This is a genomic window from Nocardioides sp. P5_E3, from assembly GCF_054049275.1.
The window spans coordinates 1-57671 of the sequence record NZ_JBFUMR010000019.1 but is presented as its reverse complement, the minus strand read 5'-3'; the positions used below and the strand labels follow the sequence as shown (position 1 = coordinate 57671).

48 protein-coding genes and 1 pseudogene (1 of these 49 running past the window's edge) are annotated in these 57671 nt (G+C 72.3%); 14 read left to right on the top strand and 35 right to left on the bottom strand.

Annotated elements, in window-relative coordinates; genetic code table 11:
- From ACXJKB_RS13475 to ACXJKB_RS13455, 5 genes are all read left to right on the top strand, one after another.
- A protein-coding gene (locus ACXJKB_RS13475; RefSeq protein WP_457189132.1) for a metallophosphoesterase family protein crosses the window boundary here: on the top strand, positions 1-347 show its 3' portion. Its footprint begins 160 nt before the window's first position; the window shows 347 of its 507 coding nt (coding positions 161-507); its start codon lies off the left edge, out of view; its stop codon occupies positions 345-347.
- A gap of 156 nt (positions 348-503) precedes the next feature.
- Positions 504-2360 (top strand): AMP-dependent synthetase/ligase, encoded by a 1857-nt coding sequence (locus ACXJKB_RS13470; RefSeq protein ID WP_457189130.1) that lies wholly within the window; start codon positions 504-506, stop codon positions 2358-2360.
- Positions 2357-3238, top strand: a complete 882-nt coding sequence (locus tag ACXJKB_RS13465; protein ID WP_457189128.1) for a glycerophosphodiester phosphodiesterase family protein — start codon at positions 2357-2359, stop codon at positions 3236-3238. The genes ACXJKB_RS13470 and ACXJKB_RS13465 overlap by 4 nt, the downstream gene beginning before the upstream one ends.
- Positions 3235-4329 carry a hypothetical protein gene (locus ACXJKB_RS13460; RefSeq protein WP_457189126.1) on the top strand — a complete coding sequence of 365 codons (1095 nt, stop codon included), beginning with the start codon at positions 3235-3237 and terminating at the stop codon, positions 4327-4329. Before ACXJKB_RS13465 ends, ACXJKB_RS13460 begins: the two co-directional genes overlap by 4 nt.
- An 84-nt stretch (positions 4330-4413) precedes the next feature.
- Complete coding sequence (locus ACXJKB_RS13455) at positions 4414-6564, top strand: MMPL family transporter (protein ID WP_457189124.1); 2151 nt, start codon at positions 4414-4416, stop codon at positions 6562-6564.
- A 5-nt stretch (positions 6565-6569) separates the two neighbouring features.
- On the opposite strand, the gene map is transcribed toward ACXJKB_RS13455, so the two are convergent.
- From map to ACXJKB_RS13425, 6 genes are all read right to left on the bottom strand, one after another.
- Positions 6570-7346, bottom strand: coding sequence for a type I methionyl aminopeptidase (gene map, locus ACXJKB_RS13450; RefSeq protein WP_457189122.1), 777 nt, complete (start codon positions 7344-7346; stop codon positions 6570-6572).
- A gap of 10 nt (positions 7347-7356) precedes the next feature.
- The gene (locus ACXJKB_RS13445; RefSeq protein WP_457189120.1) at positions 7357-8046 is read right to left on the bottom strand and encodes a hypothetical protein; all 690 of its coding nucleotides are present in this window, start codon (positions 8044-8046) and stop codon (positions 7357-7359) included.
- A gap of 51 nt (positions 8047-8097) precedes the next feature.
- Positions 8098-9330, bottom strand: a complete 1233-nt coding sequence (locus ACXJKB_RS13440; RefSeq protein WP_457189119.1) for an ROK family protein — start codon at positions 9328-9330, stop codon at positions 8098-8100.
- Positions 9331-9338: 8 nt separating this feature from the next.
- Entirely contained in the window at positions 9339-10625 is a 1287-nt protein-coding gene (locus tag ACXJKB_RS13435; RefSeq protein WP_457189117.1) for a sugar ABC transporter permease, read from the bottom strand.
- Positions 10626-10643: 18 nt separating this feature from the next.
- On the bottom strand, positions 10644-11420 hold the full coding sequence (locus ACXJKB_RS13430) for an ATP-binding cassette domain-containing protein (protein WP_457189115.1): 777 nt from the start codon (positions 11418-11420) through the stop codon (positions 10644-10646).
- A 117-nt stretch (positions 11421-11537) separates the two neighbouring features.
- Complete coding sequence (locus ACXJKB_RS13425; RefSeq protein ID WP_457189113.1) at positions 11538-12641, bottom strand: sugar ABC transporter substrate-binding protein; 1104 nt, start codon at positions 12639-12641, stop codon at positions 11538-11540.
- A gap of 204 nt (positions 12642-12845) precedes the next feature.
- Between ACXJKB_RS13425 and aceB the strand changes: the two genes are divergently transcribed.
- Positions 12846-14426 (top strand): malate synthase A, encoded by a 1581-nt coding sequence (gene aceB, locus ACXJKB_RS13420; RefSeq protein ID WP_457189111.1) that lies wholly within the window; start codon positions 12846-12848, stop codon positions 14424-14426.
- On the opposite strand, the gene ACXJKB_RS13415 is transcribed toward aceB, so the two are convergent.
- The 16 genes from ACXJKB_RS13415 to ACXJKB_RS13340 all read right to left on the bottom strand — a co-directional run bounded on the left by ACXJKB_RS13415 (position 14383) and on the right by ACXJKB_RS13340 (position 33355).
- A complete protein-coding gene (locus tag ACXJKB_RS13415; RefSeq protein ID WP_457189109.1) occupies positions 14383-15750 on the bottom strand; it encodes a guanine deaminase in 1368 nt (455 codons plus the stop codon). The genes aceB and ACXJKB_RS13415 overlap by 44 nt on opposite strands.
- On the bottom strand, positions 15747-16562 hold the full coding sequence (gene xdhC / locus ACXJKB_RS13410; RefSeq protein WP_457189107.1) for a xanthine dehydrogenase accessory protein XdhC: 816 nt from the start codon (positions 16560-16562) through the stop codon (positions 15747-15749). The genes ACXJKB_RS13415 and xdhC overlap by 4 nt, the downstream gene beginning before the upstream one ends.
- Position 16563: 1 nt before the next feature.
- Positions 16564-18939, bottom strand: a complete 2376-nt coding sequence (gene xdhB / locus ACXJKB_RS13405) for a xanthine dehydrogenase molybdopterin binding subunit (RefSeq protein ID WP_457189105.1) — start codon at positions 18937-18939, stop codon at positions 16564-16566.
- On the bottom strand, positions 18936-20330 hold the full coding sequence (locus ACXJKB_RS13400) for a xanthine dehydrogenase small subunit (protein WP_457189103.1): 1395 nt from the start codon (positions 20328-20330) through the stop codon (positions 18936-18938). Before ACXJKB_RS13400 ends, xdhB begins: the two co-directional genes overlap by 4 nt.
- Before the next feature lie 107 nt (positions 20331-20437).
- Positions 20438-21283, bottom strand: a complete 846-nt coding sequence (locus tag ACXJKB_RS13395; RefSeq protein WP_457189101.1) for a bifunctional allantoicase/(S)-ureidoglycine aminohydrolase — start codon at positions 21281-21283, stop codon at positions 20438-20440.
- Positions 21280-22638 carry an allantoinase AllB gene (gene allB / locus ACXJKB_RS13390; RefSeq protein WP_457189099.1) on the bottom strand — a complete coding sequence of 453 codons (1359 nt, stop codon included), beginning with the start codon at positions 22636-22638 and terminating at the stop codon, positions 21280-21282. Before allB ends, ACXJKB_RS13395 begins: the two co-directional genes overlap by 4 nt.
- A 2-nt stretch (positions 22639-22640) precedes the next feature.
- Positions 22641-22961, bottom strand: coding sequence for a hydroxyisourate hydrolase (gene uraH / locus ACXJKB_RS13385; protein ID WP_457189097.1), 321 nt, complete (start codon positions 22959-22961; stop codon positions 22641-22643).
- On the bottom strand, positions 22961-23455 hold the full coding sequence (gene uraD, locus ACXJKB_RS13380; protein ID WP_457189095.1) for a 2-oxo-4-hydroxy-4-carboxy-5-ureidoimidazoline decarboxylase: 495 nt from the start codon (positions 23453-23455) through the stop codon (positions 22961-22963). Before uraD ends, uraH begins: the two co-directional genes overlap by 1 nt.
- Positions 23452-24327 (bottom strand): factor-independent urate hydroxylase, encoded by an 876-nt coding sequence (gene pucL / locus ACXJKB_RS13375; RefSeq protein ID WP_457189093.1) that lies wholly within the window; start codon positions 24325-24327, stop codon positions 23452-23454. The genes uraD and pucL overlap by 4 nt, the downstream gene beginning before the upstream one ends.
- Positions 24327-25586 (bottom strand): DUF6986 family protein, encoded by a 1260-nt coding sequence (locus ACXJKB_RS13370; RefSeq protein WP_457189091.1) that lies wholly within the window; start codon positions 25584-25586, stop codon positions 24327-24329. The genes pucL and ACXJKB_RS13370 overlap by 1 nt, the downstream gene beginning before the upstream one ends.
- 20 nt (positions 25587-25606) lie before the next feature.
- Positions 25607-25927: a hypothetical protein gene (locus ACXJKB_RS13365; RefSeq protein ID WP_457189090.1), complete on the bottom strand. Its 321-nt coding sequence runs from the start codon at positions 25925-25927 to the stop codon at positions 25607-25609.
- A gap of 13 nt (positions 25928-25940) precedes the next feature.
- Entirely contained in the window at positions 25941-27653 is a 1713-nt protein-coding gene (locus ACXJKB_RS13360; RefSeq protein WP_457189088.1) for a sodium:solute symporter family protein, read from the bottom strand.
- A gap of 115 nt (positions 27654-27768) precedes the next feature.
- A complete protein-coding gene (locus tag ACXJKB_RS13355; protein ID WP_457189086.1) occupies positions 27769-28152 on the bottom strand; it encodes a VOC family protein in 384 nt (127 codons plus the stop codon).
- Between the two features lie 32 nt (positions 28153-28184).
- Positions 28185-29762, bottom strand: coding sequence for a glutamine-hydrolyzing GMP synthase (gene guaA / locus ACXJKB_RS13350; protein ID WP_457189084.1), 1578 nt, complete (start codon positions 29760-29762; stop codon positions 28185-28187).
- Positions 29763-30017: 255 nt separating this feature from the next.
- A complete protein-coding gene (locus ACXJKB_RS13345; protein ID WP_457189191.1) occupies positions 30018-31727 on the bottom strand; it encodes a GMC oxidoreductase in 1710 nt (569 codons plus the stop codon).
- A gap of 11 nt (positions 31728-31738) precedes the next feature.
- Positions 31739-33355, bottom strand: a complete 1617-nt coding sequence (locus ACXJKB_RS13340; protein WP_457189082.1) for a succinic semialdehyde dehydrogenase — start codon at positions 33353-33355, stop codon at positions 31739-31741.
- Between the two features lie 122 nt (positions 33356-33477).
- Between ACXJKB_RS13340 and ACXJKB_RS13335 the strand changes: the two genes are divergently transcribed.
- On the top strand, positions 33478-34005 hold the full coding sequence (locus tag ACXJKB_RS13335; RefSeq protein ID WP_457189080.1) for a hypothetical protein: 528 nt from the start codon (positions 33478-33480) through the stop codon (positions 34003-34005).
- Here ACXJKB_RS13335 and ACXJKB_RS13330 read toward each other — a convergent pair.
- The 4 genes from ACXJKB_RS13330 to ACXJKB_RS13315 all read right to left on the bottom strand — a co-directional run bounded on the left by ACXJKB_RS13330 (position 34002) and on the right by ACXJKB_RS13315 (position 38659).
- A complete protein-coding gene (locus tag ACXJKB_RS13330; RefSeq protein ID WP_457189078.1) occupies positions 34002-35714 on the bottom strand; it encodes a glycerol-3-phosphate dehydrogenase/oxidase in 1713 nt (570 codons plus the stop codon). The two genes, ACXJKB_RS13335 and ACXJKB_RS13330, sit on opposite strands and share 4 nt — an antisense overlap.
- Positions 35715-35826: 112 nt before the next feature.
- Complete coding sequence (locus tag ACXJKB_RS13325) at positions 35827-36936, bottom strand: GuaB3 family IMP dehydrogenase-related protein (protein WP_457189076.1); 1110 nt, start codon at positions 36934-36936, stop codon at positions 35827-35829.
- A gap of 94 nt (positions 36937-37030) precedes the next feature.
- Positions 37031-37714: a TetR/AcrR family transcriptional regulator gene (locus ACXJKB_RS13320; protein WP_457189074.1), complete on the bottom strand. Its 684-nt coding sequence runs from the start codon at positions 37712-37714 to the stop codon at positions 37031-37033.
- A 21-nt stretch (positions 37715-37735) separates the two neighbouring features.
- The gene (locus tag ACXJKB_RS13315) at positions 37736-38659 is read right to left on the bottom strand and encodes an L-lactate dehydrogenase (RefSeq protein WP_457189072.1); all 924 of its coding nucleotides are present in this window, start codon (positions 38657-38659) and stop codon (positions 37736-37738) included.
- Positions 38660-38882: 223 nt separating this feature from the next.
- Between ACXJKB_RS13315 and ACXJKB_RS13310 the strand changes: the two genes are divergently transcribed.
- Positions 38883-40526 carry a CHAP domain-containing protein gene (locus ACXJKB_RS13310; protein WP_457189070.1) on the top strand — a complete coding sequence of 548 codons (1644 nt, stop codon included), beginning with the start codon at positions 38883-38885 and terminating at the stop codon, positions 40524-40526.
- Between the two features lie 72 nt (positions 40527-40598).
- Here ACXJKB_RS13310 and ACXJKB_RS13305 read toward each other — a convergent pair whose 3' ends face one another.
- Both ACXJKB_RS13305 and guaB read right to left on the bottom strand, forming a co-directional pair.
- Positions 40599-42593, bottom strand: a complete 1995-nt coding sequence (locus tag ACXJKB_RS13305; RefSeq protein ID WP_457189068.1) for a DVUA0089 family protein — start codon at positions 42591-42593, stop codon at positions 40599-40601.
- Positions 42594-42725: 132 nt separating this feature from the next.
- A complete protein-coding gene (gene guaB, locus ACXJKB_RS13300; RefSeq protein WP_457189066.1) occupies positions 42726-44228 on the bottom strand; it encodes an IMP dehydrogenase in 1503 nt (500 codons plus the stop codon).
- Positions 44229-44274: 46 nt separating this feature from the next.
- On the opposite strand from guaB, the gene ACXJKB_RS13295 reads away from it, so the two are divergent.
- Entirely contained in the window at positions 44275-45831 is a 1557-nt protein-coding gene (locus tag ACXJKB_RS13295) for a hypothetical protein (RefSeq protein WP_457189064.1), read from the top strand.
- A gap of 74 nt (positions 45832-45905) precedes the next feature.
- On the opposite strand, the gene groL is transcribed toward ACXJKB_RS13295, so the two are convergent.
- Both groL and groES read right to left on the bottom strand, forming a co-directional pair.
- Positions 45906-47525, bottom strand: coding sequence for a chaperonin GroEL (groL, locus tag ACXJKB_RS13290; protein ID WP_457189062.1), 1620 nt, complete (start codon positions 47523-47525; stop codon positions 45906-45908).
- Between the two features lie 106 nt (positions 47526-47631).
- Positions 47632-47925: a co-chaperone GroES gene (gene groES, locus ACXJKB_RS13285; protein ID WP_129455534.1), complete on the bottom strand. Its 294-nt coding sequence runs from the start codon at positions 47923-47925 to the stop codon at positions 47632-47634.
- A 189-nt stretch (positions 47926-48114) separates the two neighbouring features.
- Between groES and ACXJKB_RS13280 the strand changes: the two genes are divergently transcribed.
- Entirely contained in the window at positions 48115-49305 is a 1191-nt protein-coding gene (locus ACXJKB_RS13280) for a class I SAM-dependent methyltransferase (RefSeq protein ID WP_457189059.1), read from the top strand.
- 20 nt (positions 49306-49325) lie between these two features.
- Here the strand turns inward: ACXJKB_RS13280 and ACXJKB_RS13275 are convergent, their stop codons facing one another.
- From ACXJKB_RS13275 to ACXJKB_RS13260, 4 genes are all read right to left on the bottom strand, one after another.
- The gene (locus ACXJKB_RS13275) at positions 49326-51128 is read right to left on the bottom strand and encodes a glycoside hydrolase family 3 N-terminal domain-containing protein (protein ID WP_457189057.1); all 1803 of its coding nucleotides are present in this window, start codon (positions 51126-51128) and stop codon (positions 49326-49328) included.
- Positions 51129-51159: 31 nt separating this feature from the next.
- On the bottom strand, positions 51160-51615 hold the full coding sequence (locus tag ACXJKB_RS13270) for a GNAT family N-acetyltransferase (RefSeq protein WP_457189055.1): 456 nt from the start codon (positions 51613-51615) through the stop codon (positions 51160-51162).
- A gap of 66 nt (positions 51616-51681) precedes the next feature.
- On the bottom strand, positions 51682-52317 hold the full coding sequence (locus ACXJKB_RS13265; protein WP_457189053.1) for an MBL fold metallo-hydrolase: 636 nt from the start codon (positions 52315-52317) through the stop codon (positions 51682-51684).
- Positions 52317-53435 carry an S-(hydroxymethyl)mycothiol dehydrogenase gene (locus ACXJKB_RS13260; RefSeq protein WP_457189052.1) on the bottom strand — a complete coding sequence of 373 codons (1119 nt, stop codon included), beginning with the start codon at positions 53433-53435 and terminating at the stop codon, positions 52317-52319. Before ACXJKB_RS13260 ends, ACXJKB_RS13265 begins: the two co-directional genes overlap by 1 nt.
- 135 nt (positions 53436-53570) lie before the next feature.
- Between ACXJKB_RS13260 and ACXJKB_RS13255 the strand changes: the two genes are divergently transcribed.
- Positions 53571-54128, top strand: a complete 558-nt coding sequence (locus ACXJKB_RS13255) for a SigE family RNA polymerase sigma factor (protein WP_457189050.1) — start codon at positions 53571-53573, stop codon at positions 54126-54128.
- The gene (locus ACXJKB_RS13250; protein ID WP_457189048.1) at positions 54125-55363 is read left to right on the top strand and encodes a hypothetical protein; all 1239 of its coding nucleotides are present in this window, start codon (positions 54125-54127) and stop codon (positions 55361-55363) included. Before ACXJKB_RS13255 ends, ACXJKB_RS13250 begins: the two co-directional genes overlap by 4 nt.
- Positions 55364-55369: 6 nt before the next feature.
- On the opposite strand, the gene ACXJKB_RS13245 is transcribed toward ACXJKB_RS13250, so the two are convergent.
- The gene (locus tag ACXJKB_RS13245) at positions 55370-56041 is read right to left on the bottom strand and encodes a hypothetical protein (protein ID WP_457189046.1); all 672 of its coding nucleotides are present in this window, start codon (positions 56039-56041) and stop codon (positions 55370-55372) included.
- Positions 56042-56159: 118 nt separating this feature from the next.
- On the opposite strand from ACXJKB_RS13245, the gene ACXJKB_RS13240 reads away from it, so the two are divergent.
- Positions 56160-56606: a hypothetical protein gene (locus tag ACXJKB_RS13240; protein ID WP_457189044.1), complete on the top strand. Its 447-nt coding sequence runs from the start codon at positions 56160-56162 to the stop codon at positions 56604-56606.
- Positions 56606-57671 (top strand): annotated as a pseudogene (locus ACXJKB_RS13235) (hypothetical protein); the annotation flags it as partial. The gene ACXJKB_RS13240 and the pseudogene ACXJKB_RS13235, both read left to right, overlap by 1 nt.

Below are 57671 nucleotides of genomic sequence, written 5' to 3'. Positions count from 1 at the left end.
CCAGGCTCTTCGCGTGCTGGGGCAACAACGACCACGGCGAGCTGCGTGAGCGGCTGCCCGAGGTCGCCCGGGTCGAGGTCGAGGGCGTCCGCCTCGGCGTGGTCCACGAGACCGGGCAGGCGAAGGGCCGCGAGGAGCGCATGAGCGTCGAGCACGCCGGCCTCGACGTGCTCGTCTTCGGCCACAGCCACATCCCGTGGGACACCGTCACCGCCACCGGGCTCCGGCTGCTCAACCCCGGCTCCCCCACCGACCGTCGGCGGCAGCCGCACTGCACGTACCTGACAGCGACGGCCGTCGACGGCGAGCTCAGGGACGTCGTCCTGCACCGGCTTCCGCCACGCTGACGCGTCAGGCGTCGGAGCCGCAGACGGAGCAGGGCGCCTGGTCGGAGTACATCCTTCGACCCTAGCCAGCGGGGCCGCGGCCCATCATGATGTGACCCCCGCCACACCCCTGTCAGCACCCCGCAGCACGCCAGCCAGCATCCTGAGGAGCCGGAGATGACCGCGACCGAGACCGACCCCGACGTCCTGGCAGTGCGCGAGGAGTACGAGGCCCGCATCCTCGGGCTGCACATGCCGGCCACCGTGCGACAGGCCGCGGAGACCTACGGCGACGCACCGGCCTTCTCCGACAAGTTCGACGTTCCCGAGGGCGAGACGTGGTCGACGATCAGCTGGACCGAGACGTGGGACCTGACCCGCCGGGTCGCCGCCGCCCTGATCGACCTCGGCGTCGAGCCGGGCGACCCCGTGGCGATCATGGCGGCCAACCGCACCGCGCACACGCTGGCCGACTACGGCGCCATGACCGCGGCCGCCGTGCCGATGTCGATCTACAACACCCTCGCCCAGGACCAGGTCTCCTTCATCGCGGGCGAGTCGCGTCCTGTCGTGGTGGTGCTCGAGGACCACGACCGCTACCAGCGGTGGGAGCGGGCCCTGGACGAGGTCGACTCCATCCGCCACCTGGTGATGCTGTCCGACGCCGACCGCGTGGACGACCCGCGGGTGATGACGTGGCCCGACCTCCTGGCCCGCGGTGACGACACCGGCCCCGTCGACGAGCGGATGGAGCGGATCACCCCCGACCTGCCGGCGACGTTCCTCTACACCTCCGGCACCACCGGCAACCCCAAGGGCGTGGTGCTCACCCACCACAACGTGATGTACGAGGCGGTCTCCACCCTCGACGCCGGCGGCCTGCACGGCCCGCAGCGCACCATCAGCTACCTGCCGCTCGCCCACATCGCCGAGCGCATCCTGGCGACGTACGCTCCCCCGTTCCTGGGCAGCCACGTGCACGCGATCCCGGACCCGGCGGGCCTCCTCGGCGCGCTCGGCGAGGTGCACCCGACCGCCTTCTTCGGCGTCCCCCGCGTCTGGGAGAAGATCAAGACCGGCATCTCGGCCAAGCTTGCCGAGGACCCCGACCCCGCCAACCAGAAGCTGGTCACCGACGCGATGGCCGCGGGTCTCGCGTGGACGCAGGCCCACGAGTACGGCAACGCGATGACGCCGGAGGTCGAGGAGGCCTTCGCCAAGGCCGACGAGGCGATCCTGGCGTTCCTGCGCCTGCTGCTCGGCCTCGACCAGGTGCGGTGGGCCGCGAGCGCCGCCGCCCCGATGCCGCTCGAGGTCGCGAAGTTCATGGGCGGGCTCGGCGTGCGGGTGTACGACGTCTACGGCATGACCGAGACGACCGGGGCCTTCACCTCCAACGGACCCGACGCCTTCAAGCTCGGCACGGTCGGGCGGCCCAACCCCGGCGTCGAGGTGCGGCTCGCCGAGGACGGCGAGATCCTGTGCCGCGGCCCGGTCAACACCCCCGGCTACTACAAGCAGGAGTCCGCCACCCGCAACCTCGTCGACGAGGACGGCTGGATCCGCACCGGGGACATCGGCACGGTCGACGAGGACGGCTTCTACTCGGTGGTCGACCGCAAGAAGGAGCTGATCATCACCTCGGCGGGCAAGAACATCGCGCCCTCCAACATCGAGAACTACCTCAAGGAGTCGCCGATCGTCGGGCACGCCATGGCGCTCGGCGACGGCCAGTCGTACGTCGTCGCGATCCTCACCCTCGACGGTGAGATCGCACCGCTGGTCGCGGCCAGGATGGGCGTCGAGTTCACCGACCTCGCGGACCTGTCGGCCAAGCCGGAGATCCGCGCGATGGCGCAGGCCGCGGTCGACAAGGCCAACGAGCGGCTGTCGCGCCCCGAGCAGGTCAAGGCCTGGGAGCTGCTGCCCGACGAGTGGACCGCGGAGTCCGAGGAGCTCACGCCCACGCTCAAGCTCAAGCGCCGCGTCGTGAGGACCAAGTACGCCGACGTGGTGGACAAGCTCTACACGTGACGTTCGACCTGCAAGCCCACCGCGGCGGTGCGGGGCTCTGGCCCGAGAACACCCTCGAGGCCTTCGGCCGCGCCCTCGCGCTCGGGGTCTCCACCCTCGAGCTCGACGTCCACCTGACCGCGGACGACGACGTCGTGGTCCACCACGACCCGACCGTCCACGGCGGACTGGCCGACGCGAGGAGGATCCGCGAGATCACCCGCGCCGACCTGCCGCCGTCGATGCCGCTGCTGCGGCAGGTCGCCGCGCTCCTCGCCGAGCGCGGCGCCGACCCGGTGCGGGTCAACCTCGAGATCAAGTACGACGCCCTCGACGCCAGCGGCCTCACGACGCGCGAGGCATTCGTCGAGCGGGTCGTCGACGCACTGCGCGTCGACGGGCTCGTCCCCCGCACGAGCATCCAGTGCTTCGACTGGGGAGTGCTGGACCGCGTGGGCGAGGCCGAGCCCGCCCTCGCGCGCAACCTGCTCGTGTCCCCGAAGTACCTCCGGGACGCCGACGGGGAGCGGTCGCCGTGGTTCGACGGCCTTGCGGTCGACGACGACTTCGTCGTCACCGCCGCGCGGCAGGGATTCACGGCGATCTCGCCGATCCACGGGTCGCCCTTCCGCTCCGGCGTGGACGACCCGGCGTACCAGCCCTTCGCGACGGCGGACCTGGTCGACGCCGCGCACGCCGCGGGACTGGCGGTCGTGCCCTACGTCGTCGACGACGCGCCCACCATGCGCCACCTCGTGCGCCTGGGCGTCGACGGGTTGATCACCAACCACCCCGAGCGGCTCCGCGACGTGCTCGCCGACGAGGGCCGCAGCCTCCCGCCCGCGTTTCCCGGCGGTGCCGGCAACCTCCCACCGATCCGGAGCGTCTCCTCGACATGACCACCTCCTTCTGCGGCTCCTTCCACGCGGCCTCGCGCGCCGCCCTGGTGGCTGCCGCCACCCTCGCCCTCGCCGCCGGGCTGTCGCCGGCGACCCCCGCGACGTCGGCGACCTCCGCCGCCGGCACGAGCAGCCGTCCCGCTCCCTCGACCGTCCTCGACGTCCGCGGACTCGAGCAGGGAGACCCGCCCGCCGTCGCCTGGAGCGAGCGGCGCTCCGGCCGGACCGTCATCCACGGGACCGGCGGCACCCGCACACCCGCGCCCAACCGCCTCGACCAGTTCGCGCCGATGGGCTCCGGGCACGTCATCCAGACCATCGGTGCCGGCGCCGCCGTGACCCGCTGGATCGGGGCCGACGGCACCCCCGGCCGACGCGAGTGGCGCACCGGCTACGGCCTGGCGGTCTCGGCGCAGGGCAAGGCCGTCGCCTTCTCCGGCAAGGCCGGCAAGGTCTGGTCGATCGACGAGGCGGGCGACCGGGTGCTGTCGTTCAACCCGGTCCCCATCTCTGGCAAGGGGCGGGCGGTGGCGCTGTTCGGCGAGGACTGCAAGGAGGGCGCGACCAGCAACGGGTGCACGGTCTACGTCAACGGTCCCAACCGTGCCTACTACACGTCCTCGCACGGCATCGTCGACCGACCCCCGCACCTGCGGCTCACCTCCACCGGACGCGGGCCGTGGATCGGCGGCATCACCTCGTTGAGCGACATGGGCTCGTGCAGCGCGATGCTGCGCAGCTGGAAGGTGAAGTGGCGCAGCTGCGACAACCAGCTCTCCGACATCGCCCCGGACAACCGCCACGTCCTCGGCACCCCGGCGTACGCCGACGGCTTCGGCCCCGGGACGCTCGACCTCCTCACGACCGCCGACGGCTCGGTGGCGAGGACGTTCACCTCGGCCCGCAACGGCCGCTCGGCGACGTACTTCGACGAGGTCTGGGAGGACGCCGACCACGTGCTCGTCGTGACCTACCAGGCCGACCGGTGGGCGGTCGTGAGGCTCGGCGTCGACGGCTCGATGGAGTACGCCGTCGCACCCCGGCACGGGACGATGGACGCCCGGGCGCCGTTCCAGCTCCAGACCCGCTGACGGGGCGCCGGGGACCTGACCCGGTCTAGACCTCAGGGCAATTACCGATGCACGTAGCGGCCCCCGGCTGCTCAACTGAAAGGCATGCACCGACAGATCGCTGGGACCCTGACCGGCCGCGTGACCAAGTGGATCGTCCTCGTGGCGGTCCTGGCGCTCACCGCGATCATGGCCTCCTTCTCGGCCAAGCTCACCTCGGTCCAGAACAACGAGGCCTCTTCGTGGCTGCCCGAGTCGGCGGAGTCGACCCAGGTCCTGGAGGAGCTGTCCGAGACCGTCGACCCCAACGACATCCCCACCCTGGTGGTCTACCAGCGTGACGGCGGGCTGACCGAGGACGACCTCGCCCAGATCGAGGCCGACGGCCCGGAGATCGCCGCGATCGACGGGGTCACCGACCAGGGCGTGCTGACGCCTGCGGCCGCGGAGGCAGCCGCGGCCCAGGGGGCGCCGGTGCCGACGCTGGTGTCCGACGACGGCGAGGTCGCCTACCTCTACTTCGTGCTCAACTTCGGAACGAACGGCTGGAACGACATCCCCGACGCCGCCGACGAGATCCGTGGCATCGCCACGCTCGACGGCGGGCAGGTCCACCTCGCCGGCTACGGCGGACAGGCCGCTGACTCCGCCGAGGCCTTCGAGGGCATCGACACCAACCTGATCTTCGCGACGCTCGCCGTCGTCATCGTGATCCTGCTCTTCACCTACCGGAGCCCGATCCTGTGGCTGCTCCCGATCCTGTGTGCCGTCTCGGCCAACTTCATCGCGACCGGCCTGGTCTACCTCCTCGCGAAGTACGCCGACCTCACGGTCAACGGCCAGAGCCAGGCCATCCTGAGCATCCTGGTGATCGGGGCCGGCACCGACTACGCGTTGCTGCTCGTCGCGCGCTACAGGGAAGAGCTCCGTCGTCACGAGGACCGCCACGAGGCGATGGCGTTCGCGCTGCACCGCGCGGCGCCGGCGATCTTCGCCAGCGCGGCGACGGTGGCCGTCAGCATGCTGTGCCTGTCGTTCGCCGACCTCAACTCCACCGCCGGCCTCGGCCCGGTCCTCGCCATCGGCGTCGCCGTCACCATGCTCGTGATGGTGACGCTGCTGCCGGCGCTGCTGGTGATCTGCGGCCGCTGGGTCTTCTGGCCCAAGCGCCCCGCCTACCGCAGCGCCGAGCCCACCGCCAACGGCTTCTGGGCCCGCGTCGGTCGCTCGATCAGCCACCGCCCGCGTCGGGTCTGGCTCACGACCACCGGTCTCCTGCTGCTCGCCTGCCTCGGCCTGTTCCGGCTCGACGCGTCCGGGCTCTCCACCGAGGACACCTACACGAAGGAGTTCGACTCCATCAAGGGCCAGGCGCTGCTCACCGACCACGGCCTGGCCGACAACTCCAACACGATCCAGGTCGTCACCAACGCCGACCAGGCAGCCGAGGTCGCGGCGTCGCTGGAGGGCGTCGAGGGGCTCGGCGCCCCGGGCGAGGTCCAGCCGATCTCCGACGACCGGGTGTGGTTCGAGGCGACGGTCAACGCCGACATCTCCTCGACCACCGCGGCCGACATCGTGGAGTCCAGCCGCGAGGCCGTCCACGGGGTGTCGGGTGCCGACGCGGTCGTCGGGGGCGGTGCTGCGTTCTACCTCGACACCAAGATCGCCTCCGAGCGCGACAGCAAGGTCATCATGCCGCTGGTCCTGGGCGTGGTGCTCCTGATCCTGATCGGGCTCCTGCGGGCGGTGGTCGCGCCGGTGATCCTGATCGCGACGGTGGTGCTGTCGTTCGGCGCCGCCCTCGGTATCTCGGCGCTGCTCTTCGAGTACGTCTTCGGCTTTGCCGGGTCCGACCCAGGGTTCCCGCTGTTCGCGTTCGTGTTCCTCGTGGCGCTGGGGATCGACTACAACATCTTCCTGATGACCCGGGTGAGGGAGGAGACCGTCACCTACGGCACCCGCAAGGGCTCCCTGATCGGACTGGCTTCCACCGGAGGCGTCATCACCTCGGCCGGCATCGTCCTCGCCGCCACCTTCCTGGTGCTCGGCTCGCTGCCGCTGGTGTTCCTGGCCGAGCTGGGCGTGGCCGTGGCGCTCGGCGTCATGCTCGACACGCTCGTCGTCCGGTCGGTCCTGGTCACGGCGCTCAACCTCGACCTGGGCGGCAAGATCTGGTGGCCGAGCAAGCTCGACTCAGCCGACACCCCGCTCACCGAGAGCGAGRCGGAGGCCCCGCTCGAGACGGTGCACTAGCAGCGTCAGGCGGGGGTCGCGAGGGTCAGGACCTCCGCGCCGTCCTCCGTGATGGCGATCGTGTGCTCGCTGTGAGCCGTCAGGCAGCCGGTGGCGCTGCGCAGCGTCCAGCCGTCGTCGTCGGTGACCAGCTCGTCGGTGTCGGCCATGATCCACGGCTCGAGCGCCAGCAGCAGGCCGGGGCGGAGCTTGTAGCCCCGGCCCGGTCGGCCGTCGTTGGACACGTGGGGGTCCTGGTGCATCGTCGTGCCGATGCCGTGGCCGCCGAACTGCATGTTGATCGGGTAGCCCGCGTCGCCGAGGACCGTGCCGATCGCGTGGGACAGGTCGCCGATCCGGGCGCCCGGGCCGGCGGCGGCGATGCCGGCGGCCAGCGCCCGCTGGGTGGTCTCGATCAGCTCGACGCTCCCCTCCGGGCGGCTCTCCCCCACCACGAAGCTGATCGCGGAGTCGGCGGCGACCCCGTCGAGGCGGACCGCGAGGTCGAGGGTGAGCAGGTCGCCGTCGGCGAGGCGCTGGTCGCGCGGGCGTCCGTGCAGCACGGCGTCGTTGACCGCCGTGCAGACGTAGTGGCCGAACGGGCCCCGGCCGAAGGACGGGGCGTAGTCGACGTAGCAGGACTCGGCGCCGGCCTCGCGGATCATCTCGGCCGTCCAGCGGTCGAGGTCGAGCAGGTTGGTCCCGACCTCGCAGCGCGAGCGCAGCGTCTGCAGGATGTTGCCGACGAGGGCGCCGGTGTGGCGGGCGCGGTCGACCTGGGCCGGGGTGAGGATCTCGATCATCGGGGCGCCATCATCTCAGGCCCAGCCTCGCACACTGCTTGCGCGTGTCACCGCTGCACAGGTCGTCGAGGGTGAGGATGCCTTCGGCCACCAGCACGGAGGTGAGGGTGTCGACGGTGACGTCGCGATCGCGGTAGAGCCACGACTCCACCCCGTCGACGTCCTCGCCGCCCTCGACGGGCTCGTCGGCGAGGTAGGCCACCGCCAGGTCGGCGGCACGGTCGCTCATCGCCCCCGTCGGCACGTAGGTCATCGACTTCTCGTCGCCGCGGACGATGTCGCGGGCGGCCTCCACGTCGGAGCCCGTCTGGCTGGGCAGCGAGCCGCTCTCGAGGCCCACGAAGCGGTCCGACCCGGGGACGAGCTCGCCGAACGAGATGACGGGCAGGTCGCCGGCGGTGAGGGTGTCGAGGTCGTCGGGGTCGACCGGCACCACGACCACCACGTCCGCCGAGGCGGCCTCCGCCTGGCGCGCCTGGCTCTTCTGGGTGTCGGCGTCGCCCTCGGCGTCGTACACCCGCACGCGGCACTCGTCGCAGGTCGACTCCACCCGGTCGGTGAGCCGGTCGACGTCCACCACGCGGGAGGAGGAGTCCGAGCCGTCGGCCACGAGCACCGCGATGGTCGGCTCGTCGCCGACGCAGCCCGACAGCAGCGGGGCGACGACGAGGGCAGCGGTGAGGAGTCTTGCGCGGAGCATCCGGAGGAGGTTATCGGCTCTGCCCTGCAGGGACCGCGCCGGCGGCGCCGCTCATCCGGCGAGCCGCGTGCCGACGCCGACAAGCGCCGTGCCGAGGGCGGCCACCGGGTCCACGAAGAGGGGCTCGAGCGCGATCTCCGCGGCCCCGAGGAGCGAGGAGTCGGACCCGAGTCCCGGGAGGGTCAACGTCACCGACTCGAGCGGAGCCGGCAGCGCGCGGTTGGCGAGCCCGGCCTCGACCTCGGGCCCGACGAGCGCGTAGAGGGAGCGGAAGTAGCCCCCCAGCACCACCTGGCGGGGGTTGAAGACGTTGACGATGCTGGCCAGTCCGTGTCCGAGGGCCGTCCCGGTGGCGCGGAGCGCCGGTGACGGCTCGCCGAACCCGTCGAGCACCTCGTCGAGCTGCGCCACCTTGTCGGTCGGGCAGTGGATGGCCTCGGCGATGGCGTGCGCGCCGACCTCGGTCTCCCAGCAGCCCCGGTTGCCGCAGTGGCACTCGCGCCCCGCCGGGTTGAAGCGGAGGTGGCCCACCTCGCCGGCGTAGCCCCCGGCGCCCTCCAGCCGGACGCCCCCGGTGATGACGCCGGCACCGACACCGACGTTGCCCGAGACGTAGATGAGGTCGTCCACCCCGACGGCCACCCCGCGGACGTGCTCGGCGAGCGCGCCGAGGTCGGCGTCGTTCGCGATCGACACCGGGACGTCGAGGCCGAGCGCGGCCAGGACGATGCCGCCGAACGACACGTCGTGCCACTCGAGGTTCGGGGCGAGGCGGATCAGGCCGTCGCTGTTGCGCACGAGGCCGGGGACGCTGATCCCGATGCCGACGAGCTGCGCGGCATCGGGGACCTTCTCCACGACACAGCGGATCAGTCCGGCGACGGCGGCGCCCACCTGCCACGCCTCGCCGTCGCTGCGCACCGGCGCCTGCGCCCGCTGCAGCACGCGTCCGCCCAGGCCGATGCGAGCCACGACCGCCCGGTCGACCCCGAGGTCCACCGCGATGACGAACGGGCCCTGCTCGGCGATGCGGACGCCGGCCGACGGTCGGCCGGCACCCTGGCGCGGCGTCCCCTCGACCGGAAGCACCCGCTCGGTGATGCCGAGTGCCTCCAGCTCGTTGACGAGCGCAGCGATGGTGCTGCGGTTGAGCCCCATGAGGCCGGTCAGCTCGGCGCGCGAGATCTGACCGGCTCCGTGGACGTGCCGCAGGACGGTCCCGAGGTTGTGGCGACGCGCGAGCTCCTGGTTGGTGCCCAGGCCCGGACGCCGGCGGGTGGTCATGTCGGGCCCTACACGCCGGCAGAGGAGCGGCGGCGGCGCGAGATGGCGTCCACGCTCGCGGCGAGCAGGAGCACCCCACCCGTGACCAGGAAGTTGATGTAGCTCGCCTGGTTGAGCAGGCCGAGACCGTTGGGGATCGTCGCGATCACCAGGCCGCCGATGACTCCGTCGATCGCCCGGCCCCGGCCACCGAAGAGGCTGGTGCCGCCGATGACCGCAGCGGCGACGGCATACAGCAGGACGTTGCCGCCGCCGGAGCCCGGCGAGACCTTCCCGACGTACGACGCCAGCAGGAGTCCACTGATCGCCGCCATCGTGGAGCAGATGATGAAGGCCGCGATCCTGATGCGCGTGACGTTGATGCCGGCGCGGCGGGCAGCCTCGGTGTTGCCGCCGACGGCGTAGAGGTGCCGGCCGAAGCGGGTGCGGCCCAGGACGAAGGTCCAGAAGAGCAGGAGTGCTATCACCAGGGGCAGCACCCAAGGGATGCCCCGGATCTCGAGGAAGTTGGGGTTGGGTGAGCGGTTCGCGCTGAGCAGCGCCGTGATGCCGAGCACGATCACGGCGAGCACGACGATCCGGATGATCACGAGGCCCAGCGGCTGGTGGACCAGTCCCTTGGCGGAGAGCGTGCGGTAGTTCCACAGGGAGAGTGCGGCGAAGCAGAGGACGATCAGGATCGCCGCGATCCAGCCGGCGGTCACCGGCACGTTCTTGATCGACAGTCCGCGCAGCACCTCGTCGTTGAAGCGCAGCGAGCCGCCGGCCCCGATCAGCTTGAGCGGTACCGCCTGAAGTCCGAGGAAGAAGGCGAGCGTGACCACGAAGGAGGGAATGCCGAGGAAGGCGACCAGTGAGCCGATTGCGAGGCCGATCACCGCTCCGACCGCGAGGCCGGCCAGGGTCGCCGTCCACCACGTCCAGTCGTAGTCGATGAGCATCAGGGCGGTGATCGTCGCTGAGGCACCACCGGCGACACCGGCCGAGAGGTCGATCTCGCCGAGCAGCAGGACGAAGATCAGGCCCATCGCCATCACGCAGATCGAGCCCGCCTGGACCACCAGGTTGGCCATGTTGTACGTCGTCAGGAACTTGTCGTTGAGCGAGGCGAACAGGATGAAGAGGAAGACGAGGCCGAGGATGGCGGGCAGGGAGCCCATGTCACCGCCGCGGAGGCGGTTGAGGTAGTCACGGGCGGAGTCGCCGATCGTGGCCGCCTGGAGGTTGTCGCTGTCGAAGCCGCTCGGGGCCGGTTCGGCCGCGGGAGCGGACTGGGTGTCGTTGTCGACGGTCATGAGAGTCTCCGGTCCTTCTCAGACGGCTGCGGTCGTGGAGTTCTCGGCGATGCCGAGGTCGCCGGATCGTCCGGCGGTGATGAGCTCGACGATCTGGCTGTGGTTGACGTCCTTGGCGGCGACGTCGGCGGCCACCCGGCCGAGGTAGAGCGCGGTGATCCGGTCGGCGACCTCGAAGACGTCGCCCATGTTGTGCGAGATCAGCACGACGCCGAGGCCGCGGTCCGCGAGGCGGCGGACGAGGTCGAGCACCTGGCGCGTCTGGGCGACACCGAGGGCCGCGGTGGGCTCGTCGAGGAGGACGACCTTGGAGTTCCAGAGCACGGCCTTGGCGATCGCGACCGTCTGGCGCTGGCCGCCGGAGAGGCTGGCGACGCTCTGGCGCACCGACTTCACGGTGCGCACGGAGAGGGACGCGAGGGTCTCGCGGGCGCGGGACTCCATGGTGATCTCGTCGAGGCCGATGCGCTTCTTCTCCTCGCGGCCGAGGAACATGTTCTGGACGATGTCGAGGTTGTCGCAGAGGGCGAGGTCCTGGTAGACGACCTCGACGCCGAGGTGGGCCACGTCACGCGGGCCGTGCACCTCGACCTTGTTGCCGTCGAAGAAGTATTCGCCGCTGTCGCGGCCGTAGATGCCGGCGATGATCTTGACGAGCGTCGACTTGCCGGCGCCGTTGTCGCCGACCAGGGCGGTGACCTGTCCGGGGTAGACGGCGAAGTCGACGTCGTGCAGCACGTGCACCACGCCGAAGCTCTTGTTGACTCCGCGCAGCTCGAGCAGCGGTTGAACCATGGTCCCACTTCCGATCAGCAGAATTTGTTGTGCGAGAGGACGGAGGACGACGCCCGGGCCGAATGGTCCGGTCCGGGCGTCGTCGTACCGCTGAGGGTCAGGCTGTCCCGACCGGGATCAGGAGATGCCGGCCTCGGTGCACAGGTCGGCGAACTTCCCGGTGCACACGTCCTCGGCCTTCTGGCCACCGTCGTCGATGACGTCGCCGACGTTGTCCTTGGTGATGGCCTGCGGCTCGAGCAGGATCGAGGGGACCTCGCTGTCGTCGGAGGAGTCGACCGTGGTGCCGGTGGTCTCGGCCTCGTCACCGTTGACCAGCGCGATGGCGGCGTCGGCCAGCGCACCGGCCTCCTGCGTGGCGGACTTGTAGACCGTCATGCACTGGGTGCCGGCGAGCACGTTCTGCAGGCCCTCGACGGTAGCGTCCTGGCCGGTGACCGGGACCTTGCCGGCCTGGCCGGGGCCCTCGAGGATGCTGATGGCCGCACCGCCGAGACCGTCGTTGGCGGCGAGCACGCCGTCGACCTTGCCGTCCGCAGCGGTGTAGAGCTGCTGGAAGATCGTGGCGGCCTCCTCGTTGTCCCAGTCCGGGACGGCCTGCTCACCGACGACGGTGTAGTTGCTCATCTTGTCGAGCACGCTGTGCGCACCCTCGGCGAAGAGCGTCGCGTTGTTGTCGGTCGGCGAGCCGTTGAGGTAGACGATGTTGGCCTTCTTGTCGCCGAGGCAGTCCGCGAGGCCCTGGCCCTGCAGCTCGCCGACGACGGTGTTGTCGAAGGAGACGTAGTACTCCGCCGAGCCGCCGAGGGTGAGGCGGTCGTAGTCGATCGTCGCGACGCCCTGGGACTTGGCCTTCTCCTGGATGGCCGCGCCGGACTCGGAGTCGAGGTTCACGATCGCCAGGACCGTGACGCCGTTGCCGATCATCGTGTCGGCGATCTGCGTCATCCGCTCGGCGTCGCCCTCGGCGTTCTGGATGTCGTAGTCGACGCCTGCCTCGTCGAAGGCCGCTTCGAGGGCGGGTCGGTCCGCGCTCTCCCAGCGCACCGAGGACTCGGTGTCGGGCAGGATCACGCCGATCTTGCCGCTGTCGGCCGAGCTGCTGCTGTCGCTGCTGCCGCCGTCGTCGCTGCCGCTGTCACTGTCGTCACCGCCGCAGGCGGTCAGTGCCATCGACAGGCCGAGCAGGGGGACGAGGACCAAACTGTGCTTCCGCTTCACGCGAACCGCCTCCTAGCGATCTGACGTACGTCCGCTACCGCCCAGCGCGGAGGCGCGTACATATGTTGTTCCACGCAACATATGGAGTGACCACCGTCACGTCCAGATCGCCGACCCGGCTGTTGCCGGTTCGTTACCGAAACGGGCTCGTGGGGCTGCTGTGGACTGGACCACCGACGAGCCCCGACGGCTAGCGTGGCGTCCATGACCGGCCTCGACGTGTCCGCCCCGCCCGTGCCGAGGTCCGAGGAGGTGCTCACCCCCGAGGCGCTCGCCTTCGTGGCCGACCTCGACACCCGCTTCCACGAGCGTCGTGACGAGCTGCTCGCGGCCCGCCGGAGCCGGCGCGAGGAGATCGCCCGGACCGGCCGGCTCGACTTCCTGCCCGGGACGGCGGACGTGCGTGAGTCCGACTGGACGGTCGCGCCCGTGCCCGCGGACCTGCGCGACCGCCGCGTCGAGATCACCGGTCCGACCGACCCGAAGATGGCCATCAACGCCCTCAACTCCGGCGCGCGGGTGTGGCTCGCCGACCTCGAGGACGCCAACACCCCGCACTGGCGCAACGTCGTCGGCGGCCAGCTGACCCTGCGCGACGCCGTCCGCGGACGCCTCGCCTTCACCTCCCCCGAGGGCAAGGAGTACGCCGTCGCCGACCCGGCGAGCACCCCTGTGGTCCTCCCCCGCCCCCGCGGCTGGCACTTCGACGAGGCCCACCTCACCGCCGACGGCCGTCCCGTGGTCGCGGCCCTGGTCGACTTCGGCCTGCACTTCTTCCACAACGCCCGCGAGCTGCTGGCCGCCGGGAGCGGGCCCTACTACTACCTGCCGAAGATGGAGTCGCACCTCGAGGCGCGGCTGTGGGACGACGTCTTCACCCACGCCGAGGCGGCGCTCGGGGTGCCGCACGGCTCGGTGCGGGCGACCGTCCTGATCGAGACCATCACGGCGGCCTTCGAGATGGACGAGATCCTCCACGAGCTGCGCGACCACGCGGCCGGGCTCAACGCCGGCCGCTGGGACTACCTCTTCAGCATCATCAAGAACTTCCGCGACGCCGGTCCCGGCTTCACCCTCCCCGACCGCAACGCGGTGACCATGGCGGCGCCGATGATGGCCGCCTACAGCGACCTCCTCGTGCGGACCTGCCACCGACGCGGCGCCTTCGCGATCGGCGGGATGGCGGCCTTCATCCCGAGCCGGCGCGACGCCGAGGTCAACGAGCGCGCCTTCGCCAAGGTGCGCGAGGACAAGACCCGCGAGGCCCGCGCCGGCTTCGACGGATCGTGGGTGGCCCACCCCGACCTGGTGCCGCTGTGCGAGGAGGTCTTCGACGCCGTCCTCGATGGCCGCGACAACCAGCTCGACGTGCTCCGCGACGACGTGGCGGTCTCGGCCGCCGACCTGCTCGCCGTCGGCGAGACGCCCGGCGAGCGCACCGAGGCCGGGCTGCGCGGCAACGTGCGGATCGGCATGCAGTACCTCCACGCCTGGCTGTCGGGCAACGGCGCCGCAGGCATCGACAACCTCATGGAGGACGCCGCCACCGCCGAGATCTCCCGCTCGCAGGTGTGGCAGTGGGTCCACAACGGCGCCACCCTGGCCTCGGGCGAGGTGATCACGCGCGAGCTCGTCGAGCGGCTGGTCGCCGAGGAGCACGAGGCCCTCGGCGGCGCGGTCGACGACGACGCCCGCCGGCTCTTCGTCGACTGCGCACTGGGCGAGGACTTCCCCGACTTCCTCACCCTGCAGGCGTACGACGTCCTGCTGGCGCGGGGCGACTGACCGGCCGGACGAACCCGCCGGAGGCGACCTGGTCGCCGCCGACCCACACGTCGGCGACGTCGGCGTCACCGGCGAGCGCGAACACCTTGCCGAGGGCCTCCTCCGGCGACCCGGCGTGCCGCAGCCCGATGTCGAGCGCGGTGCCGACCGGCGGCCGCACGCAGATCGCGTCGAACTGCTTGCCCGGGCTCAGGTCACCGGTCACCTCGCCGAGCCCCAGCGCCGCGGCGCCCGCCGCGGTGCTGAGGTGCAGCAGATGGCCCGCGGCCAGCGGCAGCCCGTCGGCGCCGAGCAGGTGCTGCAGGAAGTAGGCCTGCAGGCCCTCCTTGAAGATCGAGAACCCGGTGCCGGCACCGACGTCGCTGCCGAGCGCGACGCGCACGCCCGCTGCGACGTGGCGCCGCAGCGAGAACATCCCGGAGCCGAGGGCGGCGTTGCTGGTCGGGCAGTAGGCCACCGCTGTGCCCCGGGCCGCGAGCACGTCGAGCTCGGCGTCGGTCGGGTGCACGTTGTGCGCCAGCACCGAGCAGCCGCCCAGCAGGCCGTGGTGGTCGTAGGTGTCGACGTAGTGGTCCCGGTGCGGGAACTGGTCGGCGACCGTGGCGACCTCGGCGTTGTTCTCGTTGACGTGGGAGGTGAAGCAGGCGCCGTCGACCGCGGCGAGGACGTCGGCGCACGCAGCGAGGATCGCGTCAGAGGCCGAGAGCGCGAAACGCGGCGTGACGGCGTAGCGGAGCCGCCCCCGGCCGTGCCAGTCCCCGGCCAGGCGGACGGCCTCGTCGTGGGACCGCTCGGGCGTGGTGAGCAGCGGCTCGGGCAGGACGCGGTCGCTGACCACGAGCCCGCTGGTCATCCGCAGCCCGAACCGCTCGGCCTCGGTGAAGAGGGCGTCCATCGCGGGCGCGAAGTGGGACCCGAAGACCAGCGACGTCGTCGTCCCGGCGGCGACGAGACCGGCCACGAGCTCGCCGGCCACCGTGGCGGCGTACGACGTCGAGGCGAGGCGCGCCTCCTCCGGCAGGGCGCACCGCTCGAGCCACTCGAGCAGCGGCATGCCGAGGGCACCGATCACCCGCACCTGGGGGAAGTGGACGTGGGTGTCGACCAGACCGGGCAGCAGCAGGCCGGACCGGAGGTCGATGACGGGCGCGTCGGAGCGCGAGGCTGCCACCGACGCGAACGGGCCGCGGTCGGTGATCACCCCGTCGTCGGAGACGGCGAGCCCGAGGTCGTCGTCGTAGCGGAACGCCGGGCCGCTCGTGGTGAACGGGTCGTCGGGAGCGTCGTAGGCGCGGGCCCGGTAGACGACCCCCGCACCGCTCACCTCAGGGTCCGTGCGTGGTCGGCGGCGAGGAGTTCCATCAGCTCGGCGGCCACCGAGACGGCGATCGCGGCCGGCAGCTTGGAGGAGGGACCGGGCAGCCCGATGGGGCAGCGGATCCGGTCGATCGTGGCCCCGTCGTGACCCTCCACCGCGAGGCCGGTGCGGAAGCGGGACCACTTGGCGGCCGACCCGATCAGCCCGACCGACCCGAGGTGGGTGCAGCGCAGGGCGGCGTCGCAGAGGGCGAAGTCCTCGGCGTGGTCGTGGGTCATCACCAGGACGTGGGTGCCTGCCGGGACCGCTCCGAGCGCCAGCTCGGGGACCGGCGAGTGGTGGACCCGCACCCGCGCCTCCCCGTCGGCCGGCAGCGCCAGACGCTCGTCGGAGAGCAGGCCCGGGCGGGAGTCGACGAGGTGGAGGTCGAGGTCGTGGGCCGCCAGGATCCGCGCGAGCTGGAGCCCGACGTGGCCGACGCCGAAGATCGCCACGGACCCCACCACCGGCAGCGGCTCGAGCAGCAGGGTGACCTCGCCGCCGCAGCACTGGCGACCGTGGTCGGTGCGCGCCTTGTCGGTGAGGCCGAGGACGAGCTGCTCCGGGGCGTCGGTCCCCTCGTCGAGCATCGCCCGGGCGCGGGCGAGGGCCGTCTCCTCGAGGTTGCCGCCACCGACGCTGCCCCACGCCGCCTCCGCCGAGACGACCATCTTGGATCCGGCGTCACGAGGGGCGTGCCCGCGGACGTCCGCGATCGTGACCAGCACCCCGGCCAGCCGCTGCTCCCGCAGCCTCTCGACCGCTCCCAACCAGTGCACGTCAGGCCTCCCCCGCCGCGCGGGCCGCCTGCTCGGACCGCGGGTGGAGGGCCGGCGCCGCCGGGTCCGGCCGGTCGGGCACGACACCCGGCAGGCCCTCGACCACGTGGTCGGGGGCCGCACCCCGGGCACGCTCCGCCGCCCAGAAGACCGCTTCGGGCGTGGCCGGGGAGGCGAGCTCGACGCTGGCGCCCCCCGGTCCGAACGCCGCGACCGCCTCGCGCAGTGCCTCACGGACCGCGAAGGCCAGCATGAGCGGCGGCTCACCGACCGCCTTCGAGCCGTAGACGGCGCCGTCCTCGTGCGCGTGCTCGAGCAGGGTGACATTCAGCTCGTCGGGCAGCTCGCCCAGGCTCGGGAGCTTGTAGGTGCTGGCGGACTGCGTGGTGAGCCGGCCACGCCCGGGACCGTCGGACTCGTCCCAGCGCAGGTCCTCCATCGTCAGCCAGCCCACTCCCTGCACGAAGCCGCCCTCGACCTGGCCGATGTCGACGAGCGGGGACAGGCTGTCTCCGACGTCGTGCACGATGTCGACCCGCCGGGTGCGGTGGGCGCCGGTGAAGCCGTCGACCTCGACCTCCGCCGCCGCGACGCCGTAGGCGAAGTACTTGAACGGGTGGCCGCTCATCTGCGTGGAGTCCCAGTGGATGCCCTCGGTGCGGTAGAAACCGGCCGCCCACAGCTGCACCCGGCTGAAGTAGGCCTCGCGGACCAGCTCCTCCCATGCCAGGCCGCGGCCCGCGTCGACCTCGCGCAGGCGCGCCAGGACCTGCTCGCAGGCGTCCTTGACCGCGCCGCCGTTGAGGTCGGCGCTGGAGCTGGCCGCGGTCGCGGACGTGTTGGGCACCTTGTCGGTGCGGGTGGGTGCGACGCGGACCTTCGCGAGCGGTACGCCGAGGGTGGTGGCCGCGACCTGCAGCATCTTCGTGTGCAGCCCCTGGCCCATCTCGGTGCCGCCGTGGTTGATCAGCACCGACCCGTCCTTGTAGACGTGCACCAGTGCACCGGCCTGGTTGAAGGCGGTGAAGTTGAAGGAGATGCCGAACTTCACCGGCGTCACCGCGAGGCCACGCTTGCGGTGGGGGTGGGCGGCGTTGAAGGCCGCCACCTCCGCGCGACGGCGTACGACGTCGCCGTCGGCGAGCACCTGCTCCCAGGCAGCTGCCAGCCGCTCGGGGTGGCGGACCACCTGCCCGTAGGGCGTGGCCTGGCCGTCGACGTAGAAGTTGCGCCGGCGCAGGTCGACCGGGTCGATCCCGAGCAGCGGGGCGCAGCGGCCGAGGATGTCCTCCACCACCAGCATCCCCTGCGGTCCGCCGAAGCCGCGGAACGCGGTCTGGGACGTCTTGTGGGTGCGCGCCACCCGGCCGTGGACGAGCACGTGCGGGATCCAGTAGGCGTTGTCGACGTGGCACAGCGCCCGCGCCAGCACCGGCTCGCTGAGGTCGAGGCTCCAGCCGCCGTCGGAGGTCAGGGTCGCCTCGAGCGCGGTCAGCCGCCCGTCGTCGTCGAAGCCGACCCGCCACTGCGCGTGGAACCCGTGGCGCTTGCCGGTCATCGTCATGTCGTGGGTGCGGCTCAGGCGCAGGCGCACGGGCCGGCCGGTGAGGACGGCACCCAGCGCGGCGACGGCCGCGAAGCCGTGGGGCTGCATCTCCTTGCCGCCGAAGCCGCCGCCCATCCGCAGGCACTGCACGGTCACGTGGTGGCTGTCGAGGCCGAGCACGTGGGCCACGATCTCCTGCGTCTCGCTCGGGTGCTGCGTGCTGCTCTGCACGAACACCTGGCCGCCCTCGTCGATGAGGGCGAGCGAGGCATGGGTCTCGAGGTAGAAGTGCTCCTGGCCCGCCATCTCCGTGACGCCGCTGTAGACGTGGGTCGCACCGGCGAGGCCCGCCTCGACGTCACCGCGGGCGACGACGGGCCGGCCGCCCTGGAAGTGCGCGGCGTCGATCGCCTCGGTCAGCGACACGATCGCGGGGAGCGGCTCGTAGTCGACCTCGACCGCGGCCGCGCCGACGCGCGCGGCCTCGAGGGTGTCGCCCAGCACCCAGCAGACCGCGTGCCCGACGAACATCACGACGTCGGGGAACAGCGGCTCGTCGTGCTTCACGCCGGCGTCGTTGGTGCCGGGGACGTCGTCCGCGGTCAGCATCCGGACGACCCCCGGGACGGCCAGGGCCGCGGAGGTGTCGACCCGCGTGACCCGGGCGTGCGGGTGGGGCGAGCAGACGGGGTGGGCGTGCAGGACGTGCGGCGTGCGGTGCACCAGGTCGTCGGTGTAGAGCGCGTGGCCGGTGACGTGCAGCGCCGCGCTCTCGTGGGGCAGGGCGAGGCCGACGACCGCGTCGCCGGGGCGCTCGGAGACATGGCTCACTGGCGCTCCCCCTCGTCCCAGTCCTCGGCCCACCACGCCCTCAGCGCGTTGCCCAGCATCGCCGAGCGGTAGGCGGCGCTGGCCCGCTGGTCGTCGATCGGCGTGCCCTCCCCCGCCAGCACCCGGGAGGCCTCCTCGACCGTCTCCTTCGTCCACGGCCGTCCCTCGAGCGCGGCCTCGGTGGCACGGGCGCGCAGGGGCGTGGCGGCGACGCCGCCGAGGCCGATGCGGGCCCTCACGACCGTGCCGTCGACGACGTCGAGGGCGGCCGCGACGGCGACGCTGGAGATGTCGTCGTAGCGCCGCTTGGCGATCTTGCGGAACGTGGTGTGCGCGGCGAGCGGCATCGGCACCCGGACGGCCCGGACGAGCTCACCTGGCCGCAGCACGGTCTCGCGGTAGCCGGTGAAGAAGTCCGCCAGCGCGACCTCCCGGTCACCGGTGGTGGAGGCGAGCAGCAGCGTCGCGTCGAGGGCAAGCAGGGCGGGCGCGAGGTCACCGATCGGCGACGCGGTCGCGAGGTTGCCGCCGATGGTGGCGCCGTTGCGGATCAGCGGCGACGCGAAGAGCGGCCAGACCTCCGCGAGCAGGGGCACGGTGTCGCCGAGCGCGGCCTCGACCTCGCTCAGGGTCAGCGCGGCACCGATCTCGACCGGACCGTCGGTCGAGACCCCGCGCAGCTCGGGCAGCCGGTCGACCGCGACGACGTAGGACGCCCGGCGGCCGCGCAGGTTGGCCTCCACGCCCCAGTCGGTCGACCCGGCGACCAGCACGGCGTCGGGGTGGTCGGCCAGGAGCGTGAGCGCCTCGGGGAGGTCGGCGGGGCGGGCGAACCCGTCGACCCGGGTCGGCATCGCCGCCGGCGCGGGGCTCGCCTGCCGCTCCGCCAGGGGGTCTGCGGGTGCGGGACCGTCGAGGGCGCGGGCCGCGTCGCGGATCGGGCGGTAGCCGGTGCAGCGACAGAGGTTGCCGGCGATCGCGTGCAGGTCGAACCCGTCAGGCCCTGCCTCGCGGTCGGGCCGGTAGTACTCCGCCGCCATCGAGCAGGCGAAGCCCGGCGTGCAGTAGCCGCACTGGGAGCCGCCTGCGGCGGCGAGCCCCGCCTGGACCGGGTGCATCCGCTCGGGCGTGCCGAGCCCCTCAGCGGTGACGACCTCCTGCCCGTCGAGCGCGAGCGCCGGCACCAGGCAGGCGTTGACCGGCGTCCAGCGACTCCGGGCCCCGTCGGGGCGGGCGACCATCACCGCGCAGGCGCCGCACTCGCCCTCCGCGCAGCCCTCCTTGGCGCCGGTGAGCCCGAGGCCGCGCAGGAAGTCGAGCGCGTTGGTGTGGGTGGGCGTCCCGGCGAGCGGGCGCGGCTGCCCGTTGACGGTGACCTGCGGATCCGGCACGTGCTCTCCCCTCGGCAGCGCAGACGTCGCATGGTTCAGGGAGTCACGGGTCGCCGGTTGTCCATGCCGAACGACGACCTGCCACCGCCCATCCTACGTGAACCGGGTCACATCGGTGCGGACTTCGGGTGCAGCCTCGGATGCCGGTTGACGTCCTTGTAGAGCAGGTAGCGGAACCGGCCGGGCCCGCCGGCGTAGCAGGCCTGGGGGCAGAAGGCGCGCAGCCACATGAAGTCGCCCGCCTCCACCTCGACCCAGTCCTGGTTGAGCAGGTAGACGGCCTTGCCCTCGAGGACGTAGAGGCCGTGCTCCATCACGTGGGTCTCCGGGAACGGGATCGCTCCCCCGGGCTCGAACCCGACGATGTTGACGTGCATGTCGTGCCGCACGTCGAGCGGGTCGACGAAGCGCTGGGTGCCCCACGCGCCGTCGGTGTCGGGCATCGGCTCGGCCGCGACGTCGTCCTCGTGGACGACGAACGGCTCGGGCACCTCGATGCCGTCGACCCGCTCGTAGGCCTTGCGGATCCAGTGGAAGGTCAGCGGCTCGCCATCGGCCCCGTCGCTGCGCAGCGTCCACGTCGTCCCCGGCGGCACGAACGCGTAGCTGCCTGGCTCGAGCGCATGAGTTCCGTCGCCGACGGTCAGCGTGGCCCGCCCGCCGACGACGAAGAGCACCGACTCCGCGTCGGGGTCGTCGTCGGGCCGCTCGGTCCCGCCGCCCGGCGCCACCTCCACGACGTACCACGAGAAGGTCTCGGCGAAGCCGGACAGCGGCCGGGCGATCACCCACAGCCGGGTGTCGTCCCAGTGCGGGAGGCGGCTGGCGACGATGTCGGTCATGGTGCCGCGCGGCAGCACGGCGTACGACTCGGTGAAGACCGCACGACCGGACTGGCCGGTCGTCAGGTCGGCCTGCGGCGGCAGCCCGCCCCTCGGGACCCAGTACGTCATCGCGCCACCCCTCTCGTCAGCCCTCTCCTCAGCAGCCGGCCACGCGGCGGGCCCGACAGGTCGACCCGTCGTCCGCGCAGCCAGGTCGCGCGCACGGTGCCGGTGAGCGTACGCCCGGCGTAGGGCGTGACCGGGTTCTTGTGGTGCAGCGCCGCCGCGTCGACGACCCACTCCTCGTCGGGCGCGAAGACGCAGAGGTCCGCGTCGGCGCCCACGGCGATCTCGCCCTTGCCGGCCAGCCCCACCCGGAGGGCCGGGGCGGTGGCCATCCAGCGCACCACCTCCGCAAGGGGTACGCCGCGCTCGCGGGCGCCGGACCAGACGACCGGCAGGCCCAGCTGGAGCGAGGCGATCCCACCCCAGGCGTCGGCGAAGTCGCCCGTCTCCTGGCGCTTGAGGTCGGCGGTGCACGGCGAGTGGTCGGTGACGACGAGGTCGATGTCGCCCTCGACGAGCGCCCGCCACAGGGCGTCGCGGTTGGTCGCGTCGCGGATCGGCGGGCAGCACTTGAGCGCGGTGGCGCCGTCGGCGATCGAGGAGGCCTCGAAGAAGAGGTAGTGCGGGCAGGTCTCCACGCTCAGGTCGACGCCGTCGGCCCGGGCGGCCCGCAGCGCCGGCACGGCACCCGAGGCGCTGAGGTGCACGACGTGGGCGCGGGCACCCGTGCGCCGCGCGGTCTCGATGACGAGCGCGATCGCGCGCTCCTCCGCGGCGTCCGGCCGGCTGTCCAGGAAGCCGCGGTACGCCGCACCGTGGGCGCACTCCGTGATCTCGTCGGCGTCCTCGGCGTGCACGACCATGAGGGAGCCGACCCGCGCGACCTCGGCCATCGCGTCGGCGAGCTCGGCCGGCGCCAGGTGGGGGAACTCCTCCACGCCTGAGTCGAGCAGGAAGCACTTGAAGCCGAAGACGCCTGCGTCGTGGAGGGGCGCCAGGTCGGCGACGTTGCCCGGGACCGCGCCGCCCCAGAAGCCGACGTCGACCCAGGCCTGGTCGGCGGCGACTGCCCGCTTCGCCTCGAGCGCAGCGACCGTGGTGGTCGGCGGGATGCTGTTGAGCGGCATGTCGACGATCGTCGTGACACCACCGGCAGCCGCGGCGCGGGTCGCGCTGGCGAAGCCCTCCCAGTCGGTGCGACCCGGCTCGTTGACGTGGACGTGGGTGTCCACGAGCCCCGGCAGCAGCACCTCGTCGTCGGCCAGCACGACCACCTCCGCGCCCGCGGCGTCGGCGTCGTACGCACCGATCGCGACGACGACCCCGTCGCGGAGACGGACGGAGGCGGACCGCTCGGCTCCGTCGACGACCGCGCGGCCGGCCCGCACGAGGGTCTCCGCCGCGGACTGCTCGGCCATGCTCAGCTGCCTCGGTAGGTCGAGTAGCCGAAGGGGCTGAGCAGCAGCGGGACGTGGTAGTGCTCGTCGTTCCCGACGGCGAAGGTGACGACCACCTCGGGGTAGAAGGCGGCAGCGCCGTGCGCAGCGAACCACGCGCCGGTGTCGAAGCGCAGGACGTGGTCCTCCGCCGCCAGGTCCGCGGCGAGGGCCCCGATCCGCCCGTCGTCGTCGGTGAGTGCCTCGGCGAGGACGCTGCCGTCGGCCGACTCCAGGGTGATCCGCAGGCCCGCGGCTGGACGTCCGCTCGCGGTGTCGAGGACGTGGGTGCTCAGCGAGGCCATCAGGACAACGCCTCCTTCATTCGCAGGACCGCGATCTGGGTCAGCTGGTCGATCGTCGCGGCGCGCTCGAGCTCGTCGCTGTTGTCGAGGCGCCGCTGCAGGTGCTCGAGGATGTCGGTGCCGCTGCGGCCCGCGGCCCGGACGATGAACACCCGGCCGAAGCGGTCCTCGTAGGCCCGGTTGCCCTCCTCGAGGCGCCGGGCCAGGTCGGCGTCGTCCCGGTCGACACCGGACTGCTCGCGCGTGGAGTGGTCGGCGTCGTGCCTGTCCGCGTCGGCGCGCTCGCCGATGCGCGGGTGCCGCGCGAGCGCCTGCTCGAGCTCCTCGTCGGAGATGGCAGCCGACGCCGCGACCATGGCGGCCTCGACCTCGCCGACGGTGTCGTAGGGCCGGCCGGCGAGCACGCGGTCGGCCCACTGCGGCGCGTCGAGGCAGGTGAGCAGCATCCGGCGGGCGTCCTCGTCGGTCGCGCTGTTGAAGCGTGGGACGTTCACGCCGCCCCCTCCCGCACGACCTCGGCCTCGATCAGCCCGTAGGGGCGGTCCGCCGCGATGAAGACCTCGCCCGGGTTGTCCAGCCCGAACGGCTCGAGGTCCACCAGGAAGTGGTGCTTGTTGGGGGCGGAGAAGGCGATCCGGGTGATGTCCTCGTGGGCGGTGAGCACGGCCCGGCCCATTGCGTAGAGCGTCTCCTGCAGGGCCCTGCTGTACGTCGTCGCAAAGGTCTCGAGCAGGAGCGCCCGCACCGACTCGTACGACGTGCTCCAGTCGGGCCGCGCGCCGTCCCGGTGGTGCCAGTCGGCACGGAGCGCGGTCGCGAGGATGCGGTCGTCGGCGTCGGGGAGCGTCGTGTAGTCGTCGCGGAGGAAGCCCTTGAACTCCGAGCCGGTGGACTTCAGCACCACCAGGTCCTTGAGCCCGGAGGTCACCGACGGGCCCGACGACGTCACCTCCACCGCCGCGGTACGCACCTCGCCGCCACGGCGCACGAACGCGTGGTCGTGGCCGAAGCCGTTGACCGGGATCCGGTCCCACGCGTACTCCTCGACCTGCACCACGACTCCGTCCGCGGCCGGCGTGGCCTCGCGCAGGCGGGTGCCGAGCGCGATCGCGTAGTCCTCGGGCGAGGCGACCCCGTGCCGCTTGGCGAACGCGAACGCCGTGTTCTTCTGGGTGTCGGTCGGCAGCACCTGCGACTGGTCGCCGTCGGTGTGTGCGGCGGCGAAGTCGCCGTACAGCGAGGTCGACACGTTGAGGTCGTGGATCTCGTGACGCGCCGTGTCGCGCACGATGCGTACGACGCGCGACTCCGCCTTGCCGTAGCGGTTCGGTCCCAGCACGATTCCCGTGCCCTCTCGCGTGCTCATCAGCCACTGCCTCCTGTCTCCGTGGCGCGGTGCGCCAGCCCGGCGAGCCGATGCGCGTCCAGCCCGGTCCCCTCGGTCACCTCGGTCTGCGACAGGGCGCCGCAGTCGATCCCGCGTAGCAGGAAGTCGGCGAGCGCGCGTGCGGTCGCCGGCTCGTCGAGGACGCCGGAGTCCCGGCGTTCGAGGTAGGTGCGCAGCCGGCCCGCCGCGGACGCGAGCCCGTCTCGGTAGAACCCGAACGTCGCCGCAAAGCGCGTCGGCAGCTGGGCCGGATGGAGGTCCCACCCCTGGTAGTAGCCGCGCGCGAGCGAGCGGCGGACCAGTCGCAGGTGGTTGGCCCAGGCGGCCGCCACCTCGTCCGGCGTGCCGACCGGCAGCACGTTGGTGGAGCCGTCGGAGAGGCGTACGCCGGTGCCGGCGGCCGCGGCCTGCATGACCGCCTTGGCGTGGTCGGCGACGGGGTGCTCGAGGCTCTGGTGGGCCGCGGCGATGCCGCAGAAGGCCGAGTAGTCGTAGGTGCCGTAGTGCAGGCCGGTGCAGCGACCACCGGACGCGTGGACCATGCGGGCCACGAGGGCACTGCCGTCCGGGCCGAGGATCGACTGCGGCGTCTCGACCTGGATCTCGAAGCGCAGGGCACCCTCGCCGAGGCCCAGCTCGCCCTCGAGCCGCGCGGCGACGTGGACCAGCGCCTCCACCTGCTCGACCGCGGTCACCTTGGGCAGCGTGACGACGAAGGTCTCCGGCAGCGGGCCGTGCTCGACGAGCCCGGCCAGGAAGAGCGTGAGGGTGCGCAGGCCGCGGCTGCGGGTGGGCGCCTCGAACCCCTTGAACCGGATGCCGGTGAAGGGCGCGGCGGTCCCGGCGTCGAGAGCGGCGCGCAGGTCCGCAGCTGCTCGTCGTACGTCGCCGTCCTCATCCTCGTCGGAGCGGGTGCCGTAGCCGTCCTCGAAGTCGATGCGCAGGTCCTCGACGGGCTCGCGGCCGAGCTTCGCGCGCACCCGCGCCACCAGGCCGCGGTCTCCGTCGACGAGCCCGACCAGTCGGTCCTCGTGCTCGTCGAGGGCGACGAGTGCCGCCGCGCGGTGGTCGCCGACCAGGCCCGGGTGGAAGCGGTCAGCAGGGACGTACACCGTGTGCACGGGCTGGCGTCCCGCACGCTCGCCGGGGTAGCGCGCCGCGAGCAGCGCGTCGACGTCCGCCAGGCGCGTGTCGAGCTCGCTCGTCAGGCCACCGACGAGGTGGTCGAGGCTCTCCATGCGGAGACCCTAGACCCGCGTCACTGTGCCGGGGGGCGCTTCCGCTGCGGCGCCGGGCGGGTCGGGTCGTCGTCGGGCCGGTCGAACTTCTCCGGCACGACGATGGGCCGGAGGCGCGCCCACCCGAGGAAGACCGCGGCGACCACGATCAGAGCCAGCCCGGTCCACAGGTTGGCGTTGACCCCTCCCGTCTTCTCGAGCTCGGGGTCGCCGAACAACCCGGCGAGCGTCAGGATGACGCCGTAGAGGCCCATGAGGGCGCCGATGATGTTGCGGATGTCGAAGGCGCCGGCCTTGTGCGGAGCGGCGGCGTTGTCGGACGTGCCAGAGGTGTCGGACATGGTGGCCCCTTTCTCAGAAGGCGGCGTTGAGGATGATGACCATCACGAGCGAGATGGCGGCGAGCGGGACCGTGCGGCGGTACCACGGGTAGGACGCCTCCTCGGGATCGATGCGGTCCTCCCTCGGCGTCTCGGAGTAGACGAGACCCTTGAGCTCGGAGGCCGGCTTGGGCTTGGTCACCAGGGAGACGACGATGCTGAGCACGAGGTCCACGACGAAGGCCGTGGACGCGGCGAGGAAGGCCGCGCCCTGGCCCGGCAGGTCGATGACACCTGCGGCCGCCAGGCGGTCGACGGCGACCGCCGACACGGTGCCGGCGACGAGGCCGACCCACGCCGCGGTCGGCGTCATCCGCTTCCAGAACATGCCGAGGATGAAGGTCGCGAACAACGGCGCGTTGAAGAACCCGAAGAGCGTCTGCAGGTAGTTCATGACGTTGTCGTAGCCCATGGCGATCTGGGCGGTGAAGATCGCGATGATGGTCGCCGCGACGGTGGCGAGACGTCCGATGCGCAGGTAGTAGTCGTCACTGTGGTCCTTGCGGATGTAGCGCTGCCACAGGTCGTAGGAGAAGACGGTGTTGAACGCCGAGATGTTGGCGGCCATGCCGGCCATGAAGGCGGCGAGCAGACCGGCGATCGCCAGGCCGAGCAGGCCGTTGGGCAGCACGTCCCGCATCAGCAGCAGCAGGGCGTCGTTGTACGCCACTCCGTCACCGCTCGCCCCGCCCGCGGGGGTGCCGCCGTTCTTGAGGTCGATCATTTCCTGCACCAGGACCGCGGAGACCATGCCCGGGACGATCACGATGAAGGGGATGAACATCTTCGGGAAGGACCCGATGATCGGCGTCTTGCGGGCCGAGGAGAGCGAGTCGGATGCCATCGCCCGCTGGACCTCGACGAAGTTGGTCGTCCAGTAGCCGAAGGACAGCACGAACCCGAGACCGAAGACGATGCCGACCACCGAGAAGAACGAGGAGTCGAAGCCGGACAGGGCCTGCCCGGGCCACGACTCGAGCTGCTGGCTCGCCGGGGCGACCTCCGCGGAGGCCGGTGCGTTGTTCGCCGCGGCGGTGATCTTGTCGTTGAGGCCGTCCCAGCCGCCGACGCGGTGCAGCGCGAGGAGGGTCAGCGGGAGCAGCGAGGCGACGATGACGAAGAACTGCAGCACCTCGTTGTAGATCGCGGCGCTCAGGCCGCCGAGGGTGATGTAGGACAGCACGATCGCGCCGGCGACGACGAGCGCGATCCAGATCGGCCAGCCGAGCAGCGCGTGGAGGATTCCCGCGAGCAGCGCGAGGTTGACGCCCGCGATGAGCAGTTGGGCCACGGCGAAGCTGATGGCGTTGACCAGGTGGGCCCCGGTGCCGAACCGCTTGAACATGAACTCCGGGACCGAGCGGACCTTCGAGCCGTAGTAGAACGGCATCATCACGACGCCGAGGAACAGCATCGCCGGCACCGCGCCGACCCAGAAGTAGTGGACCGTCGGGAGCCCGATCTCCGCGCCGTTGGCGGACATGCCCATGATCTCGACCGCACCGAGGTTGGCGGAGATGAAGGCCAGGCCCGTCACCCACGCGGGCAGTGATCGACCGGACAGGAAGAAGTCGATCGAGTCCGACACGGACCGCCGGGCCATCACGCCGATGCCCAGCACGAAGCCGAAGTAGATCGCGACCAGCAGGTAGTCCAGCCAGGTCGCGTCGATCAAGGTGTCGGACACGCGTGCCTCCGAGGGGTCAGCGGTGGTTCAGTTCGGGCCACGCAGCAACCTAGACCCCTCGCATCGTTCCGCGCGACCACCCCGTGGTGGGTCGTTCGGTCGGCTGCTCGCGTGGTCAGTCGCCGACGACGACCTCCACCTCGAAGCCCTCCGAGCTCTCGAGGTAGAGCGCGACGTGCTGCTCGCCGCCGGCGTGCGGGTAGCGGTCGGCGTACAGCTCGTGCCAGCCGTGCTCGGTCGACTCCGCCCGCACCCGGTCGAGCTCGGCCCGGGTCTCGACCGTGAGGGCGAGGTGGTTCACCCCCGGCCGCAACCGGTCGTGCTCGCCGTGCTGGTCGGGCGAGTGCTCCATGAAGAGGTAGGTGCCGTCCGGGTGCACCCACGACAGCGCCCCCTCCTCGCGCTGCCAGTCGCACGCGGCGAGCAGCCACGCCCACTCCCCCTCCGCGGTGGCGAGCTCGGCGACCCAGAGGTCCAGGTGGTGCAGCGCGCGAGGCATGTCGCGACCCTAGACCTTGGAGTCGGGCTAGCTCACTCCCACTCGATGGTGCCCGGGGGCTTCGAGGTGATGTCGAGGGTGACCCGGTTGACCTCGGCCACCTCGTTGGTGATGCGGGTGGAGATGCGCTCCATCACGTCGTAGGGCAGCCGTGCCCAGTCAGCGGTCATCGCGTCCTCGGAGGTCACCGGGCGGATCACGACGGGGTGACCGTAGGTGCGTCCGTCTCCCTGGACGCCGACGGAGCGGACGTCGGCGAGCAGCACGACCGGCATCTGCCAGATGTCGCGGTCGAGGCCGGCGCGGGTGAGCTCCTGGCGGGCGATGGCGTCGGCGCGGCGCAGGATGTCGAGCCGGTCGGCCGTGACCTCCCCGATGATGCGGATGCCGAGGCCGGGGCCGGGGAAGGGCTGGCGCCACACCATCTCGGCGGGCAGGCCGAGCTGCTCGCCGACGAGGCGGACCTCGTCCTTGAACAGGGTGCGCAGCGGCTCCACGAGGGCGAACTCGAGGTCCTCGGGCAGGCCGCCGACGTTGTGGTGCGACTTGATGTTGGAGGTGCCGGCACCGCCGCCGGACTCGACGACGTCCGGGTAGAGCGTGCCCTGCACGAGAAAGCCGACCTTGTCGCCGTGCTCGGCCGCCTCGCCGAGCACCTGCACCTCGGCGGCCTCGAACGCGCGGATGAACTCGCGACCGATGATCTTGCGCTTCTCCTCCGGGTCGGTGACACCGGCGAGGGCGGCGAGGAAGGTCTCGCGCGCGTCGAAGACGTGGAGGTTGACGCCGGTCGCGGCGACGAAGTCGCGCTCGACCTGCTCGGCCTCGCCCTCACGGAGCAGCCCGTGGTCGACGAAGACACAGTGCAACCGGTCGCCGATGGCGCGCTGCACGATGGCCGCGGCGACGGCCGAGTCGACGCCACCGGACAGGCCGCAGATCGCCAGGCCGCTGTCGCCGATCTGCTCGCGGACGCGCTCGATCTGCTCCTCCGCGATGTTGAGCATGGTCCACGTCTGGCGGGCGCCGGCGATGTGGTGGAGGAAGTGCTCGAGCACCTTCTGGCCGTGCTCGGAGTGCAGCACCTCGGGGTGCCACTGGACACCGGCGAGTCCGCGGTCGACGTCCTCGAACGCGGCGACCGGGGTGTCCTCGGTCGAGGCGAGCACGGTGAAGCCCTCGGGCGCCCGTGCGACGGAGTCACCGTGCGACATCCAGACCTTGTGCTGGGACGGGAGGCCCTCGAGGAGGGTGCCCGGCTCGGAGACGGAGACCGGCGTACGCCCGTACTCGCGCGCGCCGGTGTGGGCGACCTCGCCGCCGAGCCCCTTGGCCATCAGCTGGAAGCCGTAGCACATCCCGAAGACCGGCACCCCGGCCGTGAAGACGTGGTCGTCGATGCCCGGAGCGCCCTCGGAGTAGACGCTCGACGGGCCGCCGGACAGGATGATCGCCTTCGGCTTGCGGGCCAGCATCTCGGCCACCGGCATCGTGTGCGGGACGATCTCGGAGTAGACCCGGGCCTCGCGCACCCGCCTCGCGATCAGCTGGGCGTACTGCGCCCCGAAGTCGACGACGAGGACCAGGTCGTGCTCTCCAGGCTGCGTCACGCGCCGAGTCTATCGACGTGCGCCGCTGGGCCGGGATCGGGCCGGGACCGGGCGGGGAACGCCCCAGGGCCCGATCGGGGAGGGAGGGTGATCGAGCCCTGGGGCTTGGCTCCCAGCCACTGCGAACAGTTGCCGAGACGAGAGACCCGGCCCTTGGGAGGGAGCATGACTGCCGGGCCCCTCACCCGGCCCAACGACCTCTGCGAGGGGTGGTTACGGCCCGCCTGCAAGCAAGTTTCGGAGAAGTCCGCAGGATCAGCTGACGCCGACGATCGGCAGCCGCAGCGCCCCCGGCGCGGCCGCCGGCACGGCCGGGTTCTTCGGCTCCACCGGCGCGAGCCGGCGGTAGGTCGCCCCGAGCTCGGGGCGCGGGTCGGCCTCGCCCTTGTTGGGCCAGAACGCCATCGCCCGCTCGGCCTGCGCGGTGATGGTGAGCGACGGGTTCACCCCGAGGTTCGCCGACACCGCCGACCCGTCGACCACGTGCAGGCCGTCGTAGCCGTAGAGGCGCTGGTAGGGGTCCACGACACCGGTCGCGGACGAGTCACCGATGGCGCACCCGCCGATGAAGTGCGCCGTCAACGGCATGCCGAGGGGCTCACCGATCGCGCCGTAGGCCCGACGGGCGCCCATGATGCGCGCCAGCCGGCGTACGGCGTCGTACGCCGACGCAATGTAGGTCGGGTTGGGGGCGCCGTGGCCCTGTGTCGACGACAGGTAGCCGAAGCCGCCGCGCTTGCGCCACACCGTGGTGATCGAGTTGTCGAGCGTCTGCATGACGAGGGCGACCACTGTGCGACGCGACCACGTGTCGAGCGAGTAGAGGTCGCGCAGTCCGTCGCGCTGGCGCCAGAGCTCCTTGCCCCAGGTGCGCCACCGCTTCTCGCCGAGCACCTCGTCGACGAGCACGGTGGCCATCAGCGGCATCACGTTGCGACCGCGGCCGTAGCGGACGGGCTCGACGTGCGTGTGCTCGTCGGGGTGGAAGCTCGAGGTGATCGCGACGCCCTCCGTCCAGTCGACGGCGTCGTCGTTGGCGGTGGCCCAGAGGATGGCTTCGGAGTTGGTGCGCGTGAGGACCCCGAGCCGGTCGGAGATCCCGGGCAGCGAGCCCTCGGCCTTGAGCCGGTGCAGCAGGCGCTGCGTGCCGATCGAGGCGGCTGAGAAGACGACGTGGTCGGCGGTGAAGGTCCTCACCGCACGCCGGCGCGACAGCTTGGCCTTGGTCCAGCGAGCCGTGACCTCGTACCCGCCCTCGGCGCGAGGTCGTACGTCGGTGACGGTGGTCAGCGGGTGCACGACGGCGCCGTTGCCCTCGGCGAGGTGGAGGTAGTTCTTGACCAGGGTGTTCTTCGCGTTGTGCCGGCATCCGGTCATGCACGAGCCGCAGTTGATGCAGGTGGACCGTTCCGGCCCGGCGCCGCCGAAGAACGGGTCGGGCACCGTCTCCCCCTCGGCCTGCCCGGGCTCTCCGAAGAAGACGCCCACGGGCGTCGGCACGAACGTGTGGCCGACCCCCATCTCGTCGGCGACCTTCTTCATCGCCACGTCGGCGGGCGTGGTCCTGGCATACGTCGTGACGCCCAGCATCCGCTTGGCCTGGTCGAAGTAGGGCGCGAGCTCGGACCGCCAGTCCGTGATGTGCGACCACTGCCGGTCCTGGTAGAAGGGCTCCGGGGGCTCGTAGAGGGTGTTGGCGTAGTTGAGGGAGCCGCCGCCCACACCGGCGCCGGCGAGGATGAAGCAGTCGTGCACGATGTCGATGCGCTGGATGCCGTAGAGGCCGACCTCCGGGCGGAAGAGGAACTTCTTCACGTCGCCGCCGTGCTCGGGCAGCTCGTCGTCGGCGAACCGGGCGCCCGCCTCGAGCACGCCGACCGTGTAGCCCTTCTCGGTCAGCCGCAGTGCCGAGACCGACCCCCCGAAGCCCGACCCGATGACGACGACGTCGTAGTGGGTGGTCACGGGGTCCCCGCTCACGCCAGGCCCAGCTTGTTGAGCAGCCGCAGCGCCCCGGTCATCACCTTCGCGTTGGTCTCCTCCGACATCCCGAACATCGGCGCGATCGGCACCAGCCGCTGGACCGCGACGGACTGCGCCTCGGTGTACCGGTGGATGCCCTCGGCGCCCTGCCGACGACCCAGGCCCGACTCGCGCATGCCGCCCATCGGCGCTCCGAGCGAGCCGAAGGTCGCGCCGTAGGCCTCGTTGACGTTGACCGTGCCGCACGCGATGCGGCGAGCCAGCGCGCGGCCGCGCGCGGTGTCGCGGGTCCAGACCGAGGCGTTGAGGCCGTAGCTGCCGTCGTTGGCGCGCTCGACCGCCTCGTCCTCGCTGTGGAAGCGGTAGAGCGAGACGACCGGGCCGAAGGTCTCCTTGCCGAAGCACTCCATGTCGGCCGAGACGCCTTCGAGGATGGTGGGCTCGAAGACGTAGGGCCCGAGCTCGGGGCGGTGCCGGCCACCGGTGAGCACGCGGGCGCCCTTGGCGACGGCGTCCTCGACGTGGCGGGTGACGGTGTCGAGCTGCGCCTGCGAGATCAGCGATCCGACGTCGACCGACCACTCCTGGCTGGCTCCGAGGGTCATCGCCTGCGTGCGGGAGACGAAGGCGTCGACGAAGCGGTCGTAGACCTGGTCGGCGACGAAGAGGCGCTCCATCGAGACGCACAGCTGGCCGGCGTTGGAGAAGACCGCGCGGGTCGCGCCCTCGGCGGCCCGGTGCACATCGGCGTCGCGGAGCACGAGCATCGGGTTCTTGCCACCGAGCTCGAGCGAGCAGCCGATCAGCCGCTCGGCGCACCCCTTGGCGATGATGCGGCCGGTGGCGGTGGAGCCGGTGAAGCAGACGTAGTCGGCGTTCGCGACGATCGCACCGCCCACCTCGGGACCGGGGCCGGCGACGACCTGCCAGGTCTCGGGCGGGAAGCCGGCCTCCTCGAGCAGCTGGGCGGCGAGCAGCGCGGTGAGCACGGTCTGCGCGTCGGGCTTGGACACCACCGCGTTGCCGGCCAGGAGCGCCGGGATGCCGTCGCAGAGCGCCATCGTGAGCGGGTAGTTCCAGGGCGAGATGATGCCGACGACACCCTTCGGCACGCGGTTGACCTCGGCCCGGGTGAGCACCGGGAACATGCCGCCGACGCGCCGGGTGTCGAGGTGCTCGTGGGCGGTGCGGGCGTAGTAGCGCGCGGTGAGAGCGAGGTGGGCGACCTCGAGGTAGGCGTCCTTGCGGGCCTTGCCCGACTCCCACACCACGAGGTCGATGAGCTCCTCCTGCCGGTCGAGCAGCAGGTCGTGCAGCCGCAGGAGCGCCGCCGCCCGGTCGTCGACGGAGGTGGCCGCCCACGACGCCTGCGCCCGGCGCGCGCGGGCGAACGCCTCGGCCACGTCGACCGGGCTCGACTGGGGGACGTGCGCGAGCGGCGTGCCGCCGATCGGCGACGCGACGGCGACCGTCTCACCGGTGGTGCTGACGAGGCGCCGCGTCAGGCTGGCGACGTACGCGCGGTCGAGGCCGTAGGCGGCGGTGGCGTCGTGCTCGGGGTCGGCGGGCCCGTCGGTGACAGGACCGGACGCAGGGGTCTGCTCACTCATCCCTGCAGCGTAGGTCGCCGCCGACGCCGTTGCTACTGGTTGGTCACTTCGTCCCAACATTCGACATATCGGTCGCTTTTGTCCAACGCCCGACCGCCGGTCACCCGGTCTAGGCTCGCCGCATGTCGACGCCGCTGCCCACGTCCGCGCCCTTCGCGCTGTCCACGCGGATCCTGGCGGGCTCGCTCATGGGCGCCCTGGTCGTCATCGGCGTCGCGCTGTCGGTGGTCCTGCCCGCACCGGAGTCGGTCCCGCTCGTGACGCTGGCCGTGCAGGCGCTGGCCGGCGTCGCCGCGCACCTGCTGCTCGAGGCCGTCGGCTACCGCACCCCCGCCCTGTCCACGGCGCTCACCGACGACGACGCGGCCGCGCAGGCCCGCACGCGTTGGCAGACGCTCATGATCATGCGGTTCGCCATCGCCGAGTTCGTGGCCATCGCCTCGGTGGCCGCCGCGTTCGTGCTCCCCGACGGCAGCATCCTCACCTACCTCGGGGGCGCCGTGGTCTCGCTCGCGCTCATGGTCGTGCACGTGTGGCCCGGGGCCCGACCGGTGGGCAGGGTCGCCGAGGCCCTGGAGGCCGGCGGCAAGCGGTCCGGCCTGCGCGAGGCCTTCGGGGGATCGGCGCCGGGTCCGGTCCAGCGCCTCTAGACGATGTCGCGGGCCTTGACCCGTGCCTCGTCGGCCTCCTGGTCGGTCGGCATGAGCTGGCTCTGACGCTCCGCCTCGACCCGCCGCAGGTAGTGGTCGACCTCGTCCTCGAGCTGCGCGTCGTCCCAGCCCAGCCCCTCGGCCATCAGCTCCGCGGCCGGACGCGCGGCGGCGATGCCGCGGTCGAAGGTCTCGATCGACACCCGCGTCCGCCGGGCCAGCACGTCGTCGAGGTGGCGCGCGCCCTCGTGGGTGACGGCGTAGAGCACCTCGGCCCGCAGGTAGTGCTCGGCCCCGGGCAGGGGCTCGCCGAGCTCGGGGCGGCGGTGGATCAGGGCCAGCAGCTCGTCGACGAGCCCGCCGTAGCGGCCGAGCAGGTGGTCGATCATCCCGATCTCGAGACCCGACGCGCGGCTGAGCGCGACCCGCTGGTTGGTCCGCGCCTCGTGGCCCCACGCGCCCATCAGCGGCACCCGGTCGGTGATCGAGGAGGGCGTGGCGTCGAAGTCGCGGATCGCGTGGTCGACCGCGTCGCGCGCCATGACGCGGTACGTCGTCAGCTTGCCGCCGGCGACCAGCACGAGGCCGGGCACCGGGTTGGCGACCGTGTGCTCGCGGGAGAGCTTGGTGGTCTCCCCCATCTCGCCCTCCTTGCGCGTCGGCTTGAGCAGCGGCCGGAGTCCGGCGTACACCCCGACGACGTCGCGGTGGTCGAGCGGGTCCTTGAGGAGCCGGTTGGCGTGCTCCAGGACGTAGTCGATGTCGGTCTTGCTGGCGGCGGGGTGGGCGAGGTCCAGGTCCCACGCGGTGTCGGTCGTGCCGATGATCCAGAAGTCGTCCCACGGGATCACGAACAGCACCGACTTCTCGGTCTTGGTGATGAAGCCGCACTCCGACCGGATCCGGTCCTTGGGGACGACGATGTGGATGCCCTTGCTGGCGTCGACGTCGAGCTGTGCCTGTCCGCCCACCAGGTCCTGCACCTCGTCGGTCCAGACCCCGGCCGCGTTGATGACGACGCGGGCACGGATCTCCAGGTCACGCTGGCCCTCGAGGTCGCGCGCGCGTACGCCGACCACGCGGTCGCCGTCGCGCAGGAAGCCGGTCACCTTGGTGCGGGTCGCGACGTGGGCGCCGTTGTTGGCGGCGGTGCGGGCGATGGTCATCACCAGGCGCGCGTCGTCGACCTGGCAGTCGTAGTAGCGGATCGCGCCGTGGAGGTTGTCGGTGCGGATGTCCGGCGCCATCCGGGCGAGCTGCTTGCGGAAGACGTGCTTGTGCTTGGGCACGCCCATGTCGTACCTGCCGGTCATCGCCATCGTGTCGTAGAGCGCGACGCCGGCGCCGACGTAGGGGCGCTCCCACGCGTGCTCGAGCGGGTAGAGGAACGGCACCGGCCGGACCAGGTGCGGCGCGAGCCGGGTGAGCAGCAGGCCGCGCTCCTCCAGCGCCTCCTTGACCAGCGCGAAGTCGAACATCTCGAGGTAGCGCAGGCCGCCGTGCACCAGCTTGGACGAGCGGGACGACGTCCCGGAGGCGAGGTCGCGCTGCTCGACCAGCCCGACCTTGAGCCCGCGCGTCACCGCGTCGAGCGCCGCTCCGACGCCGACGATCCCGCCGCCGACGACCAGCACGTCGAGCTCACCGGACCCGAGCTGCTGGAGCGCATCTGCGCGCTGATCGGCATCGAGGGCCTTGGCGAGCGTCATTCGGGGTCCCCGCGGCGTTCTCCGGGGGAGCGCAGCGGAGGAGAAGAACTCCGTGGGGTGTTCGTCATGGCGCCAGTGTCTCAGGGGCGGTCGAATCGACAGCGCGTCGCGATCAGTGCTGGACGACGACCTCGATGCGCTGGAACTCCTTGAGCTCGGTGTAGCCCGTGGTGGCCATCGCGCGGCGCAGGGCGCCGATGAGGTTCATGGTGCCGTCGGCGACGCGGGAGGGGCCGAACATGATCTCCTCCAGCGACCCGACCGGCTCGAAGCCGACGCGCTCGCCGCGGGGCAGCTGGGCGTGCGTCGCCTCGCTCCCCCAGTGGAAGCCGCGGCCCGGGGCCTCGACGGCCCGGGCGAGCGGCGAGCCGATCATCACCGCGTCGGCGCCGCAGGCGACGGCCTTGGCGATGTCGCCCGAGCTGCCGATGGAGCCGTCGGCGATGACGTGGACGTAGCGGCCGCCGGACTCGTCGAGGTAGTCGCGGCGGGCGGCGGCGACGTCGGCGACGGCGCTGGCCATCGGCACGGCGACACCGAGGACCGTGCGCGTCGTGTGGGCGGCACCGCCACCGAAGCCGACGAGCACGCCGGCGGCACCGGTGCGCATCAGGTGGAGCGCGGCCTGGTAGGTCGCGCACCCGCCCACGATCACCGGGACGTCGAGCTCGTAGATGAACTCCTTGAGGTTGAGCGGCTCGGCCTGGCTGCTCACGTGCTCGGCGGAGACGGTGGTGCCGCGGATGACGAACATGTCCACGCCGGCGTCGACGACGGCCTTGACGTGGTCCTTGGTGCGCTGCGGCGAGAGCGAGCCCGCGACGGTGACGCCGGCGGCGCGCACCTCCTTGAGCCGCTCGGTGATCAGCTCCGGCTTGATCGGCTCGGTGTAGATCTCCTGCATCCGGCGGGTGGCCTCGTGACCGGAGAGCCCGGCGACCTCCTCGAGCAGGCCAGTCGGGTCGTCGTAGCGCGTCCAGAGACCTTCGAGGTTGAGCACCCCGAGGCCGCCCATCTGGCCCAGCGCGATCGCGGTGGACGGCGACATGACCGAGTCCATCGGCGCGGCCAGCACCGGGATGTCGAAGCGGTAGGCGTCGATCTGCCAGGCGGTGCTGACCTCCTCGGGGTCGCGCGTGCGCCGCGAGGGCACGATCGCGATGTCGTCGAAGGAGTACGCCCGGCGGCCGCGCTTGGCACGGCCGATCTCGATCTCGCTCATGCGCGGCAGCCTATCGGCGAGCAGCAGGTCCGGCCGGGCCCCCACCCGACCGGACCTTCTGGACCCGGGATCCACACCCCACGTTTGGATCCGGTTACATCGTACCCAATTTTGGGGCGGGTGGCACGCGTCCGCCGTCCGTGGACGCGGGCGGCCCGTCGACGGCCGTGCGCAACGACCGCCGCAGCCACGCGGCGTACCGCTCGACCGTCCAGCCGCGGTGCTGAGCGAAGGTCACGTAGGTCTCCGCGCGCGTCAGCAGGTAGACCTCGTCGACCGCGTCCGGCGCCGGCTCCCCCCGCGCGAGCAGCCGCACCAGGTCGCCGCACATCCCCGCGTGGCCGAGGTGCGCGCCGCGGACGAGGTCGCGCAGGGCCGTGTCCTGCTCGGCACCGTGCGCCAGCACCAGCACCAGTGGCCCCATCGGTACGACGATGCTGCAGGCGAACTCGACGAACCGGTCGAGCCGTACCTCGAGGTCGGGCTCGTCGTCGAGCCGTAGCCCGGCGAAGGCTTCCCGCAGCCCGCCGCGGCGCCCGAACCCGGCGGACCGGAACGCCTCCATGAAGAGACCGGCCTTGCCGTCGAAGGTCTTGGTCACCAGCTCGACCGACACCCCCGACTCGGCGGCGACCAGGGCGAGGGTCGTGCCGTTCCAGCCCCGCTCGGCGAACAGCCGAGCCGCCACCTCGGCTACATGGAGCCGTCGCCGCTCCGCTGCCGCGCGGCGCCCGCTGGCGTCGTACGAGCGGCGCTCGGGGGCGTGCTTCTCCTCCACGACGCGAGCGTAGGTGACGCCTCAGAAGCCGAGGTCGCGGGCGGTGGCCCGGATGCGGTCGGCGCTCGCGCGCAGCCCCGCGAGCTCGGCCTCGCTCATCGGGACCTCGAGCCGCCGCTCGGCACCACCTGACCCGACCACCGTGGGCACGGAGAGGCAGACGTCGCTGATGCCGTGGTAGTCGGACAGCAGCGTGGTGACCGGCAGCACCCGCTTCTCGTCGCGCAGCACCGCCTCGATGATCCGGCTGCCGGAGACGCCGATGGCGTAGTTGGTGGCGCCCTTGCCCTTGATGATCTCGTAGGCCGCGCCCACCACCTCGGCGGCCATCGCGTCCCGCTCGTGGGCCGCCACCAGGTCGGTGACGGGCACTCCGCCGATGCTCGCGCTGCTCCACAGCGGGATCTCGCTGTCGCCGTGCTCGCCGACGACGTAGGCGTGGACGTTCTGGACCGCGACGCCGCAGCGCGCCGCCACCAGCCCGCGCAGCCGCGCCGAGTCGAGCACGGTGCCCGAGCCGAAGAGCTGCTCGGTGCCGAGACCGGTCAGCTTCTGGGCGGCGTACGTCACCACGTCGACGGGGTTGGTGACCATCACGAAGCGGGCGTCCGGGGCCGCCTCCACGAGGGCCGGCATCAGGGAGCGGAGCATGCTGGTGGTCGAGGCCGCGAGGTCGAGGCGGGTCTGCCCGTGCTGCTGCTTGGCGCCGGCCGTCACCGCGACGACCTGCGCCCCGGCGCACACGGAGACGTCGGCCGACCCCTCGACGTGGGCGGCGGGCAGGAACTGCAGGCCCTGGCGGAGGTCGAGCTCCTCGGCCCGCACCTTCGCCGCGTCGACGTCGTGCAGGGCGACGGTGGTGGCGACGCCGCGGACCAGGCAGGCGTAGGCGAGCGTGGAGCCGACGGCGCCGGCGCCGACGATGGCGATCTTCGCGGAGGTCACGCCTCATCGTGGCAGCCGACGCCTTCGGAGGACAGGGACCGTTGCGGCCGCACGGCCGGCCAGCTCTCTGAGGACCTCGTCGCCGACCGGGGTCGCACCGTGACCGTGAGCGTTCGGCAACGGCTCGTGCACAGCTCGGCAAAGCCGGTCACGCGCACCCGCCGCCGTCCCTAACGTCCTGCAGGTGGGGGGACGAGGGAGCAGAAGGTTCGCGCGCGCTGTCGTGGCGACATGCCTGGCCAGTGGGGTGCTGGGTGTGGGCGTCGCGGCAGCGCACGCGGCCGACGACTATCCGTGGGCGTGGCAGGGCCAGTGCCCGATCGTGCCGCAGGCGCCGATCGAGGAGCCCGTGCCCGCTCCCGTGCCCGTGCCCGCACCCGAGCCCGGGCAACCTCCGGCACCGGTCGTCGAGCCCCCGCCGCCCCCGCCGCCCCCGCCGCCGGTCCTCGACCCGGTCTCCGGCCACCTCTACGACCCGCGCGGCCCGCGACCGACCTGCGCCCGCAACGTGTGGTCGATCAACGGCTCGATCGGTGACTCCTGGGGCTTCGTGCTCCGCAACTGCACGAGCTTCGTCTCCTGGCGCCTGCACGAGCGCAACGGCATGGCGGGCTTCGACAACCACTTCCGCGGCGAGCACTGGGGCAACGCCGCCAACTGGGACGACGTCGCGCGCCGGCTGGGCTACCGGGTCGACTCGGTGCCCGCCATCGGCGCCGTCGCCCAGACCGACGCGGGTCGCGTCGGCCACGTCGCCTGGGTGAGCGACATCGGTCCCGGCACCGTGACCATCGAGGAGTACAACCACGGCTCCGCCGGCGGCTACGGCACCCGCACGGTCCCGGTCGGCGACTTCCGCTACCTGCACCTCGCCGACGTCTCCCCCTCCCCCCTCGTCGGCTCGGACCGGCCAGTCGTGTCGGTGCCCGACGGGCTCGGCGGGTCGTGGACCGCGCGCGTCGACGACCGCGGGACGCTGCTCCTGACCGCCCCCGGCCGACCGACGCGGGAGGTCGGTCGCCGGGGGGCCTTCAGCCCGGTGGTGGCACCCGCGTTGAGCCTCGACGACCACGGCCGCCCCTGGGTGGCCGCCACCTCGCGCGACGGCCGGGTCATGGTCGGTACGACGCGCCGCGGGCGGCTGGCCCTGCGCGCCGTCGGCACCTCGGCCCCGACTGCGAGCCCGGCGCTCGCCCAGTCGCGCACCCGGCGACCGGTGCTCGCGACGGTCTCCGCGGAGGGCACGCTGGTCACCCGGCGCCTGACCCGCGCGGGACGGTGGACCCACCCGGACCGGGTCGGCCGGCCGGCGTCCTGGTCGACCCACAGCGCACCCGTGCTCGGCAACGACGCCACCGGTTCCACGTGGCTGGTGGCCGTCGGGTCCCGCGGAGCGACCTACGCGCAGTCCCTCGAGCGCGGGCGCCTGCTGCGACTCCCCGGACCGGCCGCGTCGCTCACCTCGACGCCCGCCCTCACCACCGCCGACGACGGCACGACCCGGCTGCACCAGGTCAGCGCTTCCGGGCGCCTCGGCGTACGCACGCTCGACGGTCGTCGATGGAGCCGTCCGACGGCACTCGCCGGCGAGTGGTCGCCGTACGCCTCCCCCGCTGTCGGGGAGGTCGCCGGCGGCCTGCACGTGGCCGCCACCGACCGCACCGGCGTCGTCGTCGTCACCAGCACCGTGCCCGGGCGGCCGGCCCGACGCGTCGGCGCGGGGCGCGACCTCACCCGCTCCCCCGGGCTGGTGACCCGCCGCGGTGCCGAGCTCGTCGTCGCGCGCACCGGCTCGCGCCTGCTCGCCCGACCGGCTGCAGCGCGGGTCGAGGACCTCCGTCCCGCGCGACCCGGCTTCCGGCCCTGACCGCTTCGCCGTCGACGTACGACGCGGCCGCCCCCGGAGGGACGACCGCGTCGCGGGTGGGACTGCTGCGGGTCAGCGCCCCGCGTAGGCCCAGGAGGTCACGTTCTCGGTGTCCTCGAGGCCGGTGAAGCCCTCGACCGGCGCGTAGGTGTCCGTCTGGAACTCGATGTTCTCGTCGTCAGCCGTGCCGCCCACGTTGTCCGGGCCGACCCCGTAGAGGTTCTGCCCGAAGTTGGCGCCGCCGGAGTCCATCATGTTGTGGATCTCGTCGGCGTTGTCGGTGTGGTAGCTGCCGATCGTGTGGCCGACCTCGTGGGCCGTCACGTTGGCCACCGCCGCGGTGACGAACGCGATCCTGTCGCTGCTCGCGTTGATGTAGGTGTTGAGCGACGACGCCGGCCCGGCCGGTGCGCTGAGCACGTCGAGCAGCACGATCGCCTCGTCCTGGTGGCCGAAGTTGCCCGGGTCGATGTACTGCGCGATGCCGATGGTGCTGATGCCGGTCTCGGCGATCGTGCCGGCGACGTAGATCCGCGAGACGTTCTCCTGCCCGATCAGCTCCTGGTTGTCGCGGGCGTTGAGGACGTCGACGGTGACCGCCGGGTTGGTGCCGGCGATCTCGGCCTGCAGGTTGCGCCGCACCTGGTTGAGGATGCGGTTCTCCATCCGGCGGGCCTCGGTGCGGGCGATGCCCCACTGGGGCACGAACGCGGCGAACGGCGAGACGTTGCGCTGGCCGGGACCGCCCCAGGTGCCGGTGTTCACCCGACCGGGGGCGAAGTCGAGCAGCACGGTCTGCCGGCGCCCGCGATCGCCCTGCGTGCCCGGCCGGTAGCCCTCGACCGTCACGTCGTACGCGCCGCTGCCGCCGGTGACCTCGACGGAGTACCAGCCGGCCTCCTCGGCGACGTAGGCGATGGCCGTGTTGCCGCCACCGATGAGCGGCGACGTGGGCGGGTAGAGGGAGGAGGCGTCGGTGCCGATCCCACCCACGCGCTGCTCGCCGGACGGGGTCCGCACCGTGAGCCCGGTCGCCGAGCCCTCCGCGCCGGCCCCGACGACGTCACCGGGGCGCAGCCGCACGGAGTAGTAGTCGGTGTCGAGGGTGTGGCTCGCGATGGAGACGCGGTAGGCGCCGGTGTCGGCCCCGCCGGCACCGCTGCCGGAGTCGAACGGGTCGGCCGGCAGCGGGTCGAAGGCGTAGCCGCCGACCATCACGTAGTAGGTGCCGGGCGCCTCGGGCGTGAAGGCAAGCGAGCTCAGCACGCCCGTCCCGCTGTCGTCGTCGGCGGCCAGCGGCTCGCCCGCGGCGTCCCAGACGACCAGGATCGTGTCGGTGCCGGCAGCGCTGCCCTCGGTGTCGGCCGTCAGCGTCTCGCCGGCCGCGACGTCCACGGAGTAGAAGTCGAAGTCGTTGGTGCCGTCGCCGCCGGACGCGACCGGACCGTGCGGCCCGTCGCCCAGCACGGAGTTCGTCACCGTCGCTCCGCCGGCGATGCCGGTCGGGGTGGCCAGCGGGATCGAGCCCTGGTCCTCGGTGGTGGCCAGCGTGCGCGGCGCCCCGACCGGCGCGGCGAGCTCACCCAGGATGCGGACGGCGGGCATGCGGCTCGCGGCCGTGCCGAAACCCGGGATCGGCTCGGCGTCCACGTGCGAGTCGTTGGACCCCCGGGTCCCGTCGGGCTCCTCCTCGTCGTGGACGAACGGCGTGAGCACGCCGCGGGCGTTGACACCCCGGCCGTTCGTGCCGAAGGCCGCGCGGCGGTTGGACGCGAGCTTGGCCGAGTCGGCGCGGCGCGCCGCCTGCTCGTGCATCTGCTTGTTCCACGCGAAGTAGTTGGCGTCGTGGATGTCCGGCAGGTTGGCGAGGTAGGGGTTGGGGTTGGTCCGAGCCGTCAGGGCGGCGGCGTCGGACTCCTTGGGGGCCACCTGGATGCCCAGGTCGAGGGCCTCCTGCTGGGCCGGCGTGACGGCGTCGTCACCGGCTGGTGCGGCGACGGACAGGGCTGGGGTGACGATGGCCAGCAGACCGGCTGAGCCGGTGGCGACCAGATACTTTCTGCGCACTGAAGCGCTCCTCCCGAGAGAAACCGGGATCGAGCACAGCGTGCCGATGAAAGGTCGTCGCGGGGCCCGATCCCCTGACTCCAGCCAACGTAGGCCCTGCCGGGCCGCGCGGGAACGCTACTTAGGTCGCGATCAGGAACCGCTGTAGTTGGGCGCCTCGACCGTCATCTGCACGCCGTGGGGGTGGCTCTCCTTGAGCGAGGCCGAGGTGATGCGGACGAACCGGCCCTTGTCCTGCAGCTCCGGGATGGTGCGGGCGCCGACGTAGAACATCGACTGGTTGAGACCGCCGACGAGCTGGTGGGCGACCGCGGAGAGCGGCCCGCGGTAGGCGACCTGGCCCTCGATGCCCTCCGGCACGATCTTGTCGTCGCTGGCGACCTCGGCCTGGAAGTAGCGGTCCTTGGAGTACGACTTCTTGCCGCGGCTGCTCATCGCGCCGAGCGACCCCATGCCGCGGTAGGACTTGAACTGCTTGCCGTTGACGAAGACGACGTCGCCCGGCGACTCCTCGCAGCCGGCGAGCATCGAGCCCACCATCACGGCGTCGGCGCCGGCGACGAGCGCCTTGGCGATCTCGCCGGAGTGCTTCATGCCGCCGTCGGCGATCAGCGGGACACCAGCCGGCCTGGTGGCCAGGGACGCCTCGTAGACGGCGGTGACCTGCGGCACGCCCACGCCGGTGACGACGCGGGTGGTGCAGATCGAGCCCGGCCCGACGCCGACCTTGACCGCGTCGGCGCCGGCGTCGACGAACGCCTGGGCGCCCTCGCGGGTGGCGACGTTGCCGCCGATGACCTGCACGTGCTTGGTGGCCGGGTCGGACTTCAGGCGGCGCACCATGTCGAGGAGGAGGTGGACGTGGCCGTGGGCGGTGTCGGCCACGAGCACGTCGACGCCGGCCTCGACCAGGGTGGTGGCCCGCTCCCAGGCGTCGCCGAAGTAGCCGATGGCGGCACCGACCAGCAGCCGGCCGTCGTCGTCGTAGGACGCGTGCGGGAACTGCTCGCCCTTGACGAAGTCCTTGACGGTGATCAGGCCGCTCAGCCGGCCCTCGCCGTCGACGAGCGGCAGCCGCTCGCGCTTGTGCGCGCGCAGGAGGGTGGTGGCCTCGTCGCGCGAGATCCCGTCGTGGCCGGTGATGAGGCCCTCGCGGGTCATCACCTCGTCGACCTTGGTGGTCGCCCACTCCGCCACCGGCGTGAAGCGCAGGTCGCGGTTCGTGATGATGCCGAGGAGGTGGTTGTCGAGGTCGACGACCGGGAGGCCGGAGACGCGGTACTCGCCGCAGATCCGGTCGAGCTCCTCGAGCGTCGCGTCGGGACCGATGGTGACCGGGTTGGAGATGATGCCCGTCTGCGTCCGCTTGACCAGGTCGACCTGGCGGGCCTGGTCCTCGATGGACAGGTTGCGGTGCAGGACGCCGATGCCGCCCTCGCGGGCCATCGCGATCGCCATCCGCGCCTCGGTGACGGTGTCCATCGCCGCGCTGATCAGCGGCACCCGGATCGAGATCTCACGCGTGAGGCGGGTGGTGGTGTCGATGTCGCTGGGCGCGAGGTCGGACTCCCCCGGCAGCAGGAGCACGTCGTCGTAGGTGAGGCCGAGCGCAGCGAACTTCTCCGGGATCTCCACGCCGCCATTCTACGGGCGGTTCGGAGCGCTCTGGGACAGTGTCAGGGTGGGGACGGTGGGGGGCGACCGGTCGGGCGCGGGCCGCATGGTCTGGGCGGCGGCGGTCGTGGCCTTCCTCGCGCGCTTCCCGTCCCTGCTGTGGCCGCTGCGGCCCGACGAGGCGGGGTTCCTCATGGTCGCCCGCGCCTGGCAGCCCGAGCCCGACTCGCTCTACGGGCGCTACTGGGTCGACCGGCCGCCGCCGATCCTGTGGCTGGTTCAGGCCACCGACAGGATCGGAGGGCCGTACGCCCACCGGCTGGTCGGCGCGCTCGCGTGCTCGTTGCTGGTGCTGGCCGCGGCCGCGGCGGCCCGCGAGGTGGTGGTCCGCGCCGGCGTGCTCGACCCGGCCGCGGTGCGCCGCCTGGCCGGCTGGGTGGCGGTGGCGACGGCCGCCCTGGTCAGCAACGCCGAGATCGACCCGGTCGCCGCCAAGGGCGAGCTCTTCGGCATCCCGCTCGTGATGGCCTCGTGCTGGCTGGCGCTGCGGGCGGTGCGCCGGGTCTCACCGCCCGACGCGTTCCTCGCCGGCCTGCTGGCGATGCTCGCGGTGGGGATGAAGCAGAGCATCGTCGGCGGCCTCGTCTTCGGCGCCGTCCTGATCGCCGGGTCGCTGGTCGCGCGGCAGGTGAGCCGGCGCGACGCGCTCCGCTGCGCCGGGGCCGCCGCCGCCGGGGCCGCCATCCCGGTGGCGGTCGTCGTCGCCTGGGCGATCGGGGCCGGCGTACGCCTGCAGACGCTGTGGTACGACGTCGTCACCTTCCGCTCCGACGCGAGCCACGTCATCGCCACGCAGGAGTCGGAGGGCGCGACGAGCCGGATCTCGGTGCTGCTGCTGATCTTCGTCGGCACCGGCATGCTCCTCGTCGTCGCGCTCTTCGCGGTCCGGCTCCGCAGCCTCCTGCGGCACGACCCCGTGCCGGTGGTCGCGATCGCCGTGATGCTCGGCCTCGACCTGCTCGGCGTCGCACTCAGCGGCAGCTTCTGGTCGCCGTACCTCTTCGTGCCGCTCCCCGGCCTCGCGCTCGCCCTCGCCGCGCTCGTGGCGCACGACCACCTCGACCGCGTCCGGCACCGGGTCACCCCGGTCGCGGTGGGTCTCGTGGTGGTCTCGAGCATCGTCGCGATGGTCGGCTGGACGGGTGCGTGGGTGGCGGGCCGGGTCCCCGTGGAGGTACGCACCGGGGAGGCGATCGCGGCCGCCGCCTGGCCCGGCGACCGGGTGCTGGTCTACGGCGGGCGCGCCGACATCCAGTGGGCCACCGGCGCCCAGTCGCCGTACCCGTATCTCTGGTCGCTGCCGATGCGCACCCTCGACCCGGGCCTGGACGACCTGGAGGAGGTGCTGACCGGGAGCAACCCGCCGACGTGGTTCGTCGAGGCGACCTTCATCAACACGTGGAGCGAGCTCGGCACCACCGCGATCCAGAGCTCGCTGATCCGCAAGTACGCGTTCGTGCAGACCGCGTGCGGCCGCTACCGGATCTACCACCTCAACACCGTCGACCCGGTCGAGGTCGACGTCGACTGCTCGACGCCCTTCCGGACGATCTGGGGACGCTGAGGGCGGTCGGAGATGCCGCCGGCCCGGCAGACGTCGTCTGCCGGGCCGGCGGGTGCTGCTGGGAGCGGGATCGATCAGTGGCCGTGGCCGTGACCGTGACCGGCGGCGGCCGGCTCCTCCTCCTCGGGCTTGTCCACGATGAGGGTCTCCGTCGTGAGCAGCATCGCGGCGATCGAGGTCGCGTTGACCAGCGCCGAGCGGGTCACCTTGACCGGGTCGAGGACGCCCTGGGCGACCAGGTCGCCGTACTCGCCGGTGGCGGCGTTGTAGCCGTTTCCGACGCCGAGCTCGCGGACCTTGGAGGTCACCACGTAGCCGTTGACGCCACCGTTCTCGGCGATCCAGCGCAGCGGCTCGTCGGCCGCCTTGCGGACCACGCGGACACCGGCAGCCTCGTCACCGGTGAGGCCGAGGTTGTCCTCGAGCACCGACACGGCGTGGATGAGCGCGGAGCCACCGCCGGCGACGATGCCCTCCTCGATCGCGGCGCGCGTCGCGGAGACGGCGTCCTCGATGCGGTGCTTCTTCTCCTTGAGCTCCACCTCGGTGGCGGCGCCGACCTTGATCACGCACACACCGCCGGCGAGCTTGGCGAGGCGCTCCTGGAGCTTCTCGCGGTCCCAGTCGGAGTCGGTGTTCTCGATCTCGGCCTTGATCTGGTTGACGCGGCCCTCGACGGCCGAGCTGTCGCCCGCACCCTCGACGATCGTGGTGTGGTCCTTGGTGATGACCACACGACGCGCCTGGCCCAGGACCTCGAGGCCCACCTGGTCGAGCTTGAGGCCGACCTCGGGGGCGACGACCTGCCCACCGGTCAGGGTCGCGATGTCCTGCATCATCGCCTTGCGGCGGTCGCCGAAGGCAGGAGCCTTCACGGCGGCGACGTTGAAGGTGCCGCGGATCTTGTTGACGACCAGGGTCGAGAGCGCCTCGCCGTCGACGTCCTCGGCGAGGATGAAGAGCGGCTTGCCGGTCCCGATGACCTTCTCGAGGACCGGGAGCAGCTCCTGGATCGAGGAGATCTTGCCCTGGTGGAGAAGGATGTAGGCGTCGTCGAGGACGGCCTCCATCGACTCCGGGTCGGTGACGAAGTAGGCCGAGATGTAGCCCTTGTCGAACTGCATGCCCTCGGTGAACTCGAGCTCGGTGCCCATGGTGTTGGACTCCTCGACCGTGATCACGCCGTCCTTGCCGACCTTGTCGAAGGCCTCGGCGAGCAGGTCGCCGATGTGGCTGTCGCGGCTGGAGATCGTGGCGACGGACGCCATGTCCTCGCGGGACTCGACCTCGCGGGCCGCCTCGCGCAGGGCGTCGCCGACGGCCTCGGCCGCTGCGTCCATGCCGCGCTTGAGACCCATCGGGTTGGCGCCGGCCGCGACGGCGCGCAGGCCCTCGTGGACCATGGCCTGGGCCAGGACGGTGGCGGTGGTGGTGCCGTCACCAGCGACGTCGTTGGTCTTGGTGGCCACCTCCTTGGTGAGCTGGGCACCGAGGTTCTCGAACGGGTCGTCGAGCTCGATCTCGCGAGCGACGGTCACCCCGTCGTTGGTGATCGTGGGGGCGCCCCACTTCTTGTCGAGGACGACGTAGCGGCCCTTGGGGCCGAGCGTCACCTTGACGGCGTTGGCGAGGGCGTCCACGCCGCGCTCGAGGGCGCGGCGGGCGTTCTCGTCGAACTCCAGGATCTTGGGCATCGAAGTGCTCCTAGGAAAGGTTCGGGGTGAAAGGGTTTCGCCCGGACGTCATGGCCGGAGGTCGCAGGAGCGACCGGCGGCCATGACGTTCCGGGCGAAGAGGAGATCAGGAGACGACGGCGAGGATGTCGCGCGCCGAGAGGATCAGGTACTCCTGGCCGGAGTACTTGACCTCGGTACCGCCGTACTTGCTGTAGATGACCTTGTCACCCACGGCGACGTCGAGCGGGACTCGGTTGCCGTTGTCGTCGATGCGACCGGGACCGATCGCCACGACCTCGCCCTCCTGGGGCTTCTCCTTGGCGGTGTCCGGGATGACCAGGCCGGAGGCGGTGGTCTGCTCGGCTTCGAGCGTCTGGACGACGATGCGGTCCTCGAGGGGCTTGATGTTGACCGACACTTCGGATCAACCTCCACTTTCTCAAACAAGAGATCTTCAGGACGTGGGCTCGCGGTCCGGCGGCACGCCGTCGCGGGGGTCGTGCCAGGCTCGCGAGCGTTGGCATTCTCGGGGTGAGAGTGCCAGAGCAGACGCTAGCACTCTGCCCAATCGAGTGCTAGCCGGAGTCGCCGCTGACAGGATGACGGCATGCAGATCGAGACGCTGGACTGGCTGCGGACAGCCGAGGGAGCCCGTCTGCTGGTCGACGCCACCCGGGCCTGGGCGGAGCACGCGGGCGACCCGGTGCGGGTCGCTGCCGTCGTACGACGTCTCGAGCCCGACGCCGAGAAGGCCGCCGCGGCCACCACGCAGGCGCAGCTGCGCGCGAAGGCCGTGGCGAAGTTCGGCGAGGCGGCGCACCTGATGTTCTTCACCCCCGACGCGCTCGAGCAGTCGACACGAGCGCGCGTCGCCGACCACCGGGCGGCACGGGTGGCCGCCGCGATCCCCGGCGGCAGCGTCATCGACCTCGGCTGCGGCATCGGCGGCGACCTCCTCGCCTTCGCGCGGGCCGGGCTCGTCGTGGGCGGGGTCGACCTCGACCCCGTGCGGGTGGCGATGGCCCGCGCCAACCTCGAGGCGCTCGGCCTCGCCGGTGCGGTGCAGGTGGGCGACGCCACCACGATAGGCGCGGCCGCCTTCGACGTCGCCTTCGCCGACCCGGCTCGTCGTGGCGGCCGGGGCCGGGTGTTCGACGTCGAGGGGTGGACGCCCCCGTGGCCGTGGGTGCTGGACCTCCTGACCCACCGCTCGCTGGTGAAGGTCGCCCCCGGCATCGACCACGACCTGGTGCCGTCGGGCGTCGAGGCGGAGTGGGTCAGCGACGGCGGCGAGGTCAAGGAGGCGGTGCTCTGGTCGCCGACACTCGCCACCACCGACCGCCGCGCGACCGTGATCGGCGAGCACGGGCTGGCCACGCTCACCGACGAGGACTCCCCCGCAGACGGGGAGCCCGGGACCGACGTCCGCGCCGTCGGCGCCTACCTCTACGAGCCCGACGGTGCCGTGATCCGTGCCGGTCTGGTCACCGCGGTCGCCGCCGGCGTCGGTGGCGGGCTGGTCGACCCGCACATCGCCTACGTCACCAGCGACGCCTCGTTCCGTACGCCGTTCGCGCGCGGCTACCGCGTCGTCGAGCACCTGCCCTACCGCGAGAAGCAGCTGCGCGCGGCCCTGCACGAGCGCGGGATCGGCCGGCTCACGATCAAGAAGCGCGGGGTGCAGGTCGTCCCCGACGAGCTCCGCAAGCGGCTGGCCCTGCGCGGGGACAACGAGGCCACCCTGGTGCTCACCCGGGTCTCCGGTCAGGGGACGGCCCTGCTCGTCGACCCCTTCTGACGGCGCTTGCGAGCGCGCGGTCAGCAGCCGGGTCGTCCCACGCCCGGGACGTCGACCGGCAGCCGGCCCGGTGCCGGCGCCTGACCGGTCAGCACCTCGACCAGCACCTGCATCGCGGCGGGCGTGTCGCCGTAGGTGGCGATCCGGGTCGGGGCCGCCACGCGTCCCAGCACCCACGGGCTGTCGGTGGCCACGGCGACCTGGCCGTCTACGGGGGCGTCCCGGTAGCCGGTGAACCCGATCTGCGTTCCTGCCGCGAGTCGCGCGTCCTCACCGGCCTGCCACGCGTCGAGGCGCCGCTCCCGGCGGGCCTCGGCCTTCTCCCAGGCGCGCACGCGTCGCTGGTAGGCGCGCTTGCGCTCCTTCTTCCTGCGATCGGGCCTCGGCTTGGCGCTGGTGAGGTCGGCCGGCGGCGAGCGACGCGCCAGGACCGTGATCCCGGCAGTCTGGGCGGCGGGGGTGAAMGCCCCGACCGCGCTCGGGTCGCCGTAGGCATGCACGGCGTCGCCGACGAGCTTGCCCGAGCACGCACCGTCGGTGACCGTCACGGCGGCGGCGGAGAGGCGTCGCGACGCTGCAGCCGCCGCGCCGGGCGCCGACCTCGGCTGCTGCGCGGACGCGGCGAGGTGGGTGAGCAGGGCGATCTGCCGCGCGGCCGCCTGCTCCAGCCGGTGGCGGGGCAGGGTGCCACCGCGTACGGCGCGCACCAGCGCTGCCCGCGCCACGGCGGGCGAGGGCGGCATCAGCAGGACGTCGGAGCCGGCGCGGAGGGCCTGCACCGCCGTACGCCCGGGGTCGCGGCCGCGGGCGACGGCGGCCATCTCCAGCGAGTCCGTCACGACGAGGCCCGCGAAGCCGAGCTCGTCGCGCAGCAGCCCGGTGACCACCTTGCGCGACAACGACGACGGCACCCGGGGGTCCACGGCGCGCACGTCGAGGTGGCCGACCATCACGGCCGGGAGCCCGGCCTCGATGCCGCGGGCGAAGGGCACGAGGTCGGACGCCTCGAGCTGCGCCTTCGTCCTGCCCTGCACCGGCAGGGTCAGGTGGCTGTCGGCCGGCACGGACCCGTGGCCCGGGAAGTGCTTGATGACCGGCAGGACGCCGGCCGTGCTGAAGCCGGTGGCAGCCGCGACGACGTGCTCGGCGACGACACCGGGTCGCGACGAAGCGGACCGCGACCCGATCGTGGGGTCGCCGGGGCCCGACGTGACGTCGGCGTCCGGGGCGAAGTCGACGGTGAAGCCGAGCCCGCGCAGCTCCGCGGCCCCGGCGGCGTACGCCTCCTGCGTCAGCCCCGCGTCACCAGCGGCGCCGGTGCTCATGAAGGTCGGGAACCGGGTCGCCGCGCCGCGCAGCCGCTCGACCACGCCACCCTCCTGGTCGACGCCGAGGAAGAGCGGCCACGTGCGGGGGACCTGGCGGGTCAGCGCCCTGTTGACGGCCCTGACCTGCTCGGCCGAGGCCACGTTGGCACTGAAGGCGATCACGCCTCCGAGGTGCAGGTCCCGGACCATCCGCACCGGGGCGTCGGTCCCCTGCCAGTCGGCAACGATGACCTGCCCCGCGAGGTCGGGCAGCTTCATCCGGCCGACGATCCGCGCCGCCCGGTCCAGCTCGGCCCCGGTGGGACCCCACCCCTCGGCCAGCCCGAGCTCCTCCGACGGCGTCGGCGGGACGGTCGGCGTGCTCGTGGCGGCCGTGCTCTCTGCGGTCCTCTCCTCGTCCCCGCCCGGGCCCTGTCCGTCGCACGCGGCCAGCGACGCGACGAGCACGAGGGAGGCTCCGAGGCTCACCAGGGGCGAGGCGGGGCGGGAGCGCATCACGCCATGGTGGCACGGCACCACCGATAGCTCACCGCCCGCGACGGTCCGGACGCTCCCAGGGCCAGTCGCTCTCGATCCAGGCAGCCACGGCAGCTGCCAACGGCTGGTCGAGCCCGGCCCGGTCGGCGCGCACCCACGACTGCACCTTGACGTCGTGCTGGTCGGACCTGCTCGGGTAGAGGTAGACGCAGCCGATCACCTCACGACTGCCCGGCTCGAGCACGGTGAACGTGAAACCACGTCGCGCCTCGAAGTCCGCCGCGTGCCGGGTGAGGTCGGCGAGGTTGTCCTCGAGCGACATGCCGCCGGCGGGCGGCCACGACCCGTCCGCGTAGCCCGGCGTGGCGCGGACGTGCGCGATGCTCGACGACCACGCCGCGTGGTCGGACTCGTTGTGCTGCGGCCCGAGCGGCTCGAGCACGAAGTCGTCCGTCACCAGCGACGTCGGTGGCGCGAAGTCCTCGGGCACGAAGTCGGTGGTCATCCGGCGACCGTAACCCGGCTGGCCGCCGAGCCGCCCGGCTCGGGGAGAGCCGGGCGGCCCGGCGCCTCAGGCGGAGAGGCCCTCGCGCTCCGCACCGATCGTGGTGTCGGGACCGTGGCCGGTGTGCACGACCGTCTCGTCCGGCAGCTCGAGCAGCCGGCGACGGATCGAGTCCACGATGTCATCGGCGTCGCTGTAGGAGCGGCCCGTCGCACCCGGGCCACCCTCGAACAGGGTGTCGCCGGTGAACACGCAGCCGAGGTCGTGGACGTAGAGGCACACCGCGCCCGGCGCGTGGCCCGGGGTGTGGATCACCTTGATCGCAGCACCCCCGATCGTGAGCGTCTGGTCGTCGGCCAGGTCGACGTCCCAGAGCTCGGCGCCCTCCTCGTCGCCCCCGTGGGTCAGCTCCCACAGCGGGCGGTCGTCGGGGTGCAGCAGGATCGGCGCCCCGGTGCGGCGCCGGAGCTCCGGCGCCACGCGCACGTGGTCGTCGTGGGCGTGGGTGCACACGATCGCCTTGACGGCCCGGCCGGCGACGACCGCCATGATCGCGTCGACGTCGTGGGGAGCGTCGACGACCAGGCACTGCTCGTCGTCACCGATCACCCACAGGTTGTTGTCGACGTCGTGCGTCTCGCCGTCCAGGGAGAACGTCCCCGAGACGACGGCGTGGTCGACCCGCACGGACGAGGCGCCCATCACAGCACCACCACCGAGCGCAGCACGTCGCCCTGGTGCATCTTGTCGAAGGCGGCCTCGACGTCGCCGATGCCGATCTCCTCGGTCACGAACGCGTCGAGGTCGAGCCGGCCCTGCTGGTAGAGGTCGACGAGCATCGGGAAGTCGCGCGACGGCAGGCAGTCGCCGTACCAGGAGGACTTCAGCGACCCGCCGCGTCCGAAGACGTCGATGAGCGGGATGTCCGGCACCTTCATGTCCGGCGTCGGCACGCCGACCAGCACGACGGTCCCGGCGAGGTCGCGCGCGTAGAACGCCTGCTTCCACGTCTCCGGGCGTCCGACGGCGTCGATCACCACGTCGGCGCCGCCCTCGTGGCCGGTGCCGTCCGGCGGCGGCGTCAGCGACCGGATCGCCTCGACCGGGTCCACCTCGGAGGAGTTCACCGTGTGGGTGGCGCCCATCGAGCGCGCCAGCTCGAGCTTGCGGTCGTCGAGGTCGACGGCGATGATCCGCGCCGCCCCTGCCAGGGCCGCCCCGGCGATCGCGGCCGCGCCGACGCCGCCGCAGCCGATGACGGCCACGGTGGAGCCGCGGCCGACGTTGCCGGTGTTGATGGCGGCACCGAGGCCGGCCATCACACCGCAGCCGAGGAGGCCGACCGCTGCCGCACGGGCCGACGGGTCGACCTTCGTGCACTGGCCTGCGGCGACCAGCGTCTTCTCCGCGAAGGCGCCGATGCCCAGCGCGGGCGACAGCTCGGTGCCGGCGAGGTCACCCTCGGCGAGCGTCATCTTCTGCGTGGCGTTGTGGGTGGCGAAGCAGTACCACGGCTCGCCGCGGTTGCACGCGCGGCAGTCTCCGCACACGGCGCGCCAGTTCAGGACGACGAAGTCGCCCGGCTCGAGCCCGGTCACGTCCGGGCCGACCGACTCGACGACGCCGGCCGCCTCGTGCCCGAGGAGGAAGGGGAAGTCGTCGTTGATCCCGCCCTCGCGGTAGTGCAGGTCGGTGTGGCACACCCCGCAGGCCTGGATCTTCACCACCGCCTCGCCCGGGCCGGGATCGGGGACGTTGATCGTGGTGAGCTGCACCGGCTCGCCCTTCGCGAGCGCGACGACGGCCTGGACCTGCTGCATGGGTGTGCCTCCTGTGGATCGGGTCGACGAGAGCCTTGCAACGCAAGCCAAACAGATGCAACCACCTGCCGAGGAGTCGCGTCCTCACCCCGACACACCACGCGGAAGAACACGCGGACGGACAGGAGGTGGACGATGAGCGCGACACTCGTCGACATGGGCAAGCACGACCGGCAGGCCGACAAGGACGCCGACTTCTCGGCGTACATGTCGGGGCGCCAGTCGGCGCTCTACCGGACGGCGTACCTCCTCGCCGGCGACCACGCCGGCGCCGAGGACCTGCTCCAGACGGCGTTCGCCAAGCTCTACCTGTCCTGGGACCGCATCCGCGACCGCGAGGCCCTCGACGGCTACGTCCGACGGATCATGGTCAACGAGAACAACTCGCTGTGGCGGCGGGCGTGGAAGCGCCGCGAGCACACGACCGACACCATGCCCGAGACCGGCGCTGTCGACGTGTACGACGACGGCATGGGCGGGGCGCTCTGGTCGTTCGTCCAGACCCTGCCGCCCAAGCAGCGCTCGGTCGTCGTCCTGCGCTACTACGAGCAGCTGAGCGAGGCCGAGATCGCCGACGTGCTCGGGATCTCCGTCGGGACCGTGAAGTCGCAGGCCAGCCGCGCGCTGGCCGCGCTGCGCGCCCGTGCCCCGCACTCCCTCAACCCCCACGAGTCCGGAGACGATGCACGATGAGCCCCACTCCCCTCGAGGACCAGGTGCACGACGCGCTGCACCGCACCGCCGATCCCCTGCAGCGCGCCCCGTTCACCGTCACCGACGTCCGCACGCACGCCCGTCGGATCCAGCGCCGCCGCGCCGTGGTGGCCGGCGCCGCGGTCGCCGCCGTCCTCGCGATCGCCATCCCTGTCGGCGCCGGCGTGGTCGGGCCGTCCCCGCGGAGCGACGTCCCGCCCGCGACCGAGCCGCCCGCACCCCGGATCACCGGGACCGTCCGCATCGACCCGCTCACCGCCCCAGTCGGCGCCGAGCTCGCCGTGCCCCTCATCAACGTCGACGAGCCGAGCCTGACCGTCGACGGCGAGACCGTCGACCTCCCCCGCCCCTACGACCAGCTGACGCCGTACGTCGAGGGCTGGGTCGGCATCGCGCCCACCGACGACGGCGGCGGGCGCGCCGTGCAGGTCCTCGACCCCGACTTCCGTGTCCTCGACGCGACGGCACCGACCAGCGGCATGGCCGTGTCGGCCGACGGCTCGCGCATCGCCTGGGCCGAGCACGACGGCTCGCGCTGGACCGTCGTGGATCGGGACCGGGACGCATCCCGCGAGGAGCGACGGACCGCGCTGCCGCCCGGGCCGCAGGACGCCCGCGTCCGTCCGGTCGGCTTCCTCCCCGGCGAGGCGCTCCTGCTCGGCACGACAGATCCCGCCACCAACCGGGAGTCGGCGTCCGTCGTCGGTCCGGACGGGAGCACCACACCGCTGCCGGGCTCGCTGCGGGTGGGCTCGGCGTCGGAGGCCACCGGCCTCTTCTCCGTCCAGACCAGGTTCACCGGCGACGGCTCCTGCTGGCAGGTGCGCGACGCCGGCGCGGGCGGTGCCGAGGTCTGGCAGACGTGCGACTACACGCTGCTCGGCTTCAGCCCCGACGGTCGGCACGTGCTCGGCTTCACCGACTACCTCACGCCCGACGGTTCACCGACCATGGCGGTGCTCGACGCCGCGACCGGCGAGCGGGTGGTCGACTTCGAGCTCGTCGGCGCCCGCACCGGCGTGGTCGGCATCAACCCGGAGGTGGCCTGGGATGACGACGACACCGTCGTGGCCACGCTCGTGACCGGCAACCGGCAGTACGTCGTACGCCTCGGGCTCGACGGCACGGTCGAGCGGGTCGGCGGCGAGGCGGTCGACCTGCGGCCGGGTCAGATCGCACTCAAGCTCGCCGCCCCCGGCGACCCCCCGGGCTGAGGAAGGTCACAGGCGCATCCGCGGGCTGGAGTAGCTCGCGATGACCGACTGCAACAGCTCCTGCTGCACCTCGTCCGGCACCTCGAGGTCGAAGTTCAGCTGGACCTTCGTGACGTGGTTGTCCTCCCAGAGCGTGACGGCGTGCATGTCGTAGAACTTGTCCCTCGCCGTGTAGTAGCCGGAGGTCAGCCCGCCCATGAGGACGTCGTCCTGCTTCTGGTAGTTCTTCGGCTTGCGCCCGCGCGTCCAGAAGTAGCTCTCGGCCTGCTTCGGCGTCAGCACGTCGCCACCCGTGGCGACCACGCTGAGCAGCACGCCCCCGCTCTTCCCGTCCACGCGCCCGAGGGCGCTGTCGACGACCACGGAGTCGAAGGTCTGCTTCCAGCCCTGGGGGATGTTGACGCGGATGTCGCTGACGTCGAGCCGCGGTCCCGATGCCGGCTCGACCCTCTCACCCTCGGGCACGAGCAGCGGCTCGGTCGGAGTTGCGGTCAGGCCCTCGGTCGGGGTGTCCGTCGGGCTGTCGGTCGGAGCCGTCGACGACGTCTCGGTCCCGGACGGGTCGGTGCCGCCGTCGTCGCTCCCGCACGCTCCCAGCGCCAGCACCGTCACGATCGAGACCGTCAGCGCCGCAGCTCGGCGTCCACCCACCGTCGTACCCCCGAGTCGTCGTCGCACGCCCAGACGGTAGCGGACGGGGCAGTTACGACGACGTGTCGTCCCGCCGTGACCTGATCTGTGAAAATGACTCCGACAACGACGTTTCACCGCCGGGCACGGCGGGAATGGGGGACCCATGCTGACCGCTGCCGACGTAGGGCTCGTGACCAACGTGATGAAGGGCATCAACGCGCCCGAGAGCCTCATCCAGAGCATCCGCACGCTGCTCACCACCAACTCCGACGGCCTGGGCGGCACGAAGCTCATCCCGGTGGGGACCAACCACTTCGGCGGATCGACCAACGGCCACCGCCTCGGTGTCAACGCCCAGATGGCGCACCAGGAGGCCGAGCAGGAGTTCCAGAAGCTCGCCGACTCCCTGCGCGCCTACAGCGACGCCATCAAGCTCTGGGCCGACGACGTCCGTGACGTCGACGGCAGCACCAACGCCGAGATGACGACGCGTGCGGCCGCGCTCGCCCAGGTCAACGACACCATCGACCAGGCGCGCGACCAGTCCTCGAGCAGCACCATGGGCGACGGCCAGTACACCGAGCCCCCGGCTGCAGGGGACGGTGCCTGATGACCGACGGAGTCGAGCGCGCCCGCCTGCGCACCTACCTCACCGGCGCCCAGGCCGAGACGAGTGACCTCGCCGGCGACAACTGGAGGCACTGCGGCTACATCCTCGCCGAGACCGCCGAGGCGCTGCGCAAGGGAGCCACCCAGATCCGCGACGGCGAGGGCGACGGCCAGGACGGTGGGCTGTCCGGGATGATGGCCGACGCCCTGCTGGCGGCCTTCGAGGACTCCTCGAGCAGCATGGAGGAGAAGGGCACGCGCCTCGTCGGCGGCGGTGACGCCCTCAAGGACGCGGCCCGCGTGATGAGCAACGCCAAGACCGCCGAGGCCGGCATGGCAGACCTGCAGCAGCCGCCGGCCTACACGGCGCCGACCCCGCTGCCGGGCCTCCCTCCCACGCCGAAGGAGATCCAGGCCGAGGCCAACAAGCGGCACGCCGCGAACCAGGAGATGTCGGCCTACAACACGGCCCGCGCCCAGCAGGAGGCCGCGGCCGCGCAGTGGACGCAGAAGCTCGACGCCGTCTTCCTCGGGTCGATCCCGCCGATGCAGGCGATCCACGGGCAGCCCGACCCCACCGAGCCGCCGCCGTCGGTGCCGAGCGGCCCGTCCAGTCCCTCCCTGCCGCCGACCGGGCCGCGCACCCCCGGCGTCCCCGACCCGACGGACCCCAGGGATCCGAAGGACCCGGACAAGGACCCGGACAAGGACCCGGACAAGGACCCGGACAAGGACCGCGACAAGGACCCGGACAAGCCCGATCCGGTCGACCCGGAGAAGCCGGACCCGGTCGACCCGGAGAAGCCCGACCCGGTCGACCCGGAGCCGCGCCACCCGATCACCACCCCGACCCCTCCGACCCACCACGTGCCGGGAGAGACGAGCACGGTCGCGGGCTCGTCGCAGAGCGGCGTCACCTACAACCCCTCGGCGGGCCAGGCTCCGGCCGGCCCGAGCACGGGGGGATCGGCCGGCGGCATGAACGCCGCCGCGATGGGCGCCGCAGGTGCCGCCGGCGGCGCCAGCGGCATGGCGGGCGGCATCCGGGCCGGCGCAGCTCCGGCTC

What these genes read in the sequence shown, in the direction of transcription:
- ACXJKB_RS13270 (WP_457189055.1), bottom strand. Translation starts at nt 51,615, where the DNA reads ATGACCACCGACTTCGTGCCCGAGGACTTCGCGCCACCGACGTCGCTG.
- aceB (WP_457189111.1), top strand. Translation starts at nt 12,846, where the DNA reads ATGACCGGCCTCGACGTGTCCGCCCCGCCCGTGCCGAGGTCCGAGGAG.
- ACXJKB_RS13340 (WP_457189082.1), bottom strand. Translation starts at nt 33,355, where the DNA reads ATGAGTGAGCAGACCCCTGCGTCCGGTCCTGTCACCGACGGGCCCGCC.
- ACXJKB_RS13250 (WP_457189048.1), top strand. Translation starts at nt 54,125, where the DNA reads ATGAGCCCCACTCCCCTCGAGGACCAGGTGCACGACGCGCTGCACCGC.
- ACXJKB_RS13325 (WP_457189076.1), bottom strand. Translation starts at nt 36,936, where the DNA reads ATGAGCGAGATCGAGATCGGCCGTGCCAAGCGCGGCCGCCGGGCGTAC.
- map (WP_457189122.1), bottom strand. Translation starts at nt 7,346, where the DNA reads ATGATCGAGATCCTCACCCCGGCCCAGGTCGACCGCGCCCGCCACACC.
- ACXJKB_RS13430 (WP_457189115.1), bottom strand. Translation starts at nt 11,420, where the DNA reads ATGGTTCAACCGCTGCTCGAGCTGCGCGGAGTCAACAAGAGCTTCGGC.
- ACXJKB_RS13440 (WP_457189119.1), bottom strand. Translation starts at nt 9,330, where the DNA reads ATGACCACCCGCCGGCGTCCGGGCCTGGGCACCAACCAGGAGCTCGCG.
- ACXJKB_RS13255 (WP_457189050.1), top strand. Translation starts at nt 53,571, where the DNA reads ATGAGCGCGACACTCGTCGACATGGGCAAGCACGACCGGCAGGCCGAC.
- ACXJKB_RS13355 (WP_457189086.1), bottom strand. Translation starts at nt 28,152, where the DNA reads ATGCCTCGCGCGCTGCACCACCTGGACCTCTGGGTCGCCGAGCTCGCC.
- ACXJKB_RS13470 (WP_457189130.1), top strand. Translation starts at nt 504, where the DNA reads ATGACCGCGACCGAGACCGACCCCGACGTCCTGGCAGTGCGCGAGGAG.
- allB (WP_457189099.1), bottom strand. Translation starts at nt 22,638, where the DNA reads ATGGCCGAGCAGTCCGCGGCGGAGACCCTCGTGCGGGCCGGCCGCGCG.
- ACXJKB_RS13280 (WP_457189059.1), top strand. Translation starts at nt 48,115, where the DNA reads ATGCAGATCGAGACGCTGGACTGGCTGCGGACAGCCGAGGGAGCCCGT.
- ACXJKB_RS13365 (WP_457189090.1), bottom strand. Translation starts at nt 25,927, where the DNA reads ATGTCCGACACCTCTGGCACGTCCGACAACGCCGCCGCTCCGCACAAG.
- ACXJKB_RS13445 (WP_457189120.1), bottom strand. Translation starts at nt 8,046, where the DNA reads ATGCTCCGCGCAAGACTCCTCACCGCTGCCCTCGTCGTCGCCCCGCTG.
- ACXJKB_RS13330 (WP_457189078.1), bottom strand. Translation starts at nt 35,714, where the DNA reads ATGACGCTCGCCAAGGCCCTCGATGCCGATCAGCGCGCAGATGCGCTC.
- groL (WP_457189062.1), bottom strand. Translation starts at nt 47,525, where the DNA reads ATGCCCAAGATCCTGGAGTTCGACGAGAACGCCCGCCGCGCCCTCGAG.
- ACXJKB_RS13240 (WP_457189044.1), top strand. Translation starts at nt 56,160, where the DNA reads ATGCTGACCGCTGCCGACGTAGGGCTCGTGACCAACGTGATGAAGGGC.
- ACXJKB_RS13335 (WP_457189080.1), top strand. Translation starts at nt 33,478, where the DNA reads ATGTCGACGCCGCTGCCCACGTCCGCGCCCTTCGCGCTGTCCACGCGG.
- ACXJKB_RS13395 (WP_457189101.1), bottom strand. Translation starts at nt 21,283, where the DNA reads ATGACGTACTGGGTCCCGAGGGGCGGGCTGCCGCCGCAGGCCGACCTG.
- ACXJKB_RS13265 (WP_457189053.1), bottom strand. Translation starts at nt 52,317, where the DNA reads ATGGGCGCCTCGTCCGTGCGGGTCGACCACGCCGTCGTCTCGGGGACG.
- ACXJKB_RS13370 (WP_457189091.1), bottom strand. Translation starts at nt 25,586, where the DNA reads ATGGAGAGCCTCGACCACCTCGTCGGTGGCCTGACGAGCGAGCTCGAC.
- uraH (WP_457189097.1), bottom strand. Translation starts at nt 22,961, where the DNA reads ATGGCCTCGCTGAGCACCCACGTCCTCGACACCGCGAGCGGACGTCCA.
- ACXJKB_RS13260 (WP_457189052.1), bottom strand. Translation starts at nt 53,435, where the DNA reads ATGCAGCAGGTCCAGGCCGTCGTCGCGCTCGCGAAGGGCGAGCCGGTG.
- ACXJKB_RS13460 (WP_457189126.1), top strand. Translation starts at nt 3,235, where the DNA reads ATGACCACCTCCTTCTGCGGCTCCTTCCACGCGGCCTCGCGCGCCGCC.
- ACXJKB_RS13435 (WP_457189117.1), bottom strand. Translation starts at nt 10,625, where the DNA reads ATGACCGTCGACAACGACACCCAGTCCGCTCCCGCGGCCGAACCGGCC.
- pucL (WP_457189093.1), bottom strand. Translation starts at nt 24,327, where the DNA reads ATGAGCACGCGAGAGGGCACGGGAATCGTGCTGGGACCGAACCGCTAC.